The organism is [Scytonema hofmanni] UTEX 2349 (assembly GCF_000582685.1).
GTDB lineage: Bacteria > Cyanobacteriota > Cyanobacteriia > Cyanobacteriales > Nostocaceae > Hassallia > Hassallia hofmanni.
Genome location: NZ_KK073768.1, coordinates 3,750,502 through 3,796,524, shown reverse-complemented (window position 1 = coordinate 3,796,524; position 46,023 = coordinate 3,750,502). Strand labels below are relative to the sequence as shown.

General features: G+C 40.7%; 46 protein-coding genes and 4 pseudogenes. 29 read left to right on the top strand and 21 right to left on the bottom strand.

Annotated features, from left to right (window positions below; genetic code table 11):
- Positions 1–340: 340 nt before the first annotated feature.
- Positions 341–937 (bottom strand): hypothetical protein, encoded by a 597-nt coding sequence (locus tag TOL9009_RS0122085; protein WP_038297452.1) that lies wholly within the window; start codon positions 935–937, stop codon positions 341–343.
- A gap of 204 nt (positions 938–1,141) precedes the next feature.
- Between TOL9009_RS0122085 and TOL9009_RS0122080 the strand changes: the two genes are divergently transcribed.
- Positions 1,142–2,011, top strand: coding sequence for a hypothetical protein (locus TOL9009_RS0122080; RefSeq protein WP_051502988.1), 870 nt, complete (start codon positions 1,142–1,144; stop codon positions 2,009–2,011).
- Between the two features lie 166 nt (positions 2,012–2,177).
- Here TOL9009_RS0122080 and TOL9009_RS0122075 read toward each other — a convergent pair whose 3' ends face one another.
- A complete protein-coding gene (locus tag TOL9009_RS0122075) occupies positions 2,178–3,380 on the bottom strand; it encodes an FtsW/RodA/SpoVE family cell cycle protein (RefSeq protein ID WP_029634684.1) in 1,203 nt (400 codons plus the stop codon).
- 433 nt (positions 3,381–3,813) lie between these two features.
- Between TOL9009_RS0122075 and TOL9009_RS43760 the strand changes: the two are divergent.
- The 3 genes and pseudogenes from TOL9009_RS43760 to TOL9009_RS0122060 all read left to right on the top strand — a co-directional run.
- Positions 3,814–3,966: pseudogene (locus tag TOL9009_RS43760) on the top strand (signal peptidase I); the annotation flags it as partial.
- 225 nt (positions 3,967–4,191) lie between these two features.
- Complete coding sequence (gene lepB / locus TOL9009_RS0122070) at positions 4,192–4,764, top strand: signal peptidase I (RefSeq protein WP_029634683.1); 573 nt, start codon at positions 4,192–4,194, stop codon at positions 4,762–4,764.
- 456 nt (positions 4,765–5,220) lie between these two features.
- Positions 5,221–6,249: an aldo/keto reductase gene (locus tag TOL9009_RS0122060; protein WP_029634681.1), complete on the top strand. Its 1,029-nt coding sequence runs from the start codon at positions 5,221–5,223 to the stop codon at positions 6,247–6,249.
- Between the two features lie 284 nt (positions 6,250–6,533).
- Here the strand turns inward: TOL9009_RS0122060 and TOL9009_RS0122055 are convergent, their stop codons facing one another.
- Together TOL9009_RS0122055 and TOL9009_RS0122050 are read right to left on the bottom strand one after the other, a co-directional pair.
- Positions 6,534–7,064 (bottom strand): helix-hairpin-helix domain-containing protein, encoded by a 531-nt coding sequence (locus TOL9009_RS0122055; RefSeq protein ID WP_029634680.1) that lies wholly within the window; start codon positions 7,062–7,064, stop codon positions 6,534–6,536.
- Between the two features lie 14 nt (positions 7,065–7,078).
- Positions 7,079–7,453 (bottom strand): NINE protein, encoded by a 375-nt coding sequence (locus TOL9009_RS0122050; RefSeq protein ID WP_029634679.1) that lies wholly within the window; start codon positions 7,451–7,453, stop codon positions 7,079–7,081.
- Positions 7,454–7,993: 540 nt separating this feature from the next.
- On the opposite strand from TOL9009_RS0122050, the gene TOL9009_RS0122045 reads away from it, so the two are divergent.
- Positions 7,994–8,317 (top strand): DUF1825 family protein, encoded by a 324-nt coding sequence (locus tag TOL9009_RS0122045; protein ID WP_029634678.1) that lies wholly within the window; start codon positions 7,994–7,996, stop codon positions 8,315–8,317.
- 149 nt (positions 8,318–8,466) lie between these two features.
- Here TOL9009_RS0122045 and TOL9009_RS0122040 read toward each other — a convergent pair whose 3' ends face one another.
- Positions 8,467–10,401 carry a transglycosylase domain-containing protein gene (locus TOL9009_RS0122040; RefSeq protein ID WP_029634677.1) on the bottom strand — a complete coding sequence of 645 codons (1,935 nt, stop codon included), beginning with the start codon at positions 10,399–10,401 and terminating at the stop codon, positions 8,467–8,469.
- A 141-nt stretch (positions 10,402–10,542) separates the two neighbouring features.
- Here TOL9009_RS0122040 and tyrS point away from each other — a divergent pair, with 141 nt between their 5' ends.
- Together tyrS and pyrF are read left to right on the top strand one after the other, a co-directional pair.
- Positions 10,543–11,769 (top strand): tyrosine--tRNA ligase, encoded by a 1,227-nt coding sequence (gene tyrS, locus TOL9009_RS0122035; RefSeq protein ID WP_242055627.1) that lies wholly within the window; start codon positions 10,543–10,545, stop codon positions 11,767–11,769.
- 195 nt (positions 11,770–11,964) lie between these two features.
- Positions 11,965–12,687, top strand: a complete 723-nt coding sequence (gene pyrF / locus TOL9009_RS0122030) for an orotidine-5'-phosphate decarboxylase (protein ID WP_029634675.1) — start codon at positions 11,965–11,967, stop codon at positions 12,685–12,687.
- Between the two features lie 438 nt (positions 12,688–13,125).
- Here pyrF and TOL9009_RS0122025 read toward each other — a convergent pair whose 3' ends face one another.
- The 3 genes and pseudogenes from TOL9009_RS0122025 to TOL9009_RS40100 form a co-directional block, all read right to left on the bottom strand.
- Complete coding sequence (locus TOL9009_RS0122025; RefSeq protein WP_029634674.1) at positions 13,126–14,850, bottom strand: hypothetical protein; 1,725 nt, start codon at positions 14,848–14,850, stop codon at positions 13,126–13,128.
- A gap of 174 nt (positions 14,851–15,024) precedes the next feature.
- A complete protein-coding gene (locus tag TOL9009_RS0122020; protein WP_029634673.1) occupies positions 15,025–15,468 on the bottom strand; it encodes a Crp/Fnr family transcriptional regulator in 444 nt (147 codons plus the stop codon).
- 146 nt (positions 15,469–15,614) lie between these two features.
- Positions 15,615–16,037, bottom strand: a pseudogene (locus TOL9009_RS40100) (cupin domain-containing protein); the annotation flags it as partial.
- Between the two features lie 251 nt (positions 16,038–16,288).
- On the opposite strand from TOL9009_RS40100, the gene TOL9009_RS0122010 reads away from it, so the two are divergent.
- The 3 genes from TOL9009_RS0122010 to TOL9009_RS0122000 all read left to right on the top strand — a co-directional run bounded on the left by TOL9009_RS0122010 (position 16,289) and on the right by TOL9009_RS0122000 (position 18,770).
- Positions 16,289–16,879 (top strand): hypothetical protein, encoded by a 591-nt coding sequence (locus TOL9009_RS0122010; RefSeq protein WP_144238304.1) that lies wholly within the window; start codon positions 16,289–16,291, stop codon positions 16,877–16,879.
- Positions 16,880–16,911: 32 nt separating this feature from the next.
- Complete coding sequence (locus TOL9009_RS0122005) at positions 16,912–17,547, top strand: Uma2 family endonuclease (protein ID WP_029634671.1); 636 nt, start codon at positions 16,912–16,914, stop codon at positions 17,545–17,547.
- Positions 17,548–18,101: 554 nt separating this feature from the next.
- Complete coding sequence (locus TOL9009_RS0122000) at positions 18,102–18,770, top strand: VOC family protein (protein WP_029634670.1); 669 nt, start codon at positions 18,102–18,104, stop codon at positions 18,768–18,770.
- Positions 18,771–18,799: 29 nt separating this feature from the next.
- Here TOL9009_RS0122000 and TOL9009_RS47605 read toward each other — a convergent pair whose 3' ends face one another.
- The 3 genes and pseudogenes from TOL9009_RS47605 to TOL9009_RS47595 form a co-directional block, all read right to left on the bottom strand.
- Positions 18,800–19,318 carry a uracil-DNA glycosylase gene (locus tag TOL9009_RS47605; protein ID WP_084763378.1) on the bottom strand — a complete coding sequence of 173 codons (519 nt, stop codon included), beginning with the start codon at positions 19,316–19,318 and terminating at the stop codon, positions 18,800–18,802.
- Positions 19,319–19,435: 117 nt separating this feature from the next.
- Positions 19,436–20,137: pseudogene (locus TOL9009_RS49565) on the bottom strand (hypothetical protein); the annotation flags it as partial.
- Positions 20,138–20,167: 30 nt separating this feature from the next.
- Positions 20,168–20,551: pseudogene (locus TOL9009_RS47595) on the bottom strand (uracil-DNA glycosylase); the annotation flags it as partial.
- A 181-nt stretch (positions 20,552–20,732) separates the two neighbouring features.
- On the opposite strand from TOL9009_RS47595, the gene TOL9009_RS0121985 reads away from it, so the two are divergent.
- From TOL9009_RS0121985 to TOL9009_RS0121965, 4 genes are all read left to right on the top strand, one after another.
- The gene (locus TOL9009_RS0121985; protein WP_029634669.1) at positions 20,733–21,437 is read left to right on the top strand and encodes a phosphoribosyltransferase; all 705 of its coding nucleotides are present in this window, start codon (positions 20,733–20,735) and stop codon (positions 21,435–21,437) included.
- Positions 21,438–21,935: 498 nt separating this feature from the next.
- Entirely contained in the window at positions 21,936–22,310 is a 375-nt protein-coding gene (locus TOL9009_RS0121975) for a hypothetical protein (protein ID WP_029634668.1), read from the top strand.
- A 122-nt stretch (positions 22,311–22,432) separates the two neighbouring features.
- Complete coding sequence (locus TOL9009_RS0121970) at positions 22,433–22,876, top strand: YidH family protein (protein WP_029634667.1); 444 nt, start codon at positions 22,433–22,435, stop codon at positions 22,874–22,876.
- Positions 22,866–23,372, top strand: coding sequence for a GNAT family N-acetyltransferase (locus TOL9009_RS0121965; protein WP_398344912.1), 507 nt, complete (start codon positions 22,866–22,868; stop codon positions 23,370–23,372). Before TOL9009_RS0121970 ends, TOL9009_RS0121965 begins: the two co-directional genes overlap by 11 nt.
- 164 nt (positions 23,373–23,536) lie before the next feature.
- Here the strand turns inward: TOL9009_RS0121965 and hemN are convergent, their stop codons facing one another.
- Both hemN and TOL9009_RS0121955 read right to left on the bottom strand, forming a co-directional pair.
- Positions 23,537–24,919, bottom strand: a complete 1,383-nt coding sequence (hemN, locus tag TOL9009_RS0121960) for an oxygen-independent coproporphyrinogen III oxidase (RefSeq protein WP_029634665.1) — start codon at positions 24,917–24,919, stop codon at positions 23,537–23,539.
- A gap of 574 nt (positions 24,920–25,493) precedes the next feature.
- Entirely contained in the window at positions 25,494–25,724 is a 231-nt protein-coding gene (locus tag TOL9009_RS0121955) for a hypothetical protein (protein ID WP_144238302.1), read from the bottom strand.
- Positions 25,725–25,809: 85 nt separating this feature from the next.
- Here TOL9009_RS0121955 and TOL9009_RS0121950 point away from each other — a divergent pair, with 85 nt between their 5' ends.
- The 5 genes from TOL9009_RS0121950 to TOL9009_RS0121930 all read left to right on the top strand — a co-directional run bounded on the left by TOL9009_RS0121950 (position 25,810) and on the right by TOL9009_RS0121930 (position 31,690).
- Positions 25,810–26,184, top strand: a complete 375-nt coding sequence (locus tag TOL9009_RS0121950; RefSeq protein WP_029634663.1) for a hypothetical protein — start codon at positions 25,810–25,812, stop codon at positions 26,182–26,184.
- Between the two features lie 444 nt (positions 26,185–26,628).
- Positions 26,629–29,847: a glycoside hydrolase family 15 protein gene (locus TOL9009_RS0121945; protein ID WP_029634662.1), complete on the top strand. Its 3,219-nt coding sequence runs from the start codon at positions 26,629–26,631 to the stop codon at positions 29,845–29,847.
- 53 nt (positions 29,848–29,900) lie between these two features.
- Positions 29,901–30,194 carry a type II toxin-antitoxin system HigB family toxin gene (locus tag TOL9009_RS0121940; protein WP_029634661.1) on the top strand — a complete coding sequence of 98 codons (294 nt, stop codon included), beginning with the start codon at positions 29,901–29,903 and terminating at the stop codon, positions 30,192–30,194.
- A gap of 124 nt (positions 30,195–30,318) precedes the next feature.
- On the top strand, positions 30,319–30,702 hold the full coding sequence (locus TOL9009_RS0121935; RefSeq protein WP_029634660.1) for a helix-turn-helix domain-containing protein: 384 nt from the start codon (positions 30,319–30,321) through the stop codon (positions 30,700–30,702).
- A gap of 118 nt (positions 30,703–30,820) precedes the next feature.
- The gene (locus tag TOL9009_RS0121930) at positions 30,821–31,690 is read left to right on the top strand and encodes an RpnC/YadD family protein (RefSeq protein WP_029634659.1); all 870 of its coding nucleotides are present in this window, start codon (positions 30,821–30,823) and stop codon (positions 31,688–31,690) included.
- Positions 31,691–31,718: 28 nt separating this feature from the next.
- Here TOL9009_RS0121930 and TOL9009_RS0121925 read toward each other — a convergent pair whose 3' ends face one another.
- Positions 31,719–32,501, bottom strand: a complete 783-nt coding sequence (locus tag TOL9009_RS0121925; protein ID WP_029634658.1) for an ABC transporter ATP-binding protein — start codon at positions 32,499–32,501, stop codon at positions 31,719–31,721.
- Positions 32,491–33,600: a branched-chain amino acid ABC transporter permease gene (locus TOL9009_RS0121920; protein WP_029634657.1), complete on the bottom strand. Its 1,110-nt coding sequence runs from the start codon at positions 33,598–33,600 to the stop codon at positions 32,491–32,493. Before TOL9009_RS0121920 ends, TOL9009_RS0121925 begins: the two co-directional genes overlap by 11 nt.
- Before the next feature lie 204 nt (positions 33,601–33,804).
- On the opposite strand from TOL9009_RS0121920, the gene TOL9009_RS0121915 reads away from it, so the two are divergent.
- The 8 genes from TOL9009_RS0121915 to TOL9009_RS0121880 all read left to right on the top strand — a co-directional run bounded on the left by TOL9009_RS0121915 (position 33,805) and on the right by TOL9009_RS0121880 (position 38,389).
- Entirely contained in the window at positions 33,805–34,002 is a 198-nt protein-coding gene (locus TOL9009_RS0121915; RefSeq protein ID WP_029634656.1) for a hypothetical protein, read from the top strand.
- Between the two features lie 56 nt (positions 34,003–34,058).
- A complete protein-coding gene (locus TOL9009_RS0121910; protein ID WP_038296518.1) occupies positions 34,059–34,325 on the top strand; it encodes a hypothetical protein in 267 nt (88 codons plus the stop codon).
- A gap of 254 nt (positions 34,326–34,579) precedes the next feature.
- Positions 34,580–36,166, top strand: coding sequence for a glucose-6-phosphate isomerase (locus tag TOL9009_RS0121905; RefSeq protein WP_029634654.1), 1,587 nt, complete (start codon positions 34,580–34,582; stop codon positions 36,164–36,166).
- Positions 36,167–36,287: 121 nt separating this feature from the next.
- A complete protein-coding gene (locus TOL9009_RS0121900; RefSeq protein ID WP_029634653.1) occupies positions 36,288–36,734 on the top strand; it encodes a cupin domain-containing protein in 447 nt (148 codons plus the stop codon).
- A gap of 185 nt (positions 36,735–36,919) precedes the next feature.
- Positions 36,920–37,237 (top strand): hypothetical protein, encoded by a 318-nt coding sequence (locus TOL9009_RS0121895; protein WP_029634652.1) that lies wholly within the window; start codon positions 36,920–36,922, stop codon positions 37,235–37,237.
- Positions 37,234–37,596 carry a hypothetical protein gene (locus TOL9009_RS0121890; RefSeq protein ID WP_029634651.1) on the top strand — a complete coding sequence of 121 codons (363 nt, stop codon included), beginning with the start codon at positions 37,234–37,236 and terminating at the stop codon, positions 37,594–37,596. The genes TOL9009_RS0121895 and TOL9009_RS0121890 overlap by 4 nt, the downstream gene beginning before the upstream one ends.
- Positions 37,597–37,712: 116 nt before the next feature.
- Positions 37,713–38,030: a hypothetical protein gene (locus tag TOL9009_RS0121885; RefSeq protein WP_029634650.1), complete on the top strand. Its 318-nt coding sequence runs from the start codon at positions 37,713–37,715 to the stop codon at positions 38,028–38,030.
- Positions 38,027–38,389, top strand: a complete 363-nt coding sequence (locus TOL9009_RS0121880) for a hypothetical protein (RefSeq protein ID WP_029634649.1) — start codon at positions 38,027–38,029, stop codon at positions 38,387–38,389. Before TOL9009_RS0121885 ends, TOL9009_RS0121880 begins: the two co-directional genes overlap by 4 nt.
- A gap of 3 nt (positions 38,390–38,392) precedes the next feature.
- On the opposite strand, the gene TOL9009_RS0121875 is transcribed toward TOL9009_RS0121880, so the two are convergent.
- The 3 genes from TOL9009_RS0121875 to TOL9009_RS0121865 are packed head-to-tail and all read right to left on the bottom strand — an operon-like array spanning position 38,393 to position 42,512.
- A complete protein-coding gene (locus TOL9009_RS0121875; RefSeq protein ID WP_029634648.1) occupies positions 38,393–39,841 on the bottom strand; it encodes a DUF1802 family protein in 1,449 nt (482 codons plus the stop codon).
- A gap of 2 nt (positions 39,842–39,843) precedes the next feature.
- Entirely contained in the window at positions 39,844–41,832 is a 1,989-nt protein-coding gene (locus TOL9009_RS0121870) for a P-loop NTPase fold protein (RefSeq protein ID WP_029634647.1), read from the bottom strand.
- 47 nt (positions 41,833–41,879) lie between these two features.
- Positions 41,880–42,512 (bottom strand): hypothetical protein, encoded by a 633-nt coding sequence (locus TOL9009_RS0121865; RefSeq protein ID WP_029634646.1) that lies wholly within the window; start codon positions 42,510–42,512, stop codon positions 41,880–41,882.
- Between the two features lie 405 nt (positions 42,513–42,917).
- Here TOL9009_RS0121865 and TOL9009_RS0121860 point away from each other — a divergent pair, with 405 nt between their 5' ends.
- Together TOL9009_RS0121860 and TOL9009_RS0121855 are read left to right on the top strand one after the other, a co-directional pair.
- A complete protein-coding gene (locus tag TOL9009_RS0121860) occupies positions 42,918–43,415 on the top strand; it encodes a hypothetical protein (RefSeq protein ID WP_029634645.1) in 498 nt (165 codons plus the stop codon).
- A 60-nt stretch (positions 43,416–43,475) separates the two neighbouring features.
- Complete coding sequence (locus tag TOL9009_RS0121855; RefSeq protein WP_029634644.1) at positions 43,476–43,745, top strand: hypothetical protein; 270 nt, start codon at positions 43,476–43,478, stop codon at positions 43,743–43,745.
- A gap of 154 nt (positions 43,746–43,899) precedes the next feature.
- On the opposite strand, the gene mdh is transcribed toward TOL9009_RS0121855, so the two are convergent.
- The 3 genes from mdh to TOL9009_RS0121840 all read right to left on the bottom strand — a co-directional run.
- Positions 43,900–44,910: a malate dehydrogenase gene (gene mdh / locus TOL9009_RS0121850; protein WP_029634643.1), complete on the bottom strand. Its 1,011-nt coding sequence runs from the start codon at positions 44,908–44,910 to the stop codon at positions 43,900–43,902.
- A gap of 301 nt (positions 44,911–45,211) precedes the next feature.
- Positions 45,212–45,427, bottom strand: a complete 216-nt coding sequence (ndhO, locus tag TOL9009_RS0121845) for an NAD(P)H-quinone oxidoreductase subunit O (RefSeq protein ID WP_029634642.1) — start codon at positions 45,425–45,427, stop codon at positions 45,212–45,214.
- Positions 45,428–45,616: 189 nt separating this feature from the next.
- On the bottom strand, positions 45,617–46,023 hold a 407-nt coding region (locus TOL9009_RS0121840; protein ID WP_221928649.1), incomplete at its 5' end, for an RNA-guided endonuclease InsQ/TnpB family protein.

Sequence of the window (46,023 nt, the reverse complement as noted above, 5' to 3'; positions counted from 1 at the left end):
ACACCTATTAATCGCTGTGTTTCTTGGGGGTTGTCTTGAATATAACTCAGTATGCCACTCATGTTTTTGTTGGAAAAAGAGAATTTTATACTCTTTTACCAGAAAATGATTCTATTTTGGAGATGTCTAAGAGATTAATAAGGTTTTGCCTGAATTGCGATGGTTCGTTGTTGGGGATTGAACTGGATTTCATCTACCACATATTGCAGACGCGATTAATCGCGTCTCTACAAGAGATTAATAAGGTTTTGCCTAAATTGCGATTGTGCGTTGTTGGGGATTGAACTGGATTTCATCTACCACATATTGCAGACGCGATTAATCGCGTCTCTACAAGAGATTAATAAGGTTTTGCCTGAATTGCGATTGTGCGTTGTTGCGGATTGAACTGGATTTCATCTACCACATATTGTCGATCTCTAGCCACTGATTGAATACCCTGCAACTGTGCTGTAGAAACTATAGGTGGTTTGAGCTTTACCACCGCTTGACCTTGAGTAGGATTTTTGACTGTAAAAGCATTTAGAGGGATACCACTCCAAGTTACAGTTTTACCTTGGGGGCGATCGCGCTCACCCCGGATAACTTGACTACGACCATCACGTCTATAAACTAACGCCCCATTTTTAAAGATTACTTTTTGAATTTTGCTCAGGGGAATTGTGGCAGTTTTACCACTACGCTGAATTGATAGTGCTTCTCCCTTTGCATCAATTCCTATGACTCGACCACTGCTGGAGTCACCTCCCTTGAGAACGACCTCTGCTAACTCTGGCAAAGCCACTGCAAGTTCTAATTCATCTGTTTTGATTTGTGTCTGTGCTAACAGAGTATTTCCCGTCTTGATATCCTTGCTAATTACAGCTTCGATATTTCCGGCTAGCGCTGCTGCCATTACTAAAACTGCCACAACCCATCCCTGAAAAAAAGCTTTCATGGCTTTAACAGTTGTTTGACTATAATTTAACTTTCTCATTAAACTTCCAAAGCGGATGTATCATTGCCATCAAATCACAGAAGTTTTGTAGTGTATGCTATGCCGTAGGCTAATGCACTATCCTCAATTTTCGGTGCGTTACGCTTCGCGGTAACACACCCTACATTGTTTACTGTGCGTCTTAATTACGAATTACGAATTAGTATGACCCCCAACCAAGAAACTAATATTTTAGGTAAATTCACAAGTGTACTTGGTTTACTGGGTGCGGCGCTTTTCTTTGCAGGCTGGATTTACCGCTGGTCATATTTCTACTTTTTTCAGCTAGAAATCAATGCTCTCGATTTACCTGCACAGTCTTTTCTCATGGTTCCCCTGCAAATATTTCTCGGAGATGGTTGGGCAATATTTAAAAGTGCGATCGCTTTTTTTGTCGCGGCGATCGCGATTCAGGCTACATTATGGTTAATTAAAATAGTTAGCGATGCAATCGTTTCTGCAAGCCAATTATTACTGACTCGCATCATCTCTGCAACTCAACACAAACGCTCATGGATGGCTAAACAGCTAAAATCTCTAGCTGAATTTGGTTTTGGACAATTGCGCTCAGTGGAGTTTTTGCGATCGCTAGTCAATGAGATAGTAATAGTATCTTGGGTATTAATTGTGATATTTTGGTTAGCTCGTTGGCAAGGCATTGCAGATGCTAGGCGGGATGCTGGTCAAAACTCCACTTTGCCTGTTGTAGCGTTAATTACACCTGAAGAAAAGTTTGCTGTAGGACGCAAACTTGATAATATATTTACTGACCCTTCCTTGAAAGGCTACCGCATAATTGGCGACAGAGGTCTATTTGAAGACTTGCGAGGCAGAGAAGATACTGATATCAGCAATCCAAAGCAACCGAGAGTGTGGCGTTTACTCTTAGAACGTGGCGGCTGGATTTATTTGTTTCGAGAATTGCCCCCCAATGCAAAATTTAACGAGATCCCATCGGTATTAGCTATTCAAGAAAGTGATAAGGGACATATTATAATTCGCAGTCCGGAAGTTTCTAAAGGTAGTTCTCCTTAGAGGTTGTTTTAAAAGTGTTTGCCTGTGCTTTTAAGTACTTCTAGATCCCCCCTAGCCCCCCTTAAAAAGGAGGGAACCGGATTTTCCCCTCCCCGCAAGCGGGGAGGGGATTAAGGGGTGGGGTCAAATTCTATGCAGCTTCACAAATAATTGGTATTATTACGATTTAAACTTTTGTTTTCGTAAATAAACGACGCTTGCGCCGATTTTCAGATGTTTCTCCTCGTAGTGGTACAACTTCAGCTTCACTACTTTCGCGTGCTACCCTAATTAACAACCCAACTGCTAATAAACTAGCAATCATAGAATTTCCACCATAACTAAACATCGGCAAGGGTAAACCGGTTGTAGGCAATGCACCAGTGGTTACACCAATATGCAGAAATGATTGTCCAACCATCAAAATTATTACACCGATCGCTACTAATCGATGCACTGGGTTTGTCGCTTTTAAGGCAATGATTAATCCTAAAGTCGCGAATATACCTAATAAAATTAGCAAAGCTATACCGCCAGCAAAGCCAAATTCTTCTGAAAATACGGCAAAAATAAAATCGGTGTCCTGAATTGGCAAATAAAACAGCTTTTGCTGTGAAAGTCCAAATCCACTACCCCAAGTTCCCCCAGAACCCACTGCCAGCAAGCTTTGTACTAGTTGGTAGCCATCGCCAGTTGCATCTGCCCAAGGGTTGAGAAAGGACATCACTCGCTTACGTTGATACTCTTTAATACTAATGCTGAGAACTGCCAAAAGTATTCCACCAACTGCTGTTCCTCCCAAATATTTGTAAGGTAAACCAGCTGCTAAAGCAATTAGCCAAATTGTCATACCGCAAAGTGCGGTTGTACTTAAGTTAGGCTGGGCTAAAATTCCGAGAATTATCAAACCAAAAACAGTCAGCCAGGTTAAGCGAATTCGCCAAGTTATTCGTTCCCACTGACCAAAAAGCCGCGCACTTTGCAGCACTAAAAAGGGTTTAATTAATTCAGAAGGTTGAATGGGAATTGGACCTAAAGCCAGCCAGCGAGATGCGTCAAAAGCTTTTCTTCCTAATCCTGGTATCAGGGTAACGAAAATTAATACCAAAAACAAAAAGACAAACCAATGGGATATTCCTAATATCTTCCGCAAAGGTAAATTAACAATAATGTTTAATATTATTAATGCCACGAATACCCACAGCAATTGACGCTTAAAGTAGTACAATCCATCATTATGACGAGCATCAGCTACGGGATAGGATGCTGAGAACAGTATTATCAAGCCAACAAACAGCCAAATCAATGTTAACCAGCGCAACAACCGTGCCTCTAAAGCCCAAGTAGAGACGGAATTATCAAAAATTGGTATCAGACTGCGTAAATTCACGTTCGGTACAGGTAAAAAGTTAAAAGAAGCAGAGCGTCTCTACAGAGTTTTGAGGAGGGGAGTGAGAAATATAACTCCGCTCCTCAAAACTTATAACTCATATTTGTCAGCTGCGATCGCGACTAACGCTACACCCAAAAATGCACACTTGTAAACGGTATTGTAGCCTGCGCCGCCTCCTACTACATCAGCTACGGCTTTGACTCGGCGCTATAATTGCAACAATTATTCAGCGGGTGTGCAGAACAGGACTTCTGACTGGTTATAAACATATATTTAGCGTCAGAATAATCAATAGGACTTACGCAAAATACTTCTTAAACCCTTATTCCTCTGTTTCCTCTGCGTACTCTGCGGTTCGTTTTTCCGTTATTGCTGCGTAAGTCCTAATCAAGTATTGTTATAACTTGTTTCATCTAGGCTGAAAATTTCTATGACTCCTCACGAAAGTGACGCAAAACAGACTTCTGCACCGTCGAAAATATGGCGTAATTCGCAGGAAAATCTGACGTTAATAGCGATCGCCTTATGTCTTGCCTTCTTAATTCGGACATTTATCGCCGAACCGCGCTACATTCCCTCTGATTTTGTTTGAATATGTCTAAGTGGTGGGCATACACTGTTATTCATATGATAGCGAGTACAACAATACCGTAAAAGACGTACTATACTGACTTGAAGTGACGCGAGCCAACTAACCATTTGAGGTCGATGCCCATACATTGACGCGCAGAGGGATTATAAAGATATCTTTAGCGTCAGAATAATCAAGTATTGTTATAACTTGTTTCATCTATAGCTGAAAACTTCTATGACTCCTCACGAAAGTGACGCAAAACAGACTTCTGCACCGTCGAAAATATGGCGTAATTCGCAGGAAAATCTGACGTTAATAGCGATCGCCTTATGTCTTGCCTTCTTAATCCGCACATTTATTGCCGAACCGCGCTACATTCCCTCTGATTCCATGTTGCCAACATTATTTACAGGCGATCGCTTGGTGGTGGAAAAAGTCTCCTATAAATTCCACCCCCCTAAAACTGGGGATATCATCGTATTTCAGCCACCGGCAGAACTGCAACGTCGCGGATATCCCAAAGACCAAGCTTTTATCAAGCGCGTCATTGGTGAACCTGGGGAAGTAGTTAGCGTAGCCAAAGGTAAAGTTTACCTCAACGGTCAACCCCTGGAAGAAGACTACATCGCTGAACCCCCAAATCAGCCGTTTCCACCCGTGACAGTCCCCAAAGATGAATTTTTTGTCATGGGAGACAACCGTAACGATAGCAACGATTCTCGTTACTGGGGGTTTTTACCAAGAAAAAATATCATTGGTCGAGCAACTTTCCGATTTTGGCCCTTTGACCGCATTGGATTGATTTAACTTACAGCAGATTGCGTTGTGATTAAATACACGTAGAGACGTTCCACTGGAACGTCTTCTAAGAAACTTGCGCTCTCCATGCCTATAAAATCGTACTTTTTGATTTTGGCGATCGCAAGTTTCTTCCACCACTGTTGGGGGAGATTTCCCCCATGAACCGCTCTACAAGGTTTTGGGTTTTACTCCTAGACTTCTTGCATAAATCAAAAAAAGAACCCCACCCCGTCTTTGACTTGCGTCAAAGTCTCCCCTCCCCGCTTGCGGGGAGGGGCTGGGGGTGGGGTCTTTGGGGAATGAGTGCAAGACTTCCCAAACCTAAAATTTGCTGTATGGGTGAAGTGCCTACCGTTAGATATAAACCCAAACAAAACTAAGTAAACCATTTGACTGATGTCGCTGCAAGCCTTGAGATCGAAGATTGTCTATTAGGAACAAACACCATTAATGATAGATTTCGTGGATATCAACAGACGGAATTTCCTTTATACAGCTTCGATTTCAGGTTTGGCAGCAGGACTAGCAGCTTCGGAAGGTTTTCTCAGTCCACTTTTAGCTGCAACACCGCAACAGACAACCAGAAACGGTGATATGATTTACCGCACACTGGGACGCACAAAAGAAAAAGTCTCTGCGATCGGTTTGGGCGGTCATCATATCGGACGGCAAAAAGACGAGCAAGAAAGCATTAAAATTATTCGCAGTGCGATTGATCGTGGAATTAATTTCATGGACAATTGCTGGGATTACCACAACGGTGATAGCGAAATTCGCATGGGCAAGGCTCTACAAGACGGCTACCGCCAAAAAGTCTTTCTCATGACCAAAATTGATGGTCGCACAAAACAATCTGCTGCGAAGCAAATAGACGAGTCTCTGAAACGTCTCCAGACGGATCGTGTCGATTTAATGCAATTTCATGAAATTATCCGTTTAGAAGATCCAGACCGGATTTTTGCCCCTGGTGGTGCAGCAGAAGCAGTACTAGAAGCGCAAAAAGCGGGTAAGGTTCGCTATATCGGCTTTACCGGACACAAAGATCCCTTGGTTCACCTGAGGATGCTAGAAATTGCCGCTCAAAATAACTTCCGTTTTGATGCAGTGCAGCTGCCACTTAACGTTATGGATGCCCATTTTCGCAGTTTTGAGCGTGCAGTTTTACCCAAATTGGTACAAAATCAAATCGGTGTGCTGGGTATGAAATCAATGGGCGATCAAATTATTCTTAAGAGTAATACAGTTAAACCTATTGAATGCCTGCATTACGCTATGAATCTGCCAACCTCAACTGTAATTACAGGCATTGACAATATGGAAATTCTCAACCAAGCATTTGAGGCAGCACGCACATTTAAGCCGATGAGTCAAGAGCAAACCGCAGCTTTGCTTGCGAAAACTGCTAAAGTTGCTGCTAAAGGTGAGTACGAATTATTCAAGATTAGCGATCGCTTTGACGGTACAGCTAAGAATCCAGAGTGGCTGGGGTAGCTAGTACTGCTTCTTTGGTAGTCAATAGTCAAAAGGCTTGAAATACAAGGTTTTTGGCTTTTTTGAATGGTAGCTTTATTTCAATACGGTTCAGTCAAGGATTTTTAGTACTGATTTTAGACTTGTAGGACTTACGCACTTGTTACGAGAAAACAAGACTTTGAGATTGCTTCCTTGCGTCGCAATGACGGAAACACGTAGTCCGTGCGTAATTCCTGACTTGTAGAGACGCGAAATTTCGCGTCTCTTCGTGCTACGGTCTTAAAGTTACGTTTTTCCTGACTTTAAAACCTGAGATAATACATTAATTGCGCGATCGCTTCACCAGATAAATTCAATCTTTGCTGAAAATCTACTAAGTTGCGATAATGTCCTGCTGATAAACGATTCTCTACTATTGCTTCAGCCAAAGACGTATCTATAAAAGGAATTTTTCCCAAATTCTCAACCGTTGCTGTATTAATATTAATTTGCGTCGGATTGCCTAAAGCTTCGTCGTCATAATAACTAAAATCTAGAATTAGCTTTAGTGGTTCTAGTCGCGGTGCTGGTATGCTTAATGCAGCGGCAATATCTTCAATACAGTAAAATTTCACACCAATCCGCGAAAGTTCCACAAGCGATCGCGCTTGGTGAATCGATAAACCCGGTAAACGCAACCAATCATCTACAGTTGCTTGATTCGCATCAATGCGGATACCCAATTGGGATGCGATCGCAATCTCTTCCCCAGATTGTAGTCGATAATAGGGATCGTTCAGCAGCCGCGATCGCAGTTTTTGTAACCTGGGATTCAAAGGTAGCCAATTGTTCATTATTTTCCCACTTTTCAGGTAATTTGATCTAACAATTGGCGGCGTTTTTGCTCAAATTCGTACTCAGAAATTAACCCATCTTGGCGAAGTGTATCTAAGGAGCGTAAAGCTTCAGCCATAGCTGTGATCTGATTGCTATTGCCTTGTACATTTTTTACCGCTGACTTACCTAAATTAAAATTACGATCAAAAGCTTCTTCATCTTGCGTTAAATACCAAACTCCCTCAATTGCGCTAGCTACCTTGGGAATTGGTGTCCACGAAAGCAACACATATAACAAACCCCATAAAGGTTGTCCCAAATAAAATTTATGTAATCCCGAAATTGTCAGCGTGCCAGAAAAAGCTAAAATGGCAGCTATGCTTCGGCTTTTTCGCTTAATTAACATATTTCCAATTAATTTATCACCATAGTTCTGACACTAAAAGAGCGTTCGCTCTTTTCAATGCTACAATGCAAATACATATTTTATTCACACTAGTACAAGTCGGCGTAAATAAACCAACCATTCTCAATCGCTAAAAAGCTTACTCCATATTACTTTTGAATGAGTAACTTCCGCTTTGCGGTACTAGCACAAGCATTCAAATACCCTGCTTATTTTACACTTGACTCGCTTCAAAGTCGCGTAGCTGAATAACTTGGAAAAATGTCTGCACAAGAAGTAAGATTTTTGGAGCAAGCGCTCGCTCTGGAAGCCAAAGCGGAATCTTAATTATTTCATAAATCTTATTCTCAAAAAACCCACTGCCACCTTAAGTTGTTGGAAAGCAAGAAAATTTGATCAAGTCAAGTGTTGAAATTTCGGTAAAAAACCGTACTCAAACCGAAGCTTAGTCTCTAGATTAGTTCCCTAGACTAAAATTAGACTATGAAGGCAAAAGTATACGCGCTCTGAGTGTTTTAACTCAGTTGAAGATAGGAAAAAATGGGATTCTTTGATTCTGATATAGTTCAGCAAGAAGCGAAGCAGCTATTTGAAGATTATCAAGCCTTGATCAAAATTGGCAACAATTACGGCAAATTTGATCGCGAGGGTAAAAAGCTGTTTATTGAACAAATGGAAGCGATGATGGATCGATATCGCATCTTTATGAAGCGCTTCGAGCTATCAGAAGATTTTATGGCGCAAATGACTATGGAGCAAATTAAAACACAGTTAGGTCAGTTTGGCGTCACCCCGCAACAAATGTTTGACCAAATGAACCTAACTTTACAACGGATGAAAACTGATTTAGGAAACCAGGTTTAGAGAAGTTAGTGGATGGTTGTTAGTTGTTAGTTGTTGGTGGATGGTTGTTGGTGGATGGTTGTTGGTGGATGGTTGTTAGTTGTTCCACTATCCACTATCCACTATCCACTACCCACTACCGACTATCCACCATCCACTATCCACACACACTAATTCTCATTATCATTGTATTTTGGGCGAGGAAATTGCGATGGAGACTTGAAGCTCTCTACAGGTGTATTCTTCAGCGCTTTGAGCATAAAATCGCGCCAAATCGGTGCTACCATCACACCACCTGTAGCACCACTTGCTAATTGCCTATTGTCGTCTCTACCCACCCAAACAGCAGTCGTTAATTGTGGCACAGTACCGACAAACCAAATATCCTTTTCTGAGGAAGTTGTTCCCGTCTTTCCAGCAGCAGGACGACCGATCGCTGCATTTTTACCAGTACCGTTAGTAATAACCGATTGCATCACATTAATAATTGCCGCCGATGCCCAAGGATCGAGGACTTGCTGAGGTTTTGGCGTGTTATCTAGCAATACATTACCACTACTATCAGTCACCCGCACAATTATGGTTGTTGGCGATTGCCAGCCATAATTAGCAAAGGTTGCATAGGCACTTGCCATTTCCAGAGGTGTGACACCGATCGCACCTAGAGGCAAAGAACTCACCGGTTCCATCGGACTCATAATTCCTAAAGTGCGGCAAGTTTCGATCACTTTATTCATCCCTACGGCTTTACCAACCTTGATTACGGGGATGTTGCGAGACTGCGATATGGCAGTGCGAATTGACATCGCGCCCGAAAAGCCACCATCATAGTTTCTTGGATAGTACCAACCGTTACCATCTCGATAGCTGACAGGGGAGTCTACTATTGTCGAGTCTGGTCCAAACTTCCCGCTAGCAAAACCAGCATAATAAACAAACGGCTTAAAAGAAGACCCAGGCTGACGTTGAGATTGGGTTGCCCGGTTAAATTCACTGGTTTTAGCATCCACACCACCCACCAATGCTTTCACATAATGGGTGCGGGGGTCAATTGCCACCAATGCCATTTGATTTTTATATAAACCTTGTCCCAAAAGGCGATCGTGCCACTTACTGACAGTTTGCTCTGCCATGCGTTGAAAGTCAGAATCAACTGTTGTTTGTACCCGCATCCCACCTTTGATGAGTGCATCACGTCCAAATTTCTTCGCCAACTCTTGGGACACCGCATTGGTAACATAAGGTAAAGCACTACCCTGAAACGACCTAATTTTACCAAGTTTAATTTCTTGTTTCAGCGCTTCGTCGTAATCGTCCTGGGTGATCCAGTTCAATTCCCGCATCCGTCCGAGGACTTCCTTTTGTTTTTGCTTTGCCTTAGCCATGCTGACAAACGGACTTAATTCTTCAGGTGCTGGAATCAAACCCGCCATCATCGCCGATTCACCGATAGTTAAACTTTCGGCGGACTTGTTGAAGTAACTGCGAGCTGCGGTTTGCACGCCATAATTGTTATGACCCCAATATACTTGATTGAGGTACATTTCCAAAATTTGGTCTTTGGTGAGAATTTGCTCTAAGCGAATTGCCAGAACTGCCTCGGCAATCTTACGAGTAAAAGCACGCTTGCGAGACAAAAATAAATTTTTCACCAATTGCATGGTGATAGTGGAACCACCTTCTTTGACTCCACCAGCCGTCCAGTTAGTCACCACAGCACGTCCAACCCCACTGGGGTTAATTCCATGATGATTGTAGAAGTGACCATCTTCGCTTGCCAATACCGCCCGTTTTAAATTTGGCGAAATTCTATCTAACGATACAACTTCTCGGTTAGCTTCACCGTGGACACTGGCTAAAAGTCTACCTTTAACGTCATAAATGTAAGTAGTTTCTGATGGAAAAAAGTTACGTAATTGTCTCACATCAGGCAAGTTCCGGAAACTAATGGCTAAACCCACTAGTCCTCCCGCGACAATCGAACTTGTTAACATGGTCAGGGATAAAAGAGTGCCACCAGTTACCTGACCTACTCCTTTGAAAAAGTCAAAACCTGACGATGCCTGAGCTTGTGGGTGTTTTTCTTCAAAAGTCCTAGACGACACGGCGATTCCACTTCCTCACTTGTAAATATAACTGTAATTTATTCGGCGAAGCAAGGCGGTTATTTTTTTGCAATTATAGTAGTTTGGCAGATCGTTTAGATGACAAATTGCCAGTGAAAATAACTAACTCAACTTCTCGCAATGCAAAGCATAACTAATATTCAGTCTTCTAGTATGGCGCAAAATTTTTCTTGGCTACATCGTGGTTTAACGGAAATTTTCCCACAACCGAGTAATGCTGACTTTGATAGTGAAAGTTTAGAAAAGCTCTTGGCAACCACAGACCGACCTTTGAGGGTAAAATTCGGAATTGATCCTACAGGAGCAGAGATTCACCTAGGTCATAGCATACCAGTGCGGAAACTGCGAAATTTTCAAGATGCCGGTCACACAGCAGTGCTGATTATTGGCGATTTTACAGCTCGCATTGGTGATCCGACTGGTAAATCTGAGGTACGACGCCAACTGACAGAGGTAGATGTAGCGCAAAACGCCCAAACTTATCTTGACCAAGTGCGTCCGATTTTAGATTTTGACACACCAGGGAGATTAGAGGTACGTTATAACTCCGAATGGCTCTCTAAACTTGACTTAGGGAAAATTTTAGAGTTACTTGCCACGATGACTGTGGGGCAGATGCTAGCAAAAGAAGGCTTCGCCGAACGTTATAAGAAAGAGAATCCTATTTTCCTTCATGAGTTCCTCTATCCATTAATGCAAGGTTATGATTCTGTGGCAGTGCAAGCTGATGTGGAATTAGGGGGTACTGACCAGAAATTTAACTTGGCTGTTGGGCGAGATTTACAACGTCATTTTGGGCAAAGACCGCAATATTGTGTACTGTTGCCTATTTTAAATGGTCTTGACGGTGTACAAAAAATGTCCAAATCTTTGGGTAATTATGTCGGTTTGTCAGAACATCCATCACAGATGTATCAGAAGTTGCAACAGGTTCCCGATAATTTGCTGGAAGATTATTTTCAACTGCTGACGAATTTACATGCAGATGAATTACCAGAAAAGCCACGCGATCGCCAGCAACTTCTGGCTTGGGATATTGTTCAACAATATCATGGCGAAACTGCCGCGAATGAAGCTAGGGAAGCCGCAAAAACAGGTGGACAAGCTGGTACAGTCCCAGAATTTTCGTTATCACAGGTGCAATTTCCCGCTAAGTTATTTTCTCTCCTCAATGTTAGCGGTTTGTGCAAAAGTGGTGGAGAAGGACGGCGAAAAATTCAAGAAGGTGGAGTGCGCTTAAATGGCGATCGCATTACCGATATTGATACTACTTTCGATTCCCTGGCTGATTTAGAAGGTAAGGTTTTGCAAGTTGGTAAAAATAAGTTTGTCCGCTTAGTGCCGTAAATGAAGAAGGGGAAAGGGGAAAGGGGAAAGGGGAAAGGGAAAGAAATTGAAGGGGGATTGCAAACGCACTTCTTTTAAAAAGTGGGGGCTTTAAACCCAAATGGGGGATGATAGTGAAAAACTTTATGCGTGTCTTAAATAACTTCAACATTTCCCCTTTCCCCCTCCTTTGGTAAATTAACGGTGAAACCACAGATGAACACTTCAGAACGGATTATAGTTCCCTTAGATGTGCCAGATGAAGATAGTGCGATCGCTCTAATAAACAAACTTGAGCAAGTTACTTTCTTCAAGGTTGGTTTGGAGTTGTTCACCAGCACTGGACCGAAAATTCTCGATTTGCTAAAATCCCGCCAAAAGCGCATTTTCCTCGATTTGAAGTTTCACGATATCCCCAATACTGTCGCCGGTGCTTGTCGTAGTGCAACTCGTTATGGTGTGGATTTGCTGACAATTCATGCTACATGTGGAACAGATGCGCTGAAAGCAGCTGCCGAAGCGGTACAAGAAGAAGCCGCAAAAGTCAATATTAAGCCGCCAAAGTTAATTGCGATCACTTTGTTGACAAGTATTTCTTCTCGACAATTGGCGTTTGATTTGAAAATTCCTCTAGAATTGCCAGAATACGCCCTGGCAATGGCGTTGATGGCTGAAGAAACTGGGTTAGATGGGGCAGTTTGTTCGCCGCAAGAGGTAGCACAATTACGGCAAACTTGCAAGGATGATTTTTTGTTAGTTTGTCCGGGAGTTAGACCAACTTGGGCAGATAAAGGAGATCAAAAGCGATCGCTTACACCAGCACAAGCGATCGCTTCTGGAGCTGATTATCTCGTAATTGGGCGCCCAATCACCGCCGCTGCCGATCCACAATTAGCTTGGCAGAGGATTTGTGAGGAGTTAATAAATGTATCTGGGTAATCGAATTTAATTGTAATTAGCGGTATGAACCGCTAATTATTAGACATCGGTGTAAAAATTAATTATGCGTTGCCCCATCTCAAGATACGTAGCAATGCTACGTTTCTACATCTTTTTTATTAGACAAAAAAAGGAATTAGAAATGTTAATTAAATTCAAGCAAGGCGATCGCCACATTTAACAATTATGAATAAACACGATCTCATCCGCCATCTCTCCTTGCAAATGCACCCAGAAGGAGGTTATACCAATTTTATGTGAGGCTGCACAGAATAATAATCATCCGTATTTATCTGCGTTTATCTGCGTTTATCTGCGGTCAATTATTCTAAAAATCAGATTCTATGCAGCTTCATCTTAATTTGGTATTACTATGCTGAAATTTATCGTTCTGACATGATGATTGAATAAGGGGCTGAAGGATATCCTCTGCTTGAACTAAAACTTTATCGGGCGGCTTTTATCATCAAGTGCTTTCCAAAACAAATCCATATCATCTGTTTTGAGATGTTGCGCCATGCGATAAACACCTGGTTCTATCGCCTTCTCTGTCGTAGCAAGTTTCACCAACCCAAGTAGCTGCATTGTGACAATTGGATCAATATATTCTGTTTTTACACCTTTCTCATGTTTTGCAAAAAAGTTGATCACAAAACCATGTGCTAACAGCACCAATCTTTTAGACTGATTTTGAAATCGAATATGATAGACCGTACCAATATCCTGATGAAGGGACTTACGAATCGAAAGATTGTTTTTAATCTTATGTCGAATCCATTTAGGTAAAAAATCAGCCCACCTATCCGGTTGAACATCATTAAGTCCAATTTTTTGGATGACTTCAGGATATTGCTTAAGTTTTTCTACCATAGCATTGGGTGTTCCCACAAAAGAAAGCACCTGTTCAACTACTTTATGATCACTGTCTAAAATAAAACATAGTTTCTGCTCATAATATCTCTTGTACCAGGTTAACTGTTGATCCATATCTATAGTCTTTTCTGAAAGAATCTCTAATAACTCATTCAGAAAAGTAATAGCTTTTTTAAATTCATAATCTTTCGATGAACCACTGACAAGAACAAGTTCATCTACGCTACCCCCACTATGCTTTCTGGAAAAAAATGCGTTGATATCCTGTTCATCAAGCACAGGCAAACCAGTTATTCCAATTATTGTATCAATGTGGTTCTGAATCAGGCGTGTAACTTTTTTAAAAGATAGTATCTGTTCAGGAACTAATAAAGTGACTTTTTTTGAGCAATTTTGCTTGCTAAAGAATTGGCTCATCCCTTTTCCATTGGGTAATAATTCCATTTTCTCAGGGACATACCCATATTGCTGAAAGACAGATTCCCACAGAAGGTTCAACGTCTTAATTTGCCCCCATAGCATCTGCAAGGAAGATTCTGGATTTGGGAAAGAATTGGTAATAACTAATTCATTAAAAGATTCGTATTGCGGGGAGGACGAGAAAAACTCTAGCACTGATTTCTCAATATTATCATTATACAATTGAGGATTATGACTACCAAAAGGCAAATCGACAATTACAGGTAAACAAGTATCTTCCACAAGATATCTACCCAAATTTAAATAATCAACTTTCGTTGCAGCATAGGGAAATCTCTGTCCATCAATTTCTTTAGAAAATGCTTGATCTACGATATCTATAGCAAAAACATTACTTGTACTATTTTGCATTTCTGTCAGTTCTTCAACCAGTCGGGTTCCGATTGCACCATTACCTCCGATAACCGCTACTTTTCGTGTTTCAAATGTGGGCAATCCTAATCTACCTAAAGCTGTTGAAGTTGAGTCAATAATCGCTTGTGAAACTCCTTTTGCCTCAAAAATGGTCTTGAGGTCATCGCGTGCTGTGGAGAGTACAGGAAGTAAAGCTTTTCCTTCAAAAGATTTTATAGCTGCCAGATCTCTTCGTTCTCCAGTAACAGTTACTTCAACAGCACCAGTAATGATCTTTTCATCGATCGCTTGTTTGATCAGAGAATGTAAACGATGGGTCGAATCTTGATATATTTGATAAATAAGCGGTATAGCATATCCCCCATCTTCATAAATCAACAATTGTGTCTTTTGTTGGATACATCGTTGAATGCTACGAACAAGTTCTGTTTCAACTAAAGTTGTCATCGCAGCCATATAGTCTCCATTCGCCTTTGATTCGTCATATAAAGTAATGAATAACTTTTCGTTAATGAGTTTTTTCTCTAACGGAATAATACCATCAGATTTATGAGCCTCAGCAGAAATTTCTTCGCATAAAAAATAAAGGTAATAATTGTCGAGGACTTGCCGAGCAATTAAGGCATTTCTTTACCGAATTTTATAAGAGAGGTTAGTTCCAATATTTTGGATAATTTGATATTCAATTTCAGGATTATATTGACCGAGTTTAGTAAATGAGTCTTTGGAAATTCGTAATAATTTCACCTCTTTTGAAGCGCATATTGCTGACTCAAAACTGGGAAATTGATCAATTAATGAAATTTCCCCGAATGATGTTCCCTCTATTTGTTCTGCAACTTTTTGTAATTTAATCGTTCCCTTTTCTACATTTCCCTGGAAAGCTGGATCTATTAGAATATCAACCTTGCCTTCTAAGACAATATAGAGATCATGATTTTCTGTTCCTTCGTCAAAAATATGCTCACCGTATTGATACTGTTGAATTTCACCGATTTCTAGTATCTTCTTGCGCTGTTGTTCGGTCAGTCCTTTCAATATGAGCAGTTGTGTCAAAAGATTTTCGATCTTCATTTTTATGCTGCTTTTTTCAAAGTTGTTTTTCTATTTTATCAATAGAAGATACCGGCTGAAACCATTACTTTACGATGGTATTAGCCCTAATAAATTCTGAGATTGAAATAGCCTTGTACTTCAGTGAATCTGTGTTTGATCACTGGTTAGGAGAGGATTAATTTGTGCAGGTCTGGAGCAATAGAACAGAGGAGTTGTGCTTCTTTGGAAGTGCTATCGAGAAGCTCAAAATTTACGAATTCAAAACCAGGGGCGACGGAACAACCCACTAAAATGCTACTTTCAATAGGCACTGCTGCTTGCCACATACCTGAAGGGACGACATAGCAGAACTGGTTTTCTTCTGGTGATAATGTAATACGTTGTGGCGGTGACTGAGTACCATCCCAAAGATAGAGGTAGAGACCTGTACCTTTATAGAAATTCCAAACTTCGTCGCCGTTAACCCGATGGAAATGACTTTTTTCATCTGAATTTAGGGAGAAGTAGATATGGGTGAGAGCGCACCTCACGGTTGAATCGGCGGTGCTTACGGATATATTTGAGCGAAATATCTCCTGGTATCTTCCTCCTTCAGGGTGTTATACAAGACTAAGTAATTTCATTGGTGTTATTTGCATGAATTTTAAACCAAGTATCAGTTATCAGGCATCAGTATACACTGAAGGCAGTGCAATAGTTTATAATTTAATATTACGTGGAGTAATCAGATGGGAGTCAGCTAAACTCATACAGAGCGATCGCATTCATTATGTTTTTTGTCTTCCTGTCTTTATCGTTACATTTTCTCTCCTCGTTCCCCGTCTCAGAAACGTTATATATGAGGCAGAACCTCACTGTAGGCATTCCCTGGCAGAGCCAAGGAACGAGAAAGCTCTCTGCCAGTCCTTCTCAACCTACATTCTTGAAGGACACAGGCAAGGAAAAATCTTTTTGTTCAGAGCAAAGTATAGAAAATTTAGTTACTCCCTTAATGCGGGATTTACCTAGTTATGCTAATCGCGCCAGTCAACGCGCCCGCCGTTTGCAAAGAAAAACTGACGTTTACAGTTATATGTCTGTGGCAGGAAAACCTGATTTTACTCCCTTGCCTCTGAACTCTGGGATAAATACTACAGATGCGCCAAAAAGCTCTGATGAAAAAGTTGAGCAAGTGTTTTTTACTACTTTAGAGCGACAATATACAGGTAGGCGATCGCTACAATTACAAGAATTCCACTGGCTGTTTTTAACCAAAAGTAAAAGTGGTTGGCAGATGGTAACGATGTTTTCGCAAATTGGTTCGTATCCAGTCACCAAAAATCAGCCAACCCCCCCACGGGATAGTAGTAATGGTACTGTTGCTCAAGGAATTAATGCTTGGTTGCGAGATTGTCGAGCGGGAACTATACGTATCAGTTCAGCGAATTAGAGTCCAGAGCTTGACATTAGCAGGAGAAAACAATGGTTAGTAGCCTTAAAGAACTTTTTAACGAAGCAGAACTGGCTGATGCAGACGACCCAGAGGAGAAGTTTATCAGTAGCGGCGTTAGTTGGCAAATGTATGAAGCGTTACTAATTAAATTAGAGGATAACTTTCATTACCGTGTCACCTATTTAGATGGAATATTAGAAATTGTGTCGCCATCAATCAGACATGAAAGCATCAAAAAACGTTTGGCTATTCTATTAGAGCGCTATCTCTACAAGAGGCGAATACAGTTTAAAGCTATGGGAAGTTCTACCATCAAAAAACAACTTTTAAAAGCTGGGGCAGAACCGGATGAATGTTATTGTATTGGAGAGGCGAAGAATATTCCAGACTTAGCTATAGAAGTGACTGTTACCAGTGGTAGCATTGACAAGCTAGAAATTTACCGACGCTTGGGAGTGGCGGAGGTTTGGTTTTGGGAAACCTCAAGGCTCAAACTTTATCACAAAAGGGAAGAAGAACCTTCAAAGTTCTTGCAAACCAATGGTTACGAACAAATTGACATGAGTGAGTTATTGCCAGAACTTAATATTTCTTTACTGGAAAAATGCACTTTGATTTCAGACGATATCCAAGCAATTGACGAATTTGAACAAGGTATCGGTTAAAAAATCATCGGGAAAACATTCTTCGTCGCAACCCAGATTCTAGTCATTGACACTCACCGACCTTAAGGTACGGTGATTCTTGGGCTGATCGTGCGGTTAGTTACTTCCCGTCTTATCGAGCATTCTTGTTCCTTGCAAAACACTCCTCAAGCTTAAATTTCCGTGTGCCCCACGGTATTTGTAGCGAATTTTTCCCAATGTATCTAGATACTTTACTAGTTACAAATTTCAATTTTCTTGCTTCGTTAAAGGGGAGTCAGACGAACTTGAACATCCTTTTAGGTGAAGCCTAACCCAACATGTTTATGTAGTTGTATATTAACATAGTATCTATACATTGTGTAGATACTATGAAAAAGAAACCATTGAGGAAAGAGAATTGAACAGGGGTGACAAGACTTGCTGAAACGATATGCAGATACGAGCAAAAAGACAATGACTCAATTAATTGAAGACTGGATTAACACGCTTAAAGAAGAAAAGCCGTCTTAGAAAGACGGGGCTTTAAACCCATTAATTCCGGTAAGGAGTCGCACAACCTAAAAAAATAAATTATGGGATTTGAACTAGATCATATTTTCGTTTGTGTTGAACCAGAAGCACCTGAGGCTGAATTTATCAAAGGCTTCGGATTTCAAGAAAGTAATCGTCGTTCCCATATAGGTCAAGGCACTGCAAACGTTTGCTTTTTATTTCATAATACTTATTTAGAGTTAATTTGGTTGAGAGATATCAATGAGATCCTCTCAAGTGTGGTTCGTCCTTTGGGTTTGTGGGAGCGTTGTTGTTGGGGAGAAACTGAAGCTTGTCCATTTGGTATTTCGCTTCGCTCTAATGTACCCGATTCTCTAGAATTGCCATTTGCTACTTGGAATTATTACGCACCTTATCTGCCAGCAGGAGCCTCGATTCCCATCGCTGCTAACAGTGAAAATTTATCAGAACCGCTGATTTTTATGTCACCAGTCAGCCGAATACCTTCAGCTTCGCCGTTAAAACGCGGGTTATTGGTTAATAAACCTGGATTTGATGAAATTACAAAGTTGCGAGTTACCTTAGTTGGAGAGAAAAATTTCTCTGCGGAATTGAGAAAACTAAGTGAGTTAGGATTGGTGGAATTGAAGCGAGGCGATCGCTATCATTTAGAAATCGAGTTTAATCAAGCTCAAGCAGGTCAAATCCAACTTTTTGACTCGAAACTACCAATTTCATTTCGCTGGTAAATGAGCGATAAATCGCTCACTACGACGGCTCATGAATGGCGAATTTCATCGAATTTGGCACGTACTGCTTGAATATCTTGCCACATCAACCATTTTGGCTTGCCTACATCGCGGGAAGGGTTACGCAGCAAGTAAGATGGGTGGAAAATCGGCATACATAAACGTCCTTCCCAGTCAATCCATTTTCCCCGAATTGTACCCATTGCTCCTTGGTCGCCAATTAAACCTTTGACGGCAGTTGCACCTGTCAATAAAATGATTTTCGGGTCAACTATGCGAAGTTGTTCAAATAAATAGGGTTTGCAAGCTGCCATTTCTTTGCTTGAAGGCGCCCGGTTATTTGGTGGTCGGCAATTATGTACAACACCTGCGGGTGTGACAAAATTGGCTGTATCCTCAACGTCAATGCAATACACTAAATAATCATCAGGCTTGGGTGGTAATAGCCGAGTATTAACTGGTTTCCAATGAGTTATGACTGCTTCTTCTTGGTAAGCTTGTAAGTTAAATGGAGTACTATGTAGTTCTTCCGGTAATTTGTACCGCATTGAGGAAGGGATATATTCAGCGATATTCTCTAAAAATCTCATGCCTTCGCCGTATCTAAAACATAATCTCCAAGTAGACCGGAAAACGGCATAAGTTTTATAGCCTTGAGTTTCAAAATATTTAACAACTTTTTCAGCCGTTTCCTCTGTAACGTTTCCTAAAGCAATTTCAACGTCAATACTTTGTCTAAGTATTCCTCTTCGCTTTTTTCTTCTCCAATAACCATCATCCATGTACCAGATGGCTAAACCCAAGTTGTCTAGCTTTTCTAACCCTGCAACTGGAAAGTCTTTTTTACCATTGGGATACCATTCCTCGCGTAGTTCGTGGAGATAATAAGTTTTCGCCAATCCCAAGCTAATGGCTTGATGATTGTTGCCGTTTTGAGCTTTAGCGAGATATTCTCTTAGTTGCGGTTGAAAGCCATTTAATACTCTTGCTTTCAGCTTTAAATAACCTTCTTGGCGAACACTGTGATTTTCAATAAATCCTCCATTTGAACCAATACAACCATCACCTAGCAAAGAACCTAGTAATACTTGTAAGCCTCTTTGTCCAGGGGCAGGTGTACCAGTTGCAACTAAATCATCATCCCGTAATTCTTCAACACTAATCCAGCCGCGTTGGGTAAGAACGGGATGATCGCCTGTGGCAATGTAACCAACTTCTCCTTTGTTATTATTTTTACCATTTTTGAAAGACACTTTGTAAAGAGGTCTTCCTGCTAGCCTTGACTTGTACCAACCAGTTACTTTCTTCCAAACAAGGCTACCATCATTATCAACACTCAAAACTTCGCCTGACCACTGGTTTTTCACAATCCAGTTTAGTCGTTTAGCCCCATGTTTGGTAAAAACTCTGGTATAACCATCAAGGCATTTATTTATATTGGATATATATACATCTTTTTCTGTATCCAGTTCGACTGATGCCAAAATTTTCTCTAACAACTGTCCGGATCTGCCGACAAATGGCAATCCAGTTTCGTCTTCATTTTGACCTGGTGCTTCTCCGACAATCATTATGAGTGCTTTGAGGTTGCCGCGTCCGACGACGGCATGAGTGCGATTTTCTCCTAATCCACAACGGTGGCACTCATTGCAATGTTGTGCCAATTCGGTCATGCTGGAATAAGTACCACTAGGAATGGGAATTTTGGCATCTGTAGGAATTAAATCTTTTTGTTGAAAGTTCGAGTTATCGAAGAGGCTAAGTTGATTTTCGCTGCTCATGAAAATGAAGATGCTGACATCGACGCCAGTCTAATAATTAATGTTTATTGGCGAAGGAATAAATGCTACGCCTTGAATACAAGCTAAATACTTATATCTGTAGATTTTCTATTGTATCAATGAAATTGCCTGAAAATCCTTCATGATAAAAACAATGGTGTCTCAATGTCTTGGGGAAATTATGTCACATACCCCACTTTTTACCGATCGCACTGATGCTGGTGAGAAGCTAGCAAAACAGATTGACTCTGTAATGAGGCAAACTGCTACTTCTACAACGCGACCAATAGTTTATGCTTTGCCCAGAGGGGGACTACCAGTAGCAGCACCTGTAGCGCGTCTTTTGGGTTGTCCGTTGACAATTATGGTGGCGAAAAAGATTAGCCATCCACAAAACCCGGAGTTGGCAATTGGTGCGGTGACAGCTTCTCTTAATGTTCTTTGGAGTGAGCAAAAGTTAAATCGCCGTCAAAATTATTTGCGATCGCCCTCAGGCGGGTGCTTTGCGCCATCGCGTGAATTGGCTTTGAATGTAGCGATTGACAAAGCTAAAATACTATATGAGCAATTAATTCCTGGTTGCCCACAGGTAAATACAGAAAATGCTACGGTTATTTTAGTTGATGATGGCATCGCCACGGGCATGACAATTGCCGTTGCAGCCATTGCAGCAAAAGCGCTTGGGTGTGCGGAAGTTTGGTTGTGTAGTCCTGTAGCACCTTTAAAGTTGCTACCTTGGTTGAGTCAGTGGTGCGATCGCCTGATTATCTTGGAAACACCGGAACCGTTCTTAAGTGTTAGTAATTTCTATGTCAATTTTCCTCAAGTAGAATCCTCTGAAGCTCTTGTGTATCTCCAGCAACAACACCATCCCTTAACCGATTAATAACTATTCAACTTGATTTCATGAGCCTTCACATTACCATAAAAACAACCTTCTTTCTCGTTAATTCGGTAAGTTCATTCTTTCGGTGTATAACAATAACTTACAAGTAAAACTCTCGACAGAGATACCTTAATTGTTATTTTGCTACACCTGTAATTAAGTCCTTGTGATTAGTCAATTTTGACAAATCCATTCCGGTTTATATATCACCAATCCGTTTGGGTGAAAGGGGTTCATGAAAAAAGGGGTGCGTTCGTGTTGAAGTTATTTAAAAAAGCTTTAAACTTTTTTTCTTATATGACAAGAGTGTAGGGGTTTGAAGCCCCCTCATAAAGGAGGTCACGCATAGCTCCGGGGTTACAATTCACGAACAATTTCTTCCCCCCTTTTCCCTTTCCCCTTTCCCCTTTACCCCTCTTCATGAAAGCAGTTACTGGTGATCCTAAAAGCGTTTGCCAGAAATACATTCGGCACTAAATAGTACTATAGGTCAATAATATGTCTTTTGAGCATAATTTCCAACCGATTTTAGCAGTAGATAGTAATTCAAATCAGACAAGTCAGAGTGAAGAGGGAAATATTTATGGGGTAACTATTCCGGAAATAGCTATCTCTGTGGGTGGTTCTCTTGGGTTTATTGTAGGTTGGGTAGTTTTTTTTCTCATGCTATCCAAACTGCGAACGGTTGTAGATAATAAAATCGTTTTTACGATCAACAGTTTAAATAAACTTCCCTGTCAAAATTGTGAATATTTTTGTAGCAACAATTATCTCAAGTGTGCCGTGCAACCTTCGATGGTGATGACTGAAGCTGCAAAGAATTGCTCTGATTATTCGCCGCAAAATTCTAAATCCAAGGGGAAAAAATTATGACGCTAGGATATTAATTATTACATATTAAGATTAAGAAAGACTATGACGGATGAAGAAGCTATGGGTCAAGAGTCATTTTCAATAAAAAGGAAAATAGACACTTTGTCTTGTTTAAAATTTTAATGACAAAATATCCTCAAATAGACCGTCAGCGGGAGCATCAAGCGAACGAACGTACATTTTTGGCTTGGTTACGGACTTCAATTGCTTTAATCGGTTTTGGTTTTGCGATCGCTAGATTCAGCTTATTTCTACGTCAACTTCATTCTACCCTAACTCAACAAGAACCTCAGGTTCATCCCATCTTTAACTCAGAAAACCTCGGTGTCTGCTTAGTAATTTTTGGTATTGTAGTTATAGCTTCGGCTGCTTGGCATTATAACGAAGTTTTTTGGCAGATTGAGCAGGGTAATTATCGCCCCAATCGTAGAATGGTTTTGATAATCACCGTTGTGATGATGATTTTTGGAACACTCAGCATTCCTCTAGTTTTGTGGGCAAATAAACTGCATAGTCCCGCTGCTAATCCTGCTCAACGTCGTCAACGTATTTCAGATGACTTTTAATCAGCGACGTTCTATGAAAAAAAGCGTGTCACTACCAAATGGATGTATCCTGCGTCAAGCGATATCTGAGGATATTTGGTCAATTAGATGGTTGGTTCTTTCGGCAAAACTTGACCCGACGCAAATACGCTTTTCGCAATTTTCGGTAATTGAATGCGAGGGGAAAATAGTAGCTTGCGGACAGTTACGAAACTTTGATGATACACAAGAACTTGGTAGTTTGGTAGTTACACCAGCTTGGAGAAATCGCGGTTTAGCAACTTTAATTACGCAGCATTTGATTGCAGGAGCAACTCAACCGCTATACTTAGAATGTTTGGGTCAGCGGTTGGCGGAATTTTATACTAAGTTTGGTTTTGTAGTAATTGCCTTCGAGGATTTACCGCGATCGCTTAAAGGTAAGTTTGGATTATCGCAATTAGGTAAAAAGCTGCTGAGAGTTCCTGTAGTGTTTATGCATTATCCCAGCAGTAGTGTAAATAAATGCGCTTCTTAGTAGTAACGGCTTTAGCCGTTTAAACCTCTACAATTGATATCATGCAATGTAAAGACATTCCGTCGGAACGTCTCTACGATGGTTGGTATGTTTTTATTATTGTTAATTAAACGAACATGGTATGAGCGGTAAACCGCTCACTACTAAAGAAAATGAGCTTAGACTCAAATGGCACGAGAGAATTTTCTCTGTTGATTTCTGGTATGAGCATCAAAGATAACGGCAACGTTTCTTAAAAGTAGTTTGCCGATTTCTGTAATCCGAATATATTTCGTTGATAACTCAACTAATCCATCTGCTTCTAATGGCTGTAACGCCTTTATTTCTAAGCTGAAGTATTCATCAAAGTTGATATTGTACTTCTTTTCAATGTCTGGCTTATGCAGTTCGTGATGACACATAATAGACATTATCACATCGCGTCGAATAATATCATCTTGGCTGAGTTTGATGCCTTTACTAATTGGTAAAACACCAGCCTCAATTCCTCTATAATAATCTTGTAATTGCTTGTGGTTTTGGGCGTAAGCGTCTTCTAACATACTAATAGATGTGGCACCAAAACCAAATAGTTCTGTTTCTGCTAGGGTGGTGTAGCCTTGAAAATTGCGTTTTAGGGTGCGATTTTGTTGAGCGATCGCTAATTCATCATCAGCTTTAGCAAAATGATCCATCCCAATAAATAAATACTTATTCGCTGTCAATTCCTCAATCGTCATCTTGAGAATTTCTAACTTTTCTTCTGGTAGGGGAAGCTTCTCTTCACGTATATTTTTTTGGACAGGCTTTACCCACGGCACATAAGCAAAATTAAAGACTACAATTCGATTGGGATCTAATGCGATCGTCTTTTGAATCGTTTCTTTGAAAGTTTCGCGAGTTTGATAAGGTAAACCATAAATTAAGTCTACATTCACACTTTTGAAGTTAGCTTCTTTAATCCAACTCATCACATCAAAGAGCATTTCTTCAGGTTGAACGCGATTTACAGCGACTTGAACTTGCCGATTGAAATCTTGGATACCAAAACTAATTCGGTTAAAGCCAATTTCTCTGAGAAAGAAAATGTAATTTTTATCAACATAGCGGGGATTTATCTCAATTGAGATTTCCGCTTGTGGATCAATGGTGAAATGTTGCCTAATATTTTTCCACAAAAATTCTATTTGTTGGGGATTCAAATAATTAGGAGTACCACCACCCCAGTGAACTTGCAGTACTTTTCTATCAGAATCAATTAAGGCTGCTGTATTTCTAATATCTTGAACTAAAGACTGTAAATAAGGTTTAGCAATATTCTTATTGTTGGAAATTACCGTATTACAACCACAGAAGTAACAGGCAGTTTGACAAAACGGTATATGGAAATACAAAGAAAGTGGAGATTTTCTTTGATTTGAGTTAGCGATCGCTTCTTTAAAATCACTTTCATTAAATGCTTCTGTTAACTCAGTTGCGGGTGGATAACTGGTGTATCTCGGTGTAGCAGTATCGTACTTTTGAATCAGATTAGAATCGAATTTAACACCAGGAAGTATAAAAACCATAGCGGATAGTGGATAGTGGTTAGTGGATAACTTTTGACTGTTGACTGTTAACCGTCAACCAACAACTAACAAATAACAAATTGAATATTGATAAATAATATGCATTACTTTAGCCTGCAACCATTAGTGTAGACGCAGATGCTAGTAATCTGGATTTTATTTCTAAATTATTTAACTATTATTATTTCTGTAACTATAAATAAATTAAGTAAGTGAGCCAAATTAAACATAAAATATTCTCTTGGTTCGTAGTGAGCGGTTTACCGCTCATTAGAGACGCCGATTGCTCGCGTCTCTCTAACCGTCATTTAAGAGTTTGACAGACTACTAAATCAGATAAAATACGCCTGATTAGCTTGGGATACTCAGTTAATTTATCCATTATAGGACTTACGCACTTGTTACGAGAAAACAAGACTTTGAGATTGCTTTCTTGCGTCGCAATGACGGAAACACGTAGTTCGTGCGTAAGTTCTGCATTAGACATCTGGTAGAAATTAAATATGCCTTATCCAGAACCCTTGTAAAGACGTAGCACTGCTACGTCTCTACATTGTTTTTCAAGAGAGGTCTATTATATTGCATTGGGTGACAATGCCATTGCATCGGGTGACAATGCGATGCGATCGCGATCCAATGCCATTGCATCGAGTGACAATGCGATGCGATCGCGATCCAATGCCATTGCATCGAGTGACAATGCGATGCGATCGCGATCCAATGCCATTGCATCGAGTGACAATGCGATGCGATCGCGATGCAATGCCATTGGATCGGGTGACAATGCCATTGCATCGACTTGCAAACATTAAATCACCTTTTTTCACCTTACTGTTATGTATTTTGTTTTAATGGGTACGTTAAATATATAATTTATTACCTATGCTACTATGCCTACCCCAGATAGAACACGTCGTTTGTCTCCTCATCTGATTAGTCAAGATATTGACTCACTGCACGGATTGCAAACCGTCACTAGCTATGATACACCCCGCACTGATGCCTCTAGGACAAAGTTACAGGAAGCTTATCAGGCTATGTTGACTCATCAACAAGCCGAAACCGAAAAACTAACTTTATACCGTGCTGCTGCCGATGCTGCGCGATTAGCAGAGTGGGAATTTCACAATGCTGTATTAGCCATGAAAGAAGTCGTGCGCGGGCAATATGGAACAGATAGCGATGAAGCTCAAGCGGTTGGACTGAAGAAGAAATCAGAGCGCAAGCGTCCCATCCGCAAAAAGCTGGAAGCGATCGCAAGTTAATTTGCAGTAGACACGGAAACTTATAGTAAACTTTGCGACTTTTAAACATCGGTTCTAAGTCTTATTTTTTACTCTACCGGGTGTTTATAAGTCGCGGCTATACAATCAAAACCCTTGTTTTTATAGTCTGCGTAGGCAGACTTTGCCTGTGTAGTAGCGAATTATATTCGCCCAAGTCTTCTTAAACATCTTTTTTTTGAAAAAAATTACAATTTCGAGTAAAATTCACTAATACTAACAAGTTAAAAGGCAAAAGTTGTTCTGGTATTTATAGCGATTCCCACATTCATGAGGTACAGAATATTGAATTAACCGCTTCGGAAGATAGATAAACGCTGATGGACGCAGATAAATTTGTACCTCAGCAAACTAGGAAACGCTATATAACAATATTCAATTCATTGCCACTAAATCAAATTTCCACTCTCTGCGAACAATCTGATTATGAAAACAATTACTGAATTACTATCTCGTCTTGATTATTACTATGAACAAATCAAGACAATTATTCTAGTGCGTCAAAATGCAATTACTGGGTTGCTTCCAGCAAGTACGGCAATAACTGCTCACGGAGATTATACTGATGCTTGGGTGCGAGATAATGTATATAGTATTCTCGCAGTTTGGGGTTTAGGACTAGCCTACCGCAAAGTAGATGAAGATAATGGACGCACCTATGAGTTAGAACACAGCGTTGTCAAGCTGATGCGCGGATTGTTGTTTGCTATGATGCGACAATCACACAAGGTAGAGCAATTTAAACATACTCAGTCACCATTAGATTCGTTACACGCTAAATATAATACTGCGACAGGAGATATTGTTGTCGGTGATGACGAATGGGGACATTTACAACTTGATGCAACATCAATATTTATACTGATGTTGGCACAAATGACTGCTTCCGGATTGCAGATTATTTTTACAATTGATGAAGTGAATTTCGTCCAAAATTTAGTTTACTATATAGGACGAGCTTACCGCACTCCAGATTACGGCATTTGGGAACGGGGAAATAAAATTAATCACGGTAACGCCGAATTAAATGCTAGTTCTATCGGCATGGCAAAAGCCGCTTTAGAAGCGATTAATGGAGTGAATTTATTTGGTGTATGCGGTAGTCAAGCATCAGTAATTCATGCCTTGTCAGATGAAATTGCCCGCGCCCGAATTACGCTAGAATCACTATTGCCAAGAGAATCAGGCTCAAAAGAAATTGATGCTGCGCTGTTGAGTGTAATTAGCTTTCCTGCGTTTGCGGTGGAAGATGTGGAGTTACGCGATCGCACTTTTAATGATATCATCAATAAACTTGAAGGCAAATACGGTTGCAAACGCTTTTTAAAGGATGGACATCAAACCGTTTTAGAAGACTCTCATCGGTTACATTATGAACCTTGGGAACTCAAACAATTTGAGAATATTGAGTGTGAATGGCCCTTATTTTTCACTTATTTACTTTTAGATGGATTATTTCGCGGCGATCAAGAACAAATTAACAAATATCAAACAAGTTTAGAAGGATTACTTGTTGAACGCGATGGATTACTTTTATTACCAGAAGTTTATTATGTTCCAGAAGCTAATGTAGAAGCCGAAAGATTAACACCTCAAAGTCAACCACGCTTACCTAACGAGAATATACCATTAGTTTGGGCGCAGAGTTTATATTTTCTCGGTCAAATGTTAACTGATGGATTATTAGCAGTTGGTGATATTGACCCCTTGGGAAGACATTTGTGTATAGGAAAAGACCGTCAAGCTTTAGTACAAATAGCTTTGCTAGCAGAAGATGAAGATTTACAAGCAAAGCTAGAAGTTCGCGGAATTGAAACACAAACACCCGCACAAGTAGAACCGATTCAAGTGAGAGAAGCCGGTGATTTAATTGCTATTTATAAACAAATTGGACGTTGTGATAAACTAGGTTTAACTGGACGCCCACCACGCAGTCCGCGCAGTTTGACAACATCAAGAATTTTCCGCTTTGGAAACGAGACAGTAATATTTTTGCCTTCATTTTTAGACTCTGAACAGTTCTATTTAACTCTTGATTATCATTTTTTAGTAGATCAACTCAGAAGCGAACTTGGTTATATCCAAAAGTATTGGAATGATTTAGGACGTCCGACATTAACATTAATGTTGACTCATACCATGTTGGAAACAGGTTCAGAAGCTTTGCTAGAACTGATGCAAGAATTAAAAGATGGTGTTTGTCATGGTGTGCGCGTCAAATTAGGACGATTAAATCAATTGATGTTGACTACAACTATAGAAAGACTTGATTTAGTCAAAAAAGAAGAATTTTTCCAAGCACCTGTAAAAAATGCTGGGTTGCATTGTTATTATTTAGCTTATGATTCCGAAAAAAATGGGCATTTAGAACACACCCAAGAATTTCAAGTGGAGTTTCAAAGTAACTTGGAATTGTTGCTTTCATCGTTGCGCTCATCAGAAAACCTTTACGAGCAAATAGAATTATTGCAGACTTTAACTCGTTTGCAAGGATTGGAATTTGATACCGGCTTTGGTGAACGCGAAAATCCTATCACCGTAGCAGATTTACTTGACGAAGTATACACCAGAGCCGGAAAAATTGGCATGTGGGGGATAGTGCGTCGCGCTGCGGGTTTGCAGAAGATGAATTATATTGCCCTGTCAGACGTGGTAACGAATATTTTGGTACGGGGTAAGCAAATCGCTGTGGGTAGGGCTTATAGCGAAGCCTCGCTAATAACCGTGCCATTATCTCATAAGGAAATAGTCGAGAAAATAAATCACTTCTGTCGTGAGGATATAAGCGATCGCGTTCTCACTCAAGAAATTCTTATATATCTGAGTTTGTTAATCAAGTCAGAACCAGAATTATTTAAAGGACTGCTGACATTGAGAGTCGGCTATTACATTTTATTGCTAACTAGCGAAATTGCTGGGGAAATGCATATCACTCAAGACGAAGCTTATGAAAAATTGATGGAACTTTCGCCTTTTGAAGTGAAAATGCGCTTGGAAAAAGTATTCACTGAACACACCGGCATGAGTAAGTTATTACGTAAACAAGAATCACTGCACGTCAAACAAAAAGAAACTGATATTGAATGGGTAGTGCAACCAGTAATAGAAACGGATATAGAAGTACCAGCAGGTGGTTGGCGTCGGTTTCGTCAAGCTGAAGGTGCTACAGGACGAGTCCCCAAAGACTTTTTTCAGCAAGTTTGGCTGGTGATGCATCATTGTAAAGGCTTAGTTATTGGTGATAAATTAGAGCGTCGCAATCGTTTGGATAGTGAAGTGATGATATCCGAAATGACCGCTGGGGAAAGAAACTTTGCCTTGCTAATCGAGCATTTGTTAAATAAAATTGAGGCACCAGAATACCGACAACTTAATATTGAAGCATTAATGGAATTAGCTGCGATCGCTTCTAAGAACCCAAGCTTACAAATTGAAGAAAATATCGTGTTAGATGTGCTAATTGGTCATGCGGTGCGAGTTGCTTGGTTAGATGCACATAAAGAAAGAGGCGATCGTTATGACGAAGATAAAGGTAGTGCGTGGCGATCGTTTTACAATACCTCTCCCAGAGAATGCGCTAGTTATATCGTTAAAGCATTCCGCTTCTTAACTGAATTTGCTGAAGTTGAAGAAACAGCAGCTTGAATAAAGCGAATGATGATTTACTCTGATAGTTAGAGAAATACTATAATCCTGGTATGCGAATCATTCCCCGCAGTACTTTACGGAAATTTTGGGAAGCATATCCTGATGCCGAGCAAGCACTAAAAGCTTGGTATGATGAAGCTTTCCGTGCGGAATGGAACAGTCCGACGGATATCAAAAGTACTTACCGTAATGCCAGTATTATTGGTAATAATCGTGTTGTTTTTAATATCAAAGGCAATGATTATCGCTTAATTGTTCACGTTCGTTATTACATTGGCATTATCTTTATTCGTTTTCTGGGAACGCATCAAGAGTACAATAACGTAGATGCAACAACAATTTGAGGTTGTATTATAGCGATTCCCACATATTCATGAGGTACAGAATATTGAATTAACCGCAGATGAAGATAGATAAACGCCGATGGACGCAGATAAATTTGAACCTCAGGATACTAGGAAACGCTATATGAAGCTTGAACTTCGTCCCATCAAAACCGAAACTGATTATTGTGCTGCGCTTAATGAAATTGAAAAGTTATTTGATGCAGAACCCGATACACCAGAGTTTGACAACTTAGCAGTTTTAACTATGCTGGTGGAAGCATACGAACAACAGCATTACCCAATTGAGCCACCAGAGCCGATTGAGGCTATTTTATATTATCTCGAATCCCGTGGGTTGTCCGCTGATGATTTGGAACCTATTATTGGGAGTCAGAGAGAGGTTACAGACATTTTAAATCGCCAGGAAGCGTTAACACTAGAGATGATTCGGCGTTTGCATTCCTCATTGGGAATTCCAGCAGAGGTGTTGATTCAACCATACCCTCTAATGAAAAATTCTGTTTAATAAAATAGCAAAATTATTTACTGCCTACTCCACGAAAATCATCCCTTGATTGGGCAACAGTCTTTCTTTTTCTCCACAACCGATTAAAATTAATCCACAAAAGTGCATCTAACTTCTCATGGCTAAATCCGCTGACATCAGCACCAAGCGATTAATCAGCCTCGCGCCCGAAAATTGGGTAAAATGGGTAACACAAATCCCCGACATCGTAGCTGGGGAAGTTCTCAATTCTGAATTTCAATGGATTAGCCGCGAAAGCGACGTGTTAATCCGCGCTACCAGTCCGCAATATGGCGAATTTCTTGTACTTAACGAGTTACAATTGCGCTATAAGCCAGAAATGCCCAAACGAATGCGCGTTTATGCTGCATTAGCAGAAGAAAAATATAACCTGCCAACCTACCCAGTATTGGTTAATATTCTTAAAGAAAGCGATCGCGAAATTGCCACACGTTACCAATCTGAGTTTGCCGGATTGCGAGCAATTCAAGACTACCGCGTAATAAATCTTTGGGAAGTTGATGTAGAAATAGCTTTTCAACAATCAATTCCCTCTTTGCTTCCCTTTGTAGCAATCCTCAAAGGTGGTGCAGAAGAATCTATAATTCAGCAAGCTTTGCAAATTCTTCGTGCAGACGAACAATTAAGTCAGTTAGAAACCGTTCTGGCGTTTTTTGCTACTTTTGTATTAGATAGTGCCTTAGTTCAGCAAATTATGAGGTGGGATATGGCAGTGTTAACAGAGTCTCCTTGGTATCAGCAAATCTTAAGAGAGGGAGAAGCGCGAGGACGGCAAGAAGGACGGCAAGAAGGACAACGAGAAGAAATGTTGTCCGGTATTGAATTAGGTTTGGAAATAAAGTTTGGCACTGAAGGATTGCAGTTGATGCCAGAAATATCTCAAATTTCCGATTTGAACCGATTAAAGGCAATTCAGCGAGGTATTTTGACAAGCAATACTTTGGAAGAATTCCGGCAACTCATTTGAACAGATGAGCACTCGTATGTGCTGACTTTCATTGCCCTAAATAAGCTTGTAAAACTTTCGCATTGCTTTGAATTTCCGCTGGAGTACCATCAGCAAGATTTTGTCCTTCAGCGAGAACCCAAACGCGATCGCACAACGACATGATTACATCCATATTGTGTTCGATAATTAGAAAGGTCATGCCCTCTTCGCGATTCCAAGTGATAATGCGATCGCATATATCATCAATCAATCTCGGATTAACCCCCGCTGCCGGTTCATCTAACAAAATCAACTTCGGATTGGTCATCAACGCTCTTGCCATTTCCAACAGTTTGCGTTGTCCCCCAGATAATCCACCAGCGTAATCTTGAGCTTTTGCAGCTAATCCTACCTTATCTAACAAAAACATTGCTCGTTCACGCAGTTGCTTTTCTTCCTTCACAACTACGTGGGGTTGCAACTGTACTTGCCAAAAGTTCTCACCAGTTTGCTTTTGCGCTGCCAATACGACGTTTTCTAACACCGACAACCGCGAAAGAGTCCGCGCTACCTGAAAGGTGCGAATCAAGCCTTGCTGGGCAATTTTGTGCGGTTGTAGTTGCTGAATTTGTTCCCCATCAAAAACCACTCGTCCCTTATCTGGACGGATGAAGTTAGAAAGTAAGTTAAATAAAGTCGTTTTTCCCGCACCATTGGGACCAATCAACCCAGTAATGCTGCCTTTTCTAACTTGAATTTCTGCATCATTTACAGCTTTAATTCCACCGAAACTTTTTGCAAGTCCACTTGCTGCGAGTAAAGGTAATTCTGAAGATTGATTATTTGCCAAGGGTAAGTTCCTCCTTTTTTCCTAAGATACCTTGAGGACGCCAAACCATCAGTACAATCAAAATTAAACCGATTATCATAATGCGAAATGCACCCGCTTGTTCTGTACTGAGACTGGGGAAAATGTCATCCAAGTATTCACGGGTAAGGGTATCGTAAGCAAAGTAAATTACAGCACCTAAAATAGTACCGATATTATTACCAGAACCGCCGAGAATGACCATAATCCAACAATCAAAGGTTAGCTGTGGTTGGAAATTATCAGGATAAATAGCGCTGAGTTGCCATGCAAAGAAAGCACCAGCGATGCCTGCGATCGCACCACCCAGCATTAAAGATTGTAGTTTATACCAAAAGACATTTTTCCCCAAAGCTTTGGGAATTTCTTCATCTTCGCGGATAGCTTTGAGAATTCTACCCCAAGGCGATCGCACTAAAACTTGCAAGCGCCAAAATACCAAAGCTAATACTAGCAGTGACGACAGCATCAAGCCTGCTTTGGGATTGTAATCATATAATGCGATCGCTCCAGAAATATAAATTGCGATCGTCAACAGTGTAAATAAAAGTCCTACTCCTAAGTGTGTAGCAAATTCTTGCTTGCTACCTAACTTTTTCGTACTGCGAATCCAACGCCATAACGAATATAAAGTTATACCACCCAACAGCGTCAGCAACCCAATCATGATTAATCTGACAATCAAATTAGGCGTTGTAGATAAAGGTATAGCATAACTTTGTACCCCAAACGCCCCAGATATCCAAGTATCACCTACAGGTAAATCTTGGTTATTTACCACCAACCGAACTAATTCCCCAGCACCAATAGTCACAATTGACAAGTAATCTTCCCGCAAGCGCAGGGTTGAGAAACCAATTAGCAAACCTAACAAAGCTGCCAAAATTCCCCCAATCAACGCCGAAATTAACAGCGGAACCCCCTTTAAGCTTAACAACACAGTTGTATAAGCTCCTAAAGTCATAAAAGCAACATGTCCGAAGTTAATTAACCCCGTAAACCCCCACTGCAAATTCAACCCCAGAGCGAACAATGCAAAAATAGACGTAGAAATTGCCAAGAAAATAAGATAGTCAACCATAGTTATTAGTCAAGAGTCATTAGTCAAAAGTCATTAGTCATTAGTCAAGAGTTCCCCTTGTCTGTGTTAACCATTGGTATTTTCTGGGAACAATATTACAGGCATAAGTAAGTAGGCACAAATAAAAACATTTATGTATTTATTCTCCATACCCAATGCCCAATGCCCAATGCCCAATGCCCAATGCCCAATGCCCCATAATATATGAACTTGCTGCGAATCAGAATACATCATTTAATCGAACAATTAGCCGATGATGACCTCCAAGAGATTTGGAGCGTTATCCACGGTTTATACTGTGACTATTACATGCTCAAAGCCATAGAAGAAGTCAAGCGATCGCAACAACCGTGGGATAGCTTAACTCATGATGAAGCGCTGCGTCTGTTAATGTTTTTTTAAATCAGCCAGCTTTTTCGTGTCTTGTGTCGCTAAGGAGTTAAAATTTGGTTAAGGTGATGCTTGCTGTGAATCGGGAAGTCCGCTATGCAAAGTCTTTTTTAATAGATTTGAAAAATTTAGAACCGGCTGCCTACCAGCGGGTGTATAATTTTGTGTTTATTGAGTTTGCTGACAAGTCGCCGTTGCATTGCTTACCAGAATTGCGGCAGCTAGACAGCGAGGGCTTTTTTCACCGCTTCACCGTGGATAATTATCTCATCGGCATAGAAATTAGGGGTCAAATCGTCAAATTCTTGCGAGTTATACCGATGCCAGATGTTTAAATTAAGTGGGTATGGGGCAACGGGCAATGGGCAATGGGCATCGGGCAATGGGCACGCTCGCAGTGAGAATTAAAGAAGTAAAGCAAGTGCGTTAATAAATACAATTCTTTCCATGCCCCATGCCCAATGCCCCATGCCCCATGCCCAATGCCCAATGCCCCATGCCCAACACTTAAGACTGTATAAGGCTCTGCTCTTATCGCTCTTGGCATAAACTAAACTTGTTTGCGTAACTACTTAACTAGAGATTTCCTATGGATGCTAAAGCACTTTGGCAACGATACCAAGATTGGTTATATTACCACCAAGGACTAGGATTTTATCTAGATATCAGTCGAATGCGGTTTGATGATGCCTTTGTAGAGTCGTTGCAGCCGAAGTTTGACAAAGCGTTTGCCGATATGGCTGAACTGGAGAAAGGAGCGATCGCCAATCCAGACGAAAATCGTATGGTAGGACATTACTGGCTGCGAAATCATACTTTAGCACCTACTCCAGAACTTCAAGAGGAAATTGTCAACACAATCGAACAAATCGAAGTATTCGCCGAAAAGGTCAAAACAGGTGGAATTCATCCTCCCAGAGCACAACGCTTTACTGATATTATCTCCATCGGTATTGGTGGATCTGCCCTGGGACCCGAATTTGTGGCTGAAGCGCTTGCCCCAGATTTTCCACCTCTCAAAATTCACTTTATCGACAATAGCGATCCCGCAGGTATCGATCGCATTTTGACTCATTTGCGAAACAGCCTTGCCAGCACTTTGGTGTTAGTTATCTCCAAATCTGGGGGAACACCGGAACCGCGCAACGGTATGATTGAAGTGAAAAAAGCTTACGCCGGACAGAATTTAGACTTTGCGAATTATGCGGTTGCTATCACCAGTGCCGATAGCAACCTTGATAAATTGGCAAAATCTGAAGGCTGGATAGCAACCTTTCCCATGTACGACTGGGTAGGAGGACGCACCTCTGAATTGTCAGCCGTGGGGCTAGTACCTGCCGCATTACAAGGCATCGAGGTTGGTGAGATGCTAGAAGGTGCCAAAGAAATGGACGATGCCACACGCATCAACGATGTCAAAAAGAACCCAGCAGCATTGTTAGCTTTGTCTTGGTATTATGCTGGCAACGGACGCGGCGAAAAAGATATGGTTGTCCTACCTTACAAGGACAGTTTATGTCTATTCAGCCGCTATTTGCAACAGCTGGTGATGGAATCTTTGGGTAAAGAAAAAGACTTAGACGGCAACACTGTTTATCAAGGCATCGCCGTTTATGGCAACAAAGGCTCAACTGACCAACACGCTTACGTCCAACAATTGCGCGATGGTGTAGCAAATTTCTTTGCCACCTTCATCGAAGTTTTGGAAGATCGTAATGGTGCATCTCCAGAAATAGATCCTGGAGTCACATCAGGTGATTATCTTTCTGGCTTCCTCCAAGGAACCCGGCAAGCACTTTATGAAAATCAGCGCGATTCGATTACAGTGACAATTCCCCAAGTTAATCCCCGCACTGTTGGGGCGTTGATTGCTTTATACGAACGCGCTGTTGGGTTTTATGGCAATTTAGTCAACATTAATGCCTACCATCAACCAGGTGTAGAAGCTGGTAAAAAAGCCGCAGCTACCATTCTAGATTTGCAAAAACAAATTGTGGAAGTGCTGCAAACTGAAAAAAATCCTCTTTCTTTAGAGGAAATTGCCGAAAAAGCTAACGCATCCGACCAAATTGAGCCAATTTTCAAAATTGTGCGCCATCTTGCCGCAAATCAGCGCGGTGTAGTGTTGCACGGTCATCCTGGGGAACCCGGTAGTTTGAAGGTTTCTCTGGGTTGATAGATGTAGTACTTTAAGCACATTTTGCCGACTTTTGTTGCTTGTGCAACAATTTTTTATTTTTGGGCATCCTAGATTGAAGAGACTTCAATTTTTAGGATGTTTTTTTTAGGATATTTTGATGAAAAACGTGCGATCGCTGGAAATTCATCCCCTAGAATCTATCAAGGGAGGGATGGCTCACTTTTTTACCCCCCAAGCTAGCCATGAAACAATGCTGGTGCAGATTCCCCCAAATACAATAGATGATTTGTTTGTTCATAAATCACAAACAGACCAATTATTACTAGTTAAAGGTGAGTTTGTTTTGGTTAGTTTAATTAACAAGAAATACCAATATCTTGCTTTAAGTGAAGATTACCCAGCAGTAGTAACAATTCCACCCGGAGTTTTGCACGGAGCAATTAATTTAAGTTCCGAACCATGTGTTTTAGTCAATGCAGTATTGCGTCACAGACCAACCCAAGAGCGCGATTATATCACTCGCGGTAGACCATTTCCTTATGATTTAGCAGCAGCAGAAGCGGCTTTAAAACAACTGCACACAACCCATAAACAACCTGTGTAATTAGTAGACCTCTCTCCAAACCTCTCTCCTACGAGGAGAGAGGCTTTGATTTCCCTCCCCTTGTAGGGGAGGGACGATTTTGACGCAAGTCAAAATCAGGGAGAGGTCTGACGTTTTATTTAGTTGAAATGCTTATATTATTTATTGATACTATGAAAATAATATCAATAGATAGACTTAAAACGATGACTGAATCAACACCAAAACGCTTAGTACGCAGAGGTCGAATATTTCCCGAAATTACTATATCACCACAAGAATTAGCCAAACGTAAAGCCGAAAAAGATGTATTTCATCAACGTTGTCGAGCGATTTTTGAACGAGTGCGTCCCCAATTTATCGATAAACATTATGGCTGGTATATTGCTGTCGAACCAGATAGTGGTGATTACTTCATTGATGTAGATATAGAAATAGCAAGCCATAAAGCACGCGATAAGCATCCAAATGCTGTACACTGTATGTTTTGCCTGAATGAGACTGGAGCCACTGGCACAATATGATACAGGGTACATTTGGCGATAGAGGGCAGCTATTTTTTGAGATTGAATTAATTAGTGTTAATGGGTTCAATCTGCCTGTGGATGCCATGTTGGATACTGGTTTCACAGGCTTTCTGGCTATTAATAAACAGGATTTAGACGCTCTTAATTGGCAATTTCTTCGTGAACAAGAATTGCGAACCGCACAAGGGGAAAGTCTTTTTGAACTTTATTTAGGTAAGATAGTTTTGGATGAACAAGAGTATGAAGTTGCAGTTTTTGCCGGAGATGAAATTACAGAAATATTGTTAGGTTCAGAGTGGTTAAAAATTCTGCCGTTAGTGGTGAATTATCAAGCTGAAATATTGACGTTGGGATAATTATTAGCTAGTTGGTAAGTTCCGGAGAAAATAAAAGCGATCGCTTCTTCAATTCATATAAAATTATAAAATATATTGATACTATGAAAATAATATCAATAGATAGAATTAAAACTATGACTGAATCAACACCAAAACGCTTAGTACGCAGAGGTAGAATATTTCCCGAAATTACTATATCACCAGAAGAACTAGCCAAACGCAAAGCCGAAAAAGATGTATTTCATCAACGTTGTCGAGCGATTTTTGAACGAGTGCGTCCCCAATTTATCGATAAACATTATGGCTGGTATATTGCTGTCGAACCAGATAGTGGTGATTATTTCATTGATGCAGATAATATGCAAGCTCACAAAAAAGCCCGTGAGAAGTATCCAAATGCTGACCACTGCGTTTTCTGCTTGAATGAAACTGGAGCCACTGGGACTATATGATACAGGGTACATTTGGTGAGAGGGGTCAATTATTTTTTGAGATTGAATTAATTGCTGCTGATAATTTAAATCTGCCTGTGGATGCGTTGTTAGATACTGGTTTTACAGGCTTTATCGCAATGAATAAACAAGATTTAGACGGTCTTGATTGGACTTATATTGGTCGAGATGAACTGCGAACCGCACAAGGGGAAAGTCTTTTTGAAATTTATTTAGGTAAGGTACTTTTGGATGAACAGGAGTATGAAATTCCAGTTTTTGCAGGGGATGAAATTACAGAAGTATTATTAGGTTCAGAGTGGTTAAAAATTCTGCTGTTAGTAGTGAATTATCAAGCTGAAATATTGACGCTAGGATAATTATTAGCTAGTTGGTAAGTCGCGGAGAAAATAAAAGCGATCGCTTCTCCAATCTTTGCCTTTTATTCGTCCCAAGTAGCCTGTTAAAGGTGATGAAAGCTCAATTAATATTTCGTGCAAATCTTGAGGTTGCATTTTCATCGATGCACCAGCAATAAAACCATGTAGTGCATCAACACTTGCTCGCTCAAAACCTGTATTTTCTAGATAATTTTTTACCTGTTGAATGATTTGCGATCGCTGTTGTATTTCTATATAAACTTGGTTAATATATTTTTCAACTTCCTCATCTGATTGACCTGCTTTTAGGTATTCTTTTAGCTTAAATAAATCTACTGAATTACGATAAGTGCTTTGTAGTTTGACTAGATTCTCAAGTGTTTTTGGGTTAATTATAGCCATACCATGTATTTTTGCTGCGTCTTGAAGTTGCTTTGTAGGTTCACCAGGACCAATAATTAATTTAGTGGCTTGTTTAAAAAGGTCTTGTCTGCGTAAAGTTCCTAAATTTAACAATTGTACTGCCGTATCGTTGGGAATTTTTTTACCTGCTTTACACTCACCAAATAGCGGGTATGGTTGGGAACAAAATAAATCTAAACCACCCGCACCACCTTTATGGGAATAGTCAAGGGTAAAACCGAGGAATTCAAGACTATCACGCACTACCTTTTCAAACTCTGTTCCTGCTTGATAATTACTTTTTCCTTCATCTTCCTTTCGACTGCGATCGCCTAATTTCGCAATATCATTTATCCAAGCTAAATTTAAATCGTTTTGCTTGACAAATTGCTCACTACTCCAACCTAAAAATACATTGATATCTTGTTCTAATTGTTTAGCTGCTGGGTTGGTGGTAGCGAGGGAAATTAAAGCACTTTGCAATTCTTCTAATTGTGGATGCAGCGGTGGTTGTAAATTTTGTAACTGGTGTTGGCGGATATTGAAGATGCGATCGCTTAACACTGGCTTGGCGTCGGAAACAGTCTGAGACTTTGGCAAAGATACAAAATGACGATTTTGGGGTTGCGTTGGTATCTCAAACGGTTTAGACAGCAAATAAACGCGCAGGTAGGCTAAAAAAATATGAGGTCGTTGCGAAAGTATTTGCTCTAGTGCTTCTGTTGTCCAGATGCTTAGTTGCGATAAAGCTTTTAATGATTCATATTCATTTACTATTTGGCACAGTTCGCATTTAGCCCAAGCTTTAATTAAAACTGCCTCAGAAGCTAAGTTAGGAATAACTGTTTGTGCAATGGGCAAAAAACTTGAGCGATAGTACTGCTCTAGTGGTAGTAAATTAAGTGAAATATCTGCTGGATACAGAGCAAATGTCTGCCCCGGATTAATGAATTTCCGAGGCATTGCTGCAATTATTCGTCCTTGAATTAACGCTTCAACATCGGGAGATGGTAGACATAAAGCGTTGTAAATTAAAGTTGATTTGCTCATGGTTAATTAAACAAATCGCCCAAATCTTCCGCGTCGTCTGTATCTTCAATATTAGGAGGGTTAATAAAGTCCTTTAATAGTTCGTCTCCCTCAATAGTCTCTTGATCAATTTTGCCGGAAGGATCGCTCAATATTTCTCGTAACAAAGGATTTTCGGCAGTTAGCGGCTTTGAAAACTCTCTGACTTGCTCTTCATTTAGCTGATAAAGTTCGCGCTTTTGGTAAACCGAATAAATGTCAATGAGTGGTCTAATTTCTTCTGCTTTCAAATACACCCATTCTCCACGCAATTCTTGCACAAGTTTATTGAGATGACCGTATGACTCCCAATTCTTGCGAATTGTTTTTTCTTTAGAGCGAACTAAGCAACCCCGCGTTATATCGAATGTTTCGTAGTCAATTAAACGCCACATTCCTGCACCTACTACACGTCCGTTAGAATATTGGAGTACAGTCACGCCTATTTTGAAAGCTTTGTTTTTATCTTTACCAATAATCTTAAAGTTTATCCAACCCTGATTCTTTGATCTTGGCTCAACTTCAATAACATCTTCAACTTTTACTTCGTTTAAAGTCTCACCTGTTTCCGTCTCACCTTCTAATGTGTGACCTTTCAAAGTCTCAAAGCCAAAACGCAAAGCCTCGGCAATTAAAGAATTATGCGTTTCTTCTAAATAATCACCAAGGTTTACTTCACTCTCCCTTTTTAAAGCTAGTTCAAATCGCTCAAATGGCTCTTTTGGTAATTCCTCTGCATCAACTTTAAAGTTTTCTGCACACCATTGCAAAGCTTCTCTAACAGTTAATTTGTTTTTACCATATTTTTTCAGTTCACTTTCTTCAAATGGATAAAGAGGATTAGGAGGAGTTAAACTCCTTGCTTGATAAAATTCTTTTAGCCACAGGCTGACTAGTTCAACCATAGAATCCCCATTAAGAGGCTTTAAATCTATCGGTCTGCGTTGCGTATATTTGGAAATTCTATCTGGTATTCCAGCTGCCGCTATATTTATCTTATCTCTCCAGGTATCAGCCATCATTACTGTAATAATAACAACACCTCGACCAAGTTCAGAGTTTTCGAGAGTATCGTGCAGAATTTTAACCAAGTTAGCAATTACGATTTCTGTTGGAAAACCATCATCAGTAGAGTTGTTTTGGACATCAATTTCGTCAAAACAAATAACAACAGGGTTGTAATAACTCACTAAATTTAATATTTGCTGAATATTTTTTAGTGCTTCAGCTTCTCTGTCTTGACTAGTTTTGCTAGGATTGGGTAATCCTAAAATATCAGCATTAGAGTTTGCTAACTCATGACCAGATAACCATTCTCTTGCAAAAGATGCTTGAGTTTCTGAAAGCGTCCACAAAATAGCCCGTAAAATATAGGGATCTACATTTGATTTTGTTCTGAGAACTTGCCTTGTGAGCGTATTCATCAAATTTCTGTTTCTAGCTGACCAACTAGCAGATACTCTGTCAAATCGATCAACCAGATCCTGAGGAGAAAGGTTTGGAGCATTGGCATTAATCGCTTTGAAGCCTTCGTTTGCGATCGCAGCTGCTACTTCTTGCCACTGCATAACTCCTTGACTACCTGTTTTGCTCAGACTATCTGCTAAAGTTTGCTGAAATTGGTATTTGACCAGGTTTAAATCTGTATAATTATTCACTCCTGCATAGACGAATAAAGCCCCACCTTCGCGTTCCAGCCGATGACGAATACGGCTAAGGAGATGAGTTTTACCTACTCCGTATTGAGCAGTTATGGCAATTGATGTCACTTTATCTTGACTAGATTGACTAGTACGCACCAGCTCAATTGCCTGAAAAACAGCATCTGAAGCATGGGCATTTAAAGTAGGTACATCGGGGAATCCCTTCCCCCAAACATCTTGTTCTTTGACAATTCCAGCGTTGCTAAATGGATTATGACTTTGGATGGCGGCGTTGATGTCTTCTATCGGTGAAACAGAAGGATTTTCCATAGCGATTGGTGTGAGGTAACGAACTAAAACTGAATTTTGGGCAATATTTAACTCAAGTGCTTGGCGTAGTAGCGCAATCCACCACCGGGGATGGTGATTGAGTCATCACGCTTATCAGGAGTAATGTCTGGCATTTCTCCTGCCATTAGCTGCAAAATATCGTTAGCTTGCATTTCCAACAGCCAATCACTGAAATGGTCACGACTTGCACGATCGCCTATTTCTCTCCTAATTCGATAAATCGGCACCAAATCATTCAGGTTATAGTCCCGATTCAGCTTGTCATAAACTTCCAACGTGACTTTCTCAAACTCGTCGTAAGATTTAATTTCACTCTTTACCCCATTAACTGGTACATCTGCACCATCCATTTCACCAATCCACTTTATCAACGCATTCGCTGCCCAAGTTCCGACAATAGTGCCTTCAAATTTAAAATCACCACTTTTCAAACCTTCACTCAACACCGCTAAACCTTGAGGAGATGCGAGAGTGTAGCCTTTTTTCGAGATAGCGATCGCTCCTTTTTTCTCCAAGTCCTCAAAAATGTCTTTGAAATCTGCTATTTTCTTCTCTTTAGATTTGATGCGATCGTGAAGTTTACCTTTATTCACTTCCTGCTTTGCCCCTCCCAATTCCCATAAAGCAAGCAGTAGGCGAGTTGCAGCTTGATTTGTCATATTTTGTAATTTTTGTGACACTGTGTCAATAATAATCTTTACCAGTATAGTTCTGGCTGAAACCTTTTAACTTTTGAAAAAATCTCAAGTTTTTATTTATGAAAATATCCAGTTTCATATCCCCGACAACTTTTCCGAAGTCGGGGATATTGTCTTTCAGGACTGCTATGTACGAAAATATTTGTTACTAAACCAGCTTCGTATCTCTTTGGGATGAATACAAGTTCTCTCAAAGGCAGGATGAAATACTTTTAAAATTTCATCATCATTGCAATCAAACGGTGTACCTGTCCTGTTGTAAATGAACTATAAACGTTCCTTCCATCTTGGAAAATAACAATAATCTCAACACTGTTTTTCTCACAACACCGCATTTAGCTTTCCGCAGGGTGATAAGCAAATAGGATGAACACAATATACCCAGAGCGTAAAAGACTTTCGCGTCCGCTGGCAATGTTGCTTTCGGCATTGCTAACCGTACCGCTTCTTAGTAGTTGCGGTGGTGGAGGTTCCCAAAATGCAGCGCCACCCCCACCTGTTGATGATAGCGTTGGTAGAACAGTAAACAATCCTGCGCCTGGAAACCAACCCCAAGCTAAGAAAGGATTATCAACGGGGCAGAAAGTCGCGATAACTTTAGCCGGAGCAGCTGCACTTTACTACCTCTACAACAAGCATAAGAATTCCCAAAAAGAGGGAGCGCAGGGTAAGTACTACCTTTCCAAAAACGGGCGTGTTTACTACCGCGATGCTAATAAGCAGGTTCACTGGGTAACTCCACCATCAGGAGGAATTCAAGTTCCTGAATCGGAAGCGCAACAGTACCGGGACTTCCAAGGCTATAACGGGCGTTCCACAGGTCGCGATTTAACAGATGTAGCACCAGCAAACGCTCCGATTTAAATCGGCGCTCTTGAAAGCGGCTGACAACAAGGTTACACAAACTTAAAAAGGAGATAAATCATGGTAGGTGACTTTTTGCGAAAAGCGAAAGATATTAAAGATATTTTGACTGGCTCCAACGACGGGCAAGTTGATGGAGATGCCGATTACGGCGATCGCCAGGTAAGTCCAGCTAGCGAAGATCCTTACGGCGACCCCGCAGACCAGTACGGTAACGCTATCCCCGCCAGTCAAGACCCCTACGGCGACCCCGCAGACCAGTACGGCGGTGATGTCCGTCCAGCTAGCGAAGACCCCTACGGCGACCCCGCAGACGAGTATAATCGCTAATAAAGTTTTGAAAAATGCGCCCTTTGGGTTTTATATCATGTCCGTTTAATTAACACTAATACCTACCGTGGTAGAGACGTTCCGGCGGAACGTCTTTAGGGCGGAACGTCTTTACATTGTGGGTAATTTACCGGACATGATATCACTTGTTGCGTTAGCGATCGCGTACCGTCGACCACAGGAGAAGGGATCGCTCAATACTTTCACGCACAGATTCAGCGGAAGTATGTAAAGCAGCCATTTCCACATCAGTAAGATTCAATTCCAACACTGTGTCAATTCCACCGCATCCCAAGCGACAAGGAACGCCAAGACATATATTCTCTAATCCGTATTCTCCCTGAAGATACGCCGATACTGGTAATAATCGCGACTCATTTCGCAAAATCGCTTCTATCATTAAGCAAGTTGCAGAAGCTGGAGCAAAAAAAGCACCACCTGTTTGCATTAATTTCACAATTTCCGCCCCACCATGACGGGTTCTCTCTACCAAACGCTCGATTGTGGCTGCATCCATCAATTCTGTAATGGGAATACCGTTAATAGTAGAATAACGCGGCAAAGGAACCATTAAATTTCCGTGGCTACCTAATACCATTGCGTTGACATCAACAGGACTTACGCCGAATTCTAGTGCAATAAAGTTTTGAAAGCGTGCCGAATCTAACACGCCTGCCATACCCATAATGCGATGTCTAGCGACAAGCCCCGAAGGGTCTACGCTTGGTAAACTCGTTGCATGTCTTGCTAAATAAGTCATCACATCTAAGGGATTTGTGACGATAATGAAAATCGCATCGGGAGAACGAGCGATCGCTTTCAAAGTTGCCTCCACTACAATTCCAGCATTCACATAAAGCAAATCATCCCGACTCATACCCGGTTTGCAATTAATTCCTGCCGCAATTACCACAATTTCTGAACCAAACGTATCAGCATAATCATTTGTGCCGATAATTTTGCGATTATGGGTTTCAATTCCCCTTGCCTCCATCAAATCCAGCGCTAATCCTTGAGGCATTCCGGGAATAATATCCAGCAATACCACATCTGCTAAGTTTTTTTCGGCAATGCGTTGGGCAAGGGTACTACCAACCCTACCAGCACCGACAATGGTTACACGCGGTGAATAACACAGCATTGGAGAGGAAGGGGAATAGCTCATAATTGCGTGTTTTGGCGGATAATTTAATTTTATTAGGAATTTGGGATTAAAGATACTTGGATTTAGGACGCTGGTTGATTTGGTTAAAACCGGTCTGACGAGTTATATCATGTCCGTTTGATTAACACTAATATAAAACGTCGCAACCATCGTAGAGACGTTCCGCCGGAACGTCTTTATATATGATGTAGAGACGTAGCATTGCTACGTCTCTACAAGGATTTGGGATTTTTGATTAAGTCAATTAAACGGACATAATATTAGGGCTGATTTCCTCCCGAATCCCTAGTACACAGCCTTTTTATTTAAATTCTTCGAGTTGATCTAAACGTAACCACATATTTGGTGTTGGCACTTTTCCGAACTTGATTTGCGCGTAATCACCTTTAATATCTACAATTTCGCCTTTAGTTTCAAACAAATAACTCGGAAAGCGTGTATCACTAGCTTGTGCTTCTAAACTATTTTCTAGCTTTTCGCGGACAACGCGAACCGTATCTCCTCTTTTAATCGGCATTTACTTTCCCCTCTTGGTGTATATATGTGGATTCTTGATTGAATTTTATCTCGCGCCAAGCCCAAAGACGCAAAGATGCCTTAATTTTCAATTAATCACGCTGCAAGAATGCGGTTCGTATCTCCATAATCTTTGGATAACGATCAAAAAATTGACACTCCCCAGCCATAAATGGCGGGGATTCTAGCATCACCGAGGTTCTTTGCTTTTACAGGTCTTTCGACCAATAGAAGTATTGAGAACATCTCCGCTAGCGTTACTTCCCGGATGCCCTCCGGTAGCGTTTGCACGTCTTAAAATTACTTTGGCAGCATTCACATCACGTTGTTCGATATATCCGCAATGTGAGCAAGAATGTGTACGAGTGCTTAAAGTTTTTTGCACTTTTACACCGCAATTAGCGCATTCAAGGCTAGTAAAGTGGGGAGGAACTGCAATAATTTCTCTCCCAAACTTCTCACCAAAGTATTCGAGCCAGCGACTGAACAAATACCAAGAAGCGTCTGTTATGCTCTTGGCTAGTTTGTGGTTTTTCACCATGCCCTTAATATTGGTAGAGTCGATGCCCGGTATTATCCGGGGCACCTCTCTGTTAA

Bases quoted from the DNA above. Each gene is read 5' to 3' on its own strand.
- TOL9009_RS0122085 (WP_038297452.1), bottom strand. From the start codon at position 937: ATGAAAGCTTTTTTTCAGGGATGGGTTGTGGCAGTTTTAGTAATGGCA.
- TOL9009_RS0122080 (WP_051502988.1), top strand. From the start codon at position 1,142: ATGACCCCCAACCAAGAAACTAATATTTTAGGTAAATTCACAAGTGTA.
- lepB (WP_029634683.1), top strand. From the start codon at position 4,192: ATGACTCCTCACGAAAGTGACGCAAAACAGACTTCTGCACCGTCGAAA.
- TOL9009_RS0122055 (WP_029634680.1), bottom strand. From the start codon at position 7,064: ATGAACAATTGGCTACCTTTGAATCCCAGGTTACAAAAACTGCGATCG.
- TOL9009_RS0122050 (WP_029634679.1), bottom strand. From the start codon at position 7,453: ATGTTAATTAAGCGAAAAAGCCGAAGCATAGCTGCCATTTTAGCTTTT.
- TOL9009_RS0122045 (WP_029634678.1), top strand. From the start codon at position 7,994: ATGGGATTCTTTGATTCTGATATAGTTCAGCAAGAAGCGAAGCAGCTA.
- tyrS (WP_242055627.1), top strand. From the start codon at position 10,543: ATGCAAAGCATAACTAATATTCAGTCTTCTAGTATGGCGCAAAATTTT.
- pyrF (WP_029634675.1), top strand. From the start codon at position 11,965: ATGAACACTTCAGAACGGATTATAGTTCCCTTAGATGTGCCAGATGAA.
- TOL9009_RS0122025 (WP_029634674.1), bottom strand. From the start codon at position 14,850: ATGGCTGCGATGACAACTTTAGTTGAAACAGAACTTGTTCGTAGCATT.
- TOL9009_RS0122020 (WP_029634673.1), bottom strand. From the start codon at position 15,468: ATGAAGATCGAAAATCTTTTGACACAACTGCTCATATTGAAAGGACTG.
- TOL9009_RS0122010 (WP_144238304.1), top strand. From the start codon at position 16,289: ATGAGGCAGAACCTCACTGTAGGCATTCCCTGGCAGAGCCAAGGAACG.
- TOL9009_RS0122005 (WP_029634671.1), top strand. From the start codon at position 16,912: ATGGTTAGTAGCCTTAAAGAACTTTTTAACGAAGCAGAACTGGCTGAT.
- TOL9009_RS0122000 (WP_029634670.1), top strand. From the start codon at position 18,102: ATGGGATTTGAACTAGATCATATTTTCGTTTGTGTTGAACCAGAAGCA.
- TOL9009_RS47605 (WP_084763378.1), bottom strand. From the start codon at position 19,318: ATGCGGTACAAATTACCGGAAGAACTACATAGTACTCCATTTAACTTA.
- TOL9009_RS0121985 (WP_029634669.1), top strand. From the start codon at position 20,733: ATGTCACATACCCCACTTTTTACCGATCGCACTGATGCTGGTGAGAAG.
- TOL9009_RS0121975 (WP_029634668.1), top strand. From the start codon at position 21,936: ATGTCTTTTGAGCATAATTTCCAACCGATTTTAGCAGTAGATAGTAAT.
- TOL9009_RS0121970 (WP_029634667.1), top strand. From the start codon at position 22,433: ATGACAAAATATCCTCAAATAGACCGTCAGCGGGAGCATCAAGCGAAC.
- TOL9009_RS0121965 (WP_398344912.1), top strand. From the start codon at position 22,866: ATGACTTTTAATCAGCGACGTTCTATGAAAAAAAGCGTGTCACTACCA.
- hemN (WP_029634665.1), bottom strand. From the start codon at position 24,919: ATGGTTTTTATACTTCCTGGTGTTAAATTCGATTCTAATCTGATTCAA.
- TOL9009_RS0121950 (WP_029634663.1), top strand. From the start codon at position 25,810: ATGCCTACCCCAGATAGAACACGTCGTTTGTCTCCTCATCTGATTAGT.
- TOL9009_RS0121945 (WP_029634662.1), top strand. From the start codon at position 26,629: ATGAAAACAATTACTGAATTACTATCTCGTCTTGATTATTACTATGAA.
- TOL9009_RS0121940 (WP_029634661.1), top strand. From the start codon at position 29,901: ATGCGAATCATTCCCCGCAGTACTTTACGGAAATTTTGGGAAGCATAT.
- TOL9009_RS0121935 (WP_029634660.1), top strand. From the start codon at position 30,319: ATGAAGCTTGAACTTCGTCCCATCAAAACCGAAACTGATTATTGTGCT.
- TOL9009_RS0121930 (WP_029634659.1), top strand. From the start codon at position 30,821: ATGGCTAAATCCGCTGACATCAGCACCAAGCGATTAATCAGCCTCGCG.
- TOL9009_RS0121920 (WP_029634657.1), bottom strand. From the start codon at position 33,600: ATGGTTGACTATCTTATTTTCTTGGCAATTTCTACGTCTATTTTTGCA.
- TOL9009_RS0121915 (WP_029634656.1), top strand. From the start codon at position 33,805: ATGAACTTGCTGCGAATCAGAATACATCATTTAATCGAACAATTAGCC.
- TOL9009_RS0121910 (WP_038296518.1), top strand. From the start codon at position 34,059: ATGCTTGCTGTGAATCGGGAAGTCCGCTATGCAAAGTCTTTTTTAATA.
- TOL9009_RS0121905 (WP_029634654.1), top strand. From the start codon at position 34,580: ATGGATGCTAAAGCACTTTGGCAACGATACCAAGATTGGTTATATTAC.
- TOL9009_RS0121900 (WP_029634653.1), top strand. From the start codon at position 36,288: ATGAAAAACGTGCGATCGCTGGAAATTCATCCCCTAGAATCTATCAAG.
- TOL9009_RS0121895 (WP_029634652.1), top strand. From the start codon at position 36,920: ATGACTGAATCAACACCAAAACGCTTAGTACGCAGAGGTCGAATATTT.
- TOL9009_RS0121890 (WP_029634651.1), top strand. From the start codon at position 37,234: ATGATACAGGGTACATTTGGCGATAGAGGGCAGCTATTTTTTGAGATT.
- TOL9009_RS0121885 (WP_029634650.1), top strand. From the start codon at position 37,713: ATGACTGAATCAACACCAAAACGCTTAGTACGCAGAGGTAGAATATTT.
- TOL9009_RS0121880 (WP_029634649.1), top strand. From the start codon at position 38,027: ATGATACAGGGTACATTTGGTGAGAGGGGTCAATTATTTTTTGAGATT.
- TOL9009_RS0121875 (WP_029634648.1), bottom strand. From the start codon at position 39,841: ATGAGCAAATCAACTTTAATTTACAACGCTTTATGTCTACCATCTCCC.
- TOL9009_RS0121870 (WP_029634647.1), bottom strand. From the start codon at position 41,832: ATGGAAAATCCTTCTGTTTCACCGATAGAAGACATCAACGCCGCCATC.
- TOL9009_RS0121865 (WP_029634646.1), bottom strand. From the start codon at position 42,512: ATGACAAATCAAGCTGCAACTCGCCTACTGCTTGCTTTATGGGAATTG.
- TOL9009_RS0121860 (WP_029634645.1), top strand. From the start codon at position 42,918: ATGAACACAATATACCCAGAGCGTAAAAGACTTTCGCGTCCGCTGGCA.
- TOL9009_RS0121855 (WP_029634644.1), top strand. From the start codon at position 43,476: ATGGTAGGTGACTTTTTGCGAAAAGCGAAAGATATTAAAGATATTTTG.
- mdh (WP_029634643.1), bottom strand. From the start codon at position 44,910: ATGAGCTATTCCCCTTCCTCTCCAATGCTGTGTTATTCACCGCGTGTA.
- ndhO (WP_029634642.1), bottom strand. From the start codon at position 45,427: ATGCCGATTAAAAGAGGAGATACGGTTCGCGTTGTCCGCGAAAAGCTA.